Source organism: Neorhizobium tunisiense (assembly GCF_039631515.1).
Lineage (GTDB): Bacteria > Pseudomonadota > Alphaproteobacteria > Rhizobiales > Rhizobiaceae > Neorhizobium.
Map to the genome: position 1 here is coordinate 56830 of NZ_JBDIUU010000013.1, position 46097 is coordinate 102926.

At 63.1% G+C, this 46097-nt stretch carries 42 protein-coding genes (1 of these 42 running past the window's edge); 24 read left to right on the forward strand and 18 right to left on the reverse strand.

Annotation, left to right across the window (positions count from 1 at the left end; translation table 11 throughout):
* Positions 1–1215: the 5' portion of a hybrid sensor histidine kinase/response regulator gene (locus ABCW43_RS28225; RefSeq protein WP_345930651.1), read on the reverse strand. The gene continues 708 nt to the left of window position 1, outside the view; 1215 of the gene's 1923 nt are visible here — the first part of the coding sequence; the start codon lies at positions 1213–1215; the stop codon falls past the left edge of the window.
* 11 nt (positions 1216–1226) lie between these two features.
* Positions 1227–1982: a helix-turn-helix domain-containing protein gene (locus ABCW43_RS28230; protein ID WP_345930652.1), complete on the reverse strand. Its 756-nt coding sequence runs from the start codon at positions 1980–1982 to the stop codon at positions 1227–1229.
* Between the two features lie 119 nt (positions 1983–2101).
* Here ABCW43_RS28230 and ABCW43_RS28235 point away from each other — a divergent pair, with 119 nt between their 5' ends.
* Positions 2102–2827 carry a response regulator gene (locus ABCW43_RS28235; RefSeq protein WP_345930653.1) on the forward strand — a complete coding sequence of 242 codons (726 nt, stop codon included), beginning with the start codon at positions 2102–2104 and terminating at the stop codon, positions 2825–2827.
* On the opposite strand, the gene ABCW43_RS28240 is transcribed toward ABCW43_RS28235, so the two are convergent.
* From ABCW43_RS28240 to ABCW43_RS28270, 7 genes are all read right to left on the reverse strand, one after another.
* A complete protein-coding gene (locus ABCW43_RS28240; protein ID WP_345930654.1) occupies positions 2828–3991 on the reverse strand; it encodes a CapA family protein in 1164 nt (387 codons plus the stop codon).
* On the reverse strand, positions 3988–5892 hold the full coding sequence (locus tag ABCW43_RS28245; protein ID WP_345930655.1) for a CocE/NonD family hydrolase: 1905 nt from the start codon (positions 5890–5892) through the stop codon (positions 3988–3990). The genes ABCW43_RS28240 and ABCW43_RS28245 overlap by 4 nt, the downstream gene beginning before the upstream one ends.
* 192 nt (positions 5893–6084) lie before the next feature.
* Positions 6085–7659 (reverse strand): ABC transporter substrate-binding protein, encoded by a 1575-nt coding sequence (locus ABCW43_RS28250; protein WP_345930656.1) that lies wholly within the window; start codon positions 7657–7659, stop codon positions 6085–6087.
* A gap of 19 nt (positions 7660–7678) precedes the next feature.
* Complete coding sequence (locus tag ABCW43_RS28255) at positions 7679–8746, reverse strand: ABC transporter ATP-binding protein (RefSeq protein WP_345930657.1); 1068 nt, start codon at positions 8744–8746, stop codon at positions 7679–7681.
* Complete coding sequence (locus ABCW43_RS28260) at positions 8743–9714, reverse strand: ABC transporter ATP-binding protein (RefSeq protein ID WP_345930658.1); 972 nt, start codon at positions 9712–9714, stop codon at positions 8743–8745. Before ABCW43_RS28260 ends, ABCW43_RS28255 begins: the two co-directional genes overlap by 4 nt.
* 7 nt (positions 9715–9721) lie before the next feature.
* Positions 9722–10621: an ABC transporter permease gene (locus tag ABCW43_RS28265; protein ID WP_345930659.1), complete on the reverse strand. Its 900-nt coding sequence runs from the start codon at positions 10619–10621 to the stop codon at positions 9722–9724.
* Positions 10618–11592, reverse strand: coding sequence for an ABC transporter permease (locus ABCW43_RS28270; protein WP_345930660.1), 975 nt, complete (start codon positions 11590–11592; stop codon positions 10618–10620). The genes ABCW43_RS28265 and ABCW43_RS28270 overlap by 4 nt, the downstream gene beginning before the upstream one ends.
* Positions 11593–11800: 208 nt before the next feature.
* On the opposite strand from ABCW43_RS28270, the gene ABCW43_RS28275 reads away from it, so the two are divergent.
* The 6 genes from ABCW43_RS28275 to scpA all read left to right on the forward strand — a co-directional run bounded on the left by ABCW43_RS28275 (position 11801) and on the right by scpA (position 19915).
* Positions 11801–12697, forward strand: coding sequence for a LysR family transcriptional regulator (locus tag ABCW43_RS28275; RefSeq protein ID WP_345930661.1), 897 nt, complete (start codon positions 11801–11803; stop codon positions 12695–12697).
* A 134-nt stretch (positions 12698–12831) separates the two neighbouring features.
* Entirely contained in the window at positions 12832–14364 is a 1533-nt protein-coding gene (locus tag ABCW43_RS28280; RefSeq protein ID WP_345930662.1) for an acyl-CoA carboxylase subunit beta, read from the forward strand.
* A gap of 85 nt (positions 14365–14449) precedes the next feature.
* Entirely contained in the window at positions 14450–15349 is a 900-nt protein-coding gene (yghU, locus tag ABCW43_RS28285) for a glutathione-dependent disulfide-bond oxidoreductase (protein ID WP_345930663.1), read from the forward strand.
* Positions 15350–15372: 23 nt separating this feature from the next.
* The gene (locus ABCW43_RS28290; protein WP_345930664.1) at positions 15373–15750 is read left to right on the forward strand and encodes a hypothetical protein; all 378 of its coding nucleotides are present in this window, start codon (positions 15373–15375) and stop codon (positions 15748–15750) included.
* Positions 15750–17759 (forward strand): acetyl-CoA carboxylase biotin carboxylase subunit, encoded by a 2010-nt coding sequence (locus tag ABCW43_RS28295; protein WP_345930665.1) that lies wholly within the window; start codon positions 15750–15752, stop codon positions 17757–17759. Before ABCW43_RS28290 ends, ABCW43_RS28295 begins: the two co-directional genes overlap by 1 nt.
* Positions 17760–17773: 14 nt before the next feature.
* Positions 17774–19915: a methylmalonyl-CoA mutase gene (scpA, locus tag ABCW43_RS28300; protein WP_445739020.1), complete on the forward strand. Its 2142-nt coding sequence runs from the start codon at positions 17774–17776 to the stop codon at positions 19913–19915.
* A 3-nt stretch (positions 19916–19918) separates the two neighbouring features.
* Here the strand turns inward: scpA and ABCW43_RS28305 are convergent, their stop codons facing one another.
* Positions 19919–20857 (reverse strand): sugar-binding transcriptional regulator, encoded by a 939-nt coding sequence (locus ABCW43_RS28305; RefSeq protein WP_345930667.1) that lies wholly within the window; start codon positions 20855–20857, stop codon positions 19919–19921.
* A gap of 292 nt (positions 20858–21149) precedes the next feature.
* On the opposite strand from ABCW43_RS28305, the gene ABCW43_RS28310 reads away from it, so the two are divergent.
* From ABCW43_RS28310 to ABCW43_RS28345, 8 genes are all read left to right on the forward strand, one after another.
* Positions 21150–21902, forward strand: a complete 753-nt coding sequence (locus tag ABCW43_RS28310; RefSeq protein ID WP_345930668.1) for a glycerophosphodiester phosphodiesterase family protein — start codon at positions 21150–21152, stop codon at positions 21900–21902.
* Positions 21889–23418, forward strand: coding sequence for an alkaline phosphatase D family protein (locus ABCW43_RS28315; RefSeq protein WP_345930669.1), 1530 nt, complete (start codon positions 21889–21891; stop codon positions 23416–23418). The genes ABCW43_RS28310 and ABCW43_RS28315 overlap by 14 nt, the downstream gene beginning before the upstream one ends.
* A 24-nt stretch (positions 23419–23442) precedes the next feature.
* Positions 23443–24126: an HAD family hydrolase gene (locus tag ABCW43_RS28320; RefSeq protein WP_345930670.1), complete on the forward strand. Its 684-nt coding sequence runs from the start codon at positions 23443–23445 to the stop codon at positions 24124–24126.
* Positions 24127–24238: 112 nt separating this feature from the next.
* Entirely contained in the window at positions 24239–25372 is a 1134-nt protein-coding gene (locus ABCW43_RS28325) for an ABC transporter ATP-binding protein (protein WP_345930671.1), read from the forward strand.
* A gap of 42 nt (positions 25373–25414) precedes the next feature.
* The gene (locus tag ABCW43_RS28330) at positions 25415–26548 is read left to right on the forward strand and encodes an ABC transporter substrate-binding protein (protein ID WP_345930672.1); all 1134 of its coding nucleotides are present in this window, start codon (positions 25415–25417) and stop codon (positions 26546–26548) included.
* Positions 26549–26726: 178 nt separating this feature from the next.
* Complete coding sequence (locus tag ABCW43_RS28335; RefSeq protein WP_345930673.1) at positions 26727–27548, forward strand: ABC transporter permease; 822 nt, start codon at positions 26727–26729, stop codon at positions 27546–27548.
* Entirely contained in the window at positions 27545–28384 is an 840-nt protein-coding gene (locus ABCW43_RS28340; RefSeq protein ID WP_345930674.1) for an ABC transporter permease, read from the forward strand. The genes ABCW43_RS28335 and ABCW43_RS28340 overlap by 4 nt, the downstream gene beginning before the upstream one ends.
* Positions 28385–28386: 2 nt before the next feature.
* Positions 28387–29400 carry a LacI family DNA-binding transcriptional regulator gene (locus ABCW43_RS28345; protein WP_345930675.1) on the forward strand — a complete coding sequence of 338 codons (1014 nt, stop codon included), beginning with the start codon at positions 28387–28389 and terminating at the stop codon, positions 29398–29400.
* Here the strand turns inward: ABCW43_RS28345 and ABCW43_RS28350 are convergent.
* The 3 genes from ABCW43_RS28350 to ABCW43_RS28360 are packed head-to-tail and all read right to left on the reverse strand — an operon-like array spanning position 29397 to position 31560.
* Positions 29397–30272 (reverse strand): amidohydrolase family protein, encoded by an 876-nt coding sequence (locus ABCW43_RS28350; RefSeq protein WP_046602797.1) that lies wholly within the window; start codon positions 30270–30272, stop codon positions 29397–29399. The two genes, ABCW43_RS28345 and ABCW43_RS28350, sit on opposite strands and share 4 nt — an antisense overlap.
* Before the next feature lie 25 nt (positions 30273–30297).
* Positions 30298–30753, reverse strand: a complete 456-nt coding sequence (locus ABCW43_RS28355) for a MarR family winged helix-turn-helix transcriptional regulator (RefSeq protein ID WP_345930676.1) — start codon at positions 30751–30753, stop codon at positions 30298–30300.
* Positions 30754–30765: 12 nt separating this feature from the next.
* Positions 30766–31560 carry a crotonase/enoyl-CoA hydratase family protein gene (locus tag ABCW43_RS28360; RefSeq protein WP_345930677.1) on the reverse strand — a complete coding sequence of 265 codons (795 nt, stop codon included), beginning with the start codon at positions 31558–31560 and terminating at the stop codon, positions 30766–30768.
* A gap of 133 nt (positions 31561–31693) precedes the next feature.
* Between ABCW43_RS28360 and ABCW43_RS28365 the strand changes: the two genes are divergently transcribed.
* From ABCW43_RS28365 to ABCW43_RS28405, 9 genes are all read left to right on the forward strand, one after another.
* Entirely contained in the window at positions 31694–33550 is a 1857-nt protein-coding gene (locus tag ABCW43_RS28365; RefSeq protein WP_345930678.1) for a feruloyl-CoA synthase, read from the forward strand.
* Positions 33547–34308, forward strand: a complete 762-nt coding sequence (locus ABCW43_RS28370) for an SDR family NAD(P)-dependent oxidoreductase (RefSeq protein WP_345930679.1) — start codon at positions 33547–33549, stop codon at positions 34306–34308. The genes ABCW43_RS28365 and ABCW43_RS28370 overlap by 4 nt, the downstream gene beginning before the upstream one ends.
* A 6-nt stretch (positions 34309–34314) precedes the next feature.
* Positions 34315–35922, forward strand: coding sequence for an acyl-CoA dehydrogenase family protein (locus ABCW43_RS28375; protein WP_345930680.1), 1608 nt, complete (start codon positions 34315–34317; stop codon positions 35920–35922).
* Positions 35923–36040: 118 nt separating this feature from the next.
* Positions 36041–36949: a LysR family transcriptional regulator gene (locus tag ABCW43_RS28380; protein ID WP_345930681.1), complete on the forward strand. Its 909-nt coding sequence runs from the start codon at positions 36041–36043 to the stop codon at positions 36947–36949.
* Between the two features lie 201 nt (positions 36950–37150).
* The gene (locus ABCW43_RS28385) at positions 37151–38488 is read left to right on the forward strand and encodes an FAD-dependent oxidoreductase (protein ID WP_345930682.1); all 1338 of its coding nucleotides are present in this window, start codon (positions 37151–37153) and stop codon (positions 38486–38488) included.
* A gap of 10 nt (positions 38489–38498) precedes the next feature.
* The gene (locus ABCW43_RS28390; protein ID WP_345930683.1) at positions 38499–39770 is read left to right on the forward strand and encodes an aconitase X; all 1272 of its coding nucleotides are present in this window, start codon (positions 38499–38501) and stop codon (positions 39768–39770) included.
* Positions 39770–40216: an aconitase X swivel domain-containing protein gene (locus ABCW43_RS28395; protein ID WP_345930684.1), complete on the forward strand. Its 447-nt coding sequence runs from the start codon at positions 39770–39772 to the stop codon at positions 40214–40216. The genes ABCW43_RS28390 and ABCW43_RS28395 overlap by 1 nt, the downstream gene beginning before the upstream one ends.
* A gap of 73 nt (positions 40217–40289) precedes the next feature.
* Complete coding sequence (locus ABCW43_RS28400) at positions 40290–41030, forward strand: SDR family oxidoreductase (RefSeq protein ID WP_345930685.1); 741 nt, start codon at positions 40290–40292, stop codon at positions 41028–41030.
* A gap of 74 nt (positions 41031–41104) precedes the next feature.
* A complete protein-coding gene (locus ABCW43_RS28405; protein WP_345930686.1) occupies positions 41105–42151 on the forward strand; it encodes an NAD(P)-dependent alcohol dehydrogenase in 1047 nt (348 codons plus the stop codon).
* Here ABCW43_RS28405 and ABCW43_RS28410 read toward each other — a convergent pair whose 3' ends face one another.
* The 5 genes from ABCW43_RS28410 to ABCW43_RS28430 all read right to left on the reverse strand — a co-directional run.
* On the reverse strand, positions 42152–42856 hold the full coding sequence (locus tag ABCW43_RS28410; protein ID WP_046602809.1) for an AAA family ATPase: 705 nt from the start codon (positions 42854–42856) through the stop codon (positions 42152–42154). It abuts the gene before it with no gap.
* A gap of 116 nt (positions 42857–42972) precedes the next feature.
* The gene (locus tag ABCW43_RS28415; RefSeq protein ID WP_345930687.1) at positions 42973–44055 is read right to left on the reverse strand and encodes a protein-glutamate methylesterase/protein-glutamine glutaminase; all 1083 of its coding nucleotides are present in this window, start codon (positions 44053–44055) and stop codon (positions 42973–42975) included.
* Between the two features lie 3 nt (positions 44056–44058).
* Positions 44059–44922: a CheR family methyltransferase gene (locus tag ABCW43_RS28420; protein WP_345930688.1), complete on the reverse strand. Its 864-nt coding sequence runs from the start codon at positions 44920–44922 to the stop codon at positions 44059–44061.
* Between the two features lie 38 nt (positions 44923–44960).
* Complete coding sequence (locus ABCW43_RS28425) at positions 44961–45452, reverse strand: chemotaxis protein CheW (RefSeq protein ID WP_345930689.1); 492 nt, start codon at positions 45450–45452, stop codon at positions 44961–44963.
* The coding region (locus tag ABCW43_RS28430; RefSeq protein ID WP_345930690.1) for a methyl-accepting chemotaxis protein at positions 45452–46097 on the reverse strand (646 nt) is incomplete at its 5' end. The genes ABCW43_RS28430 and ABCW43_RS28425, both read right to left, overlap by 1 nt.

A 46097-nucleotide genomic window follows, 5' to 3' on the forward strand; every position in this document is an offset into this window, starting at 1 on the left:
CTCGATCGTCAGCTTGCCGCCACGCGGCATCGCATCTCGGGCATTGAGCGTCAGGTTGAGAAGTGCGTTCTGGAGCTGCGATGCATCGACCAGCGCTTCGGTGGAAATACCGGTCACGGTGGTGCGAAGCTCGATCGTTTCGCCGAGTGTTCGCCGCAGAAGCTCCGAGAAGCCGGAGACGAGATTACCGACATCCGCGAGCTTCGGGTTGAGCGGCTGGCGCCGTCCGAAGGCGAGGAGCTGGCCGGTAAGCTTGGCGCCGTCTTCCGCCGCGCCCTGCGCTTCGTGCAGTAGGTCGAGCAACGCCGTATCCGCGAGCTTGTTCTCGATCATCTCCAGATTGCCGCTGATGATGGTGAGAAGATTGTTGAAATCGTGCGCCAGTCCACCGGTCAACTGGCCGATTGCTTCCATCTTCTGGGCCTGGCGCAGCTCTTCTTCGATCTTGTGACGGCTGGTGAGGTCGCGGACAAAGCCGGTAAAGATGCGTTTTCCGTTGGTGATGGCCTCGCCGACCGAAAGCTCCATCGGAAATGTGCTTTTGTCCTTGCGCTGCCCGGTCACAACGCGGCCGTAGCCGATGATCCGGCGTTCGCCCGTGGTGAGATAGCGCGAGATATATCCGTCATGGGCGTCGCGGTCGGGCGATGGCATCAGCATTTTCACATTCTGCCCGCAGACTTCGTCGGACGAGTAGCCGAAAAGCTGTTCCGCTGCGGCGCTGAAGGAGGAAATGCAGCCAGCCTCGTCGATGACGATCATCGATTCCGGCACGGTGTCCAGAATGGAGCGCAGATGCGCTTCGCGTTCGGCAAGATCGTTCTGCACCCTTTTCATCTCGGTGATATCGTTGTTCGTTTGGATGATGATCGAAGGCCCGGAGCTCGCCGGATCGACGGCCACCCAGCGGGTTGCCACGACGACGGGGTGACCATGCTTGTGGCGATGGACGACCTCTCCCTGCCAGTTCTGATAGATCTGGACCTGACGGCGGATCTCATCGAGCGGCTCGGGAAACTGAGTCGCCAGAAGATCATGGACGACCCTTCCGAGAGCTTCCTCCCGTCGCCAGCCGTAAAGCTGCTCGCAGCCGCTCGTCCAGCGGCTGATGATGCCGTCCGCGTCGTGGGCGATGAGGTTGGCGTCGTCGAGAAGAAGAGTGACGGCATCGAGTTGGCTTTCCGTCGTGGCTTCGGGTCTTGTCTTGCCGATCATGTCCGTTCCGTCTAATGGCGCCGTCGCTCGCCAAGAGCAATCAGGTCGCGCCGCATGTCTCCACAGTCATCGTCGTCTCCGGCGAGTTGCGCAAGCATCCCCGGTCGTTCGATTCTTATGGAATGACGGGCGGCCGGGTCCAGAACATTCAGCACGCCTTTGCCGATAAGCCTGGTGATAGTACGGGAAACGGTCTCGATCGTCAGTCCGAGATAGTCGGCCATGTCCTGCCGGCTCATCGAGAGATCGACCACCGGTTGCCCATTGCCTTCGGCCATTGCGCGCCTCAGGTATCTCAGAAGGAAGGTGCAGAGCCGCTCTTCCGCGCTCTTGCTCGACAGGAGCACCATCTGGTCCTGGGCTGCGGCCATTTCGTCGCAGACCCGGGCAAAGACCTTGGGCCTCAGGCTTTCGGAATTGATGACGGCTGCCTCGAATTGCCGACGCGCCAGCCTGCGGACCTTCGCTGTGGTGATGGCTTCGGCGGTGTAGATATAGTGGTCCCGGAACGAAACGCCGATCATGTCGCCGGCATGCAAAAATCCTGTTATGACCCGCCGTCCGTCCGAAATGATCCGGAAAACCCGCAGTGTCCCCTCCATCACTTCGAAAATATGCTTGGCCTCGTCGCCCTCGAAGAACAGGGCCTGGCCGGCCGTGAGATATTCCACCGGCTGCTTCGTGAACAGCGAATGCAGACAATCCGGTTCGCCGAGCGGTCCTGCTGCTGCGGCGTTGAAGGTCTTCGCATAATCCGTGACAAACATGAAACTGCCCCTATCCGTTTGGTAGAGGCAGTTGACCGAATCCCGGTAACGCGCGAATGCTAGTCGTGTGAAAGACGGTTCTAATTGGTAACAATCTGTAACACGCCGGTTCCCCATTGATGTCATCCCCCGCCAGCGCCGCAAACATCCTCGTCGTCGACGACGATCCTCGAATCCGCCAGATGCTGATGCGGTATTTCGAGGGCGAAGGGTATGTCGTGACCACGGCATCGGACGGGCAGGAAATGCGCGCTCAGCTGAAGCGGCAGGAGATCGACATCATCCTCCTCGACCTGTCGTTGCCCGGCGGCCAGGACGGCTTTGATCTTGCCCGTGAAATCCGGATGCAATCGGATATTCCGATCATGATGCTGACGGGCCGCGACGACGTGATCGATCGGATCCTGGGCATCGAGATCGGCGCCGACGACTATATCGCGAAACCGTTTCACCTGCGCGAAGTACACGCGCGGCTGAAATCGATCCTGCGGCGGCGCCAGCCGGCCCAGCCGAAGCAGGAGGAAAGCGAGGAGAAGGTCGTCCGTTTCGAAGGATGGACGCTCAACCTTTCCAGGCGTCAGCTGCTGTCTGGCGAAGATGGCGAAGTCGAACTGACAACCGGCGAATTCGAGATGCTGGCGGCCTTCGTGCAGCATGCGGGCCGGGTACTGACGCGCGATTTCCTGATGGACGCGACGAGGGGGCGGCAGCTCGACGCTTTCGACCGCACGATCGACGCCCAGATCGTCCGGCTGCGCCGCAAGATCGAGGCGGATGCCAAACATCCCCAGCTCATCAAGGCTGTCCGCGGTGTCGGTTACATCTTCACCGGCAAGCTCGGCTGATCAAACAACGATCTGCCTGTCCGCCGGCGAAAGCTCGCCAAATGCTCTTTCCCTGATATCGTCTGCATCGACGCCCTGCAGCGGAACCGGCCCCAAAGGCAGGTCGTGGTCCCCCGGCCTGCCAACCGAAATTGGCAGCAATTCAAGTCTTTTGCACGTACCGTCATCGGCAAGCGTCAGCCGGATTGCGGCGCTGCGCCACACATCGACACGCTTTTCGTCATAGATCGCCGCCCGCCCGGTGTGGAAGACGAAGTTGCCGAGGCCGGCGATGATCACCCGTCCGCGATAAAAGACCACCGGCTGCATGACCGGCGCGCCTGTACCAAGCACCAGGTCCGCGCCGCTGTCGATCAGGCCGCGACAAAGATCGAGCAGCCAGTCGGGTGTCGTTTTCCAGTTCGAATCCCAGTGATGGCCGTGGAACGCCACCGCCACCAGATCCCCTATCGCCTTGGCGGCATCGATACCGTCGGTGAGTCGCTGCATGTCCGTCTCATCCGCCGTCCAGCGTGCGCCGATCGTGTCGCCGGCAACGATCGGCGTGCCGAAGACGTCGAGTTCCGGACGCTCTCCCACGTCGTAGCCGACCGCCGCACGCGCGGCTCCGCGCTTGTCGTCGCCAAGGGTCGTTACGATCCTCTTCAGGGCCTCGAATTCTTCGGCCGGCACGCTCACCGTCCGCTTCATCCGCAACGGGGCAATGCCGCCGCGCTCGGTGGAGGCATAGTTGACGTCCGGCTGCGGCCCGAGATCGACGGAAAAGATGGCGAGCGACTGCTCCGGCCCCGGCACGATGACCGGCGCGGCGGCCTGCTCGATATCCAGCCCGCTGCCGGCGAGCTTCAGCCCCGCCGCCTCCGCCGCGGCGCGCGTCGATGCAATGCCCGGCGGGCCGAGGTCGAAGGCGTGGTTATTGGCATGCGTCACCGCGTGAAAGCCGAGTTCCCGGACAGAGACCAGCGCATCCGGCGAAGCAAGATGCAGCGTTTTCGTCTTGGTAGGCCATGCACCGGCCGTCTCCACCGTCGCCTCGATATTGCCGAAGGCAACGTCCGCCTCCAGGAAATCCCGCACCTCGGCCTGTTCCTCGCCGCTAAGGTCGAGGGGGCCGTGGATCAGGATTTGGCCGGTAACGGCGACGGTCAGCATGGTCTGGTTCATCTCGCGATGGGCTTCAGCGCCACCATCGCCGCTACGCCGACGATCGGCAGGCGGATGGCAGATGGCCGCGTACCATCGCAGAAAACCGTGTTGCGGGCCACTTGGCTTGTGCGTCCCCGGCCCTCCGGCGCATAGCTATTTGGATTTATATCGTACTTCGGGAAGTTGGATGATGAGATATCAACCCTGATGCGGTGGCCCTTGGCGAACAGGTTGGCAGTCGCGAACGGCTCGATCGTCACCTTGAACACCTCGCCCTCGACGATCGGCTCCGGCTTCTCGAACGACTTGCGGTAACGGCAGCGGATGATCCCATCGGTGATGTTGAGCGCGTAGCCGGTCGGATAGTCCTTGCTGGGCGGATAGACATCCACGAGTTTCGCGGTGAAATCCGTGTCCGGCGCATCCGACGAGACATAGAGCTCGACCGTGATCGGCCCGACTACGGCAACATCTTCGGCAAGCGGCGCGGTTTCGAAGGAGAGCACGTCGGCACGCGCAGAAAGCGGCAGGCCGGGATGTTTCGAGCCGTAGAATTTGTCGCCCTCGCGCTGGTCGAAGCCGCCGCCTTCGAAGATCGGCTGGCCGCTGGTCAGTGATCCGCCGATCGTCGGCACAGGGTCCCTGGGGTCGAAATCGTAGGTGAAGGGGGAGGCATCCGCCTTGGGCTTGTCCGTCGAAAGCGACCCGTTTTCATGAATGTAATAGTTGCGGAATTCCGTCCCCGGCAGCGGCCAGTCGGTCGACTCGATCCAGTGCCCGCCGTGATCCAGCCGCCCGTCCGCGTTGCGCGTGCCCGACCCGCCGCCCATCACGAAGGCCCGCACCACCGGTTCCTGCGCAACCGCATTGTCCTTGCCCTTCAGCCAGTGGTCGAACCAGTTGCGGCGAAAAGAAAGCCAGCTTTCCATGACATTGCCGCCAAGCGGCGCGGCCGGCCCGAAGGAGATGTCGCCGGCGAGCGTCGCATTGCGGTTGCCGTGCAGCCACGGTCCCATGATCAGCTGCAGCGGTCGGCTGTCCTTGCCGGAAAGGCCGCGATAGTTGTCGAGCGTCGACTTGACATAGGCATCGTACCAACTCGACATCAGCACAACGGGTACTTCCGGAAAAGTCTCGTAGAAACCTTCCATGTAAAGCCCGACACGGCGCCAGCTTTCATCAAACGTGCCGCTGCGCCACTGGTCGAGCAGGTAGCTTTCATATTCCGGCATCCAGCGCACCGGAGAATTGCCTTCGCTCCAGGGCATGACGCTGAACCAGGCGTGGAGATCCTCCGCTTCGATCGCTGCACGGGCGAGTTCATTGCTCTCGCCGATCGCCTGGTTATAGGCCCAGGTTGCCTGCTTCAGCTCGAATGCGCCGCCCTGGCGGATGCCGCATTGATAGGCATTCGAAAATCCGCCCGAGTCCATCACCATGCAGGCGAGCCCCGGCGGGTTGAGGCAGGCGAGCGCCGCTTGAGTATGGGCCGCATAGGAGAGGCCCATCGTCCCGAACCGGCCGTTCGACCATGGCTGTTCCACCAGCCAGCGGGCGGTATCGTAACCGTCCGCGGCTTCCGAAATGTATTTGCTGAATTGCCCTTCCGAATTGTAGCGGCCGCGGCAATCCTGGTAGATCACGGCATATCCCGCCCGGACCAGGTAGCTAGCCACCTCATGGCGCTTCATCGGCTCCGCCATGCCCACTTCGATCTCGGAACGTGAACGCTCCGCCTTGCCGTAGGGCGTGCGCTCCATGATCGCCGGCAGCCGACCCTCGATCGCCTTGCCTTCCTTGGCGGGCCGGTAGACGTCGGCCGCCAGCCTCACGCCGTCGCGCATCGTCACCATCACATCCCGTTCGACGACCACGTCGTCGGTTATCACCTCGAAGCGCGATGGCGTCAGGGTATCCATGTCCATATCCTCGAAAATTGACACATTGCGTCGAGCCCCTCCCCCTTGTGGGGAGGGGTTGGGGAGGGGCCTCGCTCCGAAGAGAAAAACCCCTCCCGCCTGCCGGCCACCCTCCCCACAAGGGGGAGGGTTAAGACGGCCGCGCCGCTCCTTACTTGGCCCAGTTACTTGGCCCCAGTTATTTGGCCCCAGCTATTTGGCGATGCCGGCGAGCGTCGCGCTGGTGTCTTCCGTCATGTTGGCGACATAGGAAAGGTTCGCCTTGCCGGCCCAGTGAACCTTCTGCCAGTAGAGCGGGATGACCGGTATGTCGGCGAAGACCAGCTTGGTCGCCTTCTGCAGCAGCTCCACGCGCTTCTTGACGTCAAATTCCGCGGTGGCGGCACGCATCGCGTCGTCGAAGGCGGGGTTCGAGTATTTCGTCCGGTTGAACGAGCCGGCGCCCGCATCCTTGTTGGCCGTCATCAGGAGGTTGCGAAGACCCGTGGCGGAGGTCGGCGTAGAATTGCCGAGCGAGAAGATGAAGGCGGAGAACTCGCCGGCTCCGGCGCCCTTGGTGTAGACGTTATAGGGCTGGGCGACGACGCCGTTCACCTTCAGGCCGCCGCGCGCGAACATCTGGCCGAGCGCCTGCGCCACTTCCGCATCGCCCGGGAAGCGGTCGTTGGAGGTGTGGATGGTGATGCCGAAACCGTCCTTATAGCCGGCTTCCGCAAGCAGCTTCTTGGCATTCTCGGCGTTCATGGCCGGTGCCGCGATCGACGGATCGTTGCCGGCGACGCCCTTCGGAACCAGCTGGCCCGCAGCCTCCGCCGAGCCGTCGAGGATCCGGTCGATGATCAGCTGGCGGTTGACCAGTTCGGAGAGCGCCTGGCGAACCTTGACGTCCTTCAGCGGGTTCTTGTCGAGCGGCTTGCCCTCCTTGTCGGTGATGAAGGGCGACTTGTCCCGGGCGCTGTCGAGCGCCAGGTAGATCATGCGCGAGGAAGCGATCGAGAAGACCTTGAGGCCGGAGATCCCCTGGAGGGTCTTCACGTCGCCTGGCGGCACGGCGTCGATCAGGTCGACGGAGCCGGAGCGAAGGGCCGCGACGCGCGAGGCGTCGTTGGAGATGAACTTGATCGTGACGTTGTCGAAATCCTGTTTCTTGCCCCAGAAGGCATCGTTGCGGGTAAGCTGCAGATTGTCGCCCGGTGTCCAGGACTTGAACTTGTAGGCGCCGGTGCCGATCGCCGCCTTGCCGCTGTTGAAGTCCTCGATCGAGGCGCCTTCCGCGACCTTCTTTTCGACGATGTAGACGAAGCCGACCTGTTCGATGAAATCGGGCGTCGGCTTCTTGGTCTTGACCTCGACCGTCAGCTTGTCGATCGCCTTCATGCTGTCGATCGCCCCGACATTGCCGGAGAACGGCGCCGGGCTGTTGGGGATGTCCTTGGCGCGGGTGAGCGAGAAGATCACGTCCTCTGATGTCAGCGGGTTGCCGTCATGGAATTTGACGCCGTCGCGCAGCTTGATCTGCCAGGTCAGCGGATCGACATTAGTCCAGGAGACGGCAAGCGCCGGCTCGATATTGATAGCCGGGTCGGTCTGCACCAGGCGGTCGAAAACCTGCATGGCGATGTTCTGGTTGTTGCCGGTGCGCGAAAACTGCGGGTCGATCGCCGAAGGCTCGGTGGCGCTGCCGAGTATCAGGTCGGCCGCCTGAGCCGAGCTCAGCGCGATGACCGAGGCCGCAACCCCGGCCAGGAGAAATTTCATCGGTTTCATATATCTGTTCCCTTCCTTTTTAGATGGCCGGTTCGGCCGCGGTATTTGTTGCCTGATGCACTGCAAGATCGTTCAGGTGGCAGGCGCTGACATGACGACCAGCGACCTTGGCCGCGTTTTCCTTCAGGACCGGCCGTTCCACGCGGCAGCGGTCGAAGGCCTTCGGACAGCGGGGATGGAAATGGCATCCCGCCGGCGGATGGAGCGGCGAGGGGATCTCGCCCTTGATCGGCGTGAACACCCGGCGGCGATCGGTGACGGACGGCAGTTCGCGGATCAGCGCCTGGGTATAGGGATGTTTCGGATTGTCGAAGAGCTCGTCCGGCGTGGCGCTTTCGACGACACGGCCGAGATACATGACCACCACCCGGTCGCAGATATGTTTCACGACGCCGAGATCGTGGCTGATGAACAAGTAGGTCAGGCCGAATTCTTGTCTCAGGTCCATGAACAGGTTGAGGATCTGCGCCTGGATCGACACGTCGAGGGCCGCAACCGATTCGTCGCAGACGAGCAGCTTCGGCTTTACCGCGAGCGCCCGGGCAATGCCGATACGCTGCCGCTGCCCGCCGGAAAACTGGTGCGGGTAGCGATCCAGATAGGACGGATCGAGGCCGACACGTGTCACCAACTCGGCGACATAATCCCGCATCTCTCGGCCCTTGACGATGCCGTGCACCTTCGGTGCCTCGCCGATCAGGTCGAGAACCCGCTTGCGCGGGTTGAGCGTCGACATCGGGTCCTGGAAGATCATCTGGGCGGAGAGCCGCATGGCACGCTTGTCGTCACCCTGCAGCGAGGTCAGAGGCTGCCCCTTCCACCGCACCTCGCCGCCGCTCGCCGGCATGATGCCTGCCATCACCCGGCCGAGGGTCGATTTTCCGCAGCCCGACTCCCCGACGAGGCCGACCACCTCGCCCGGATAGACCGCGAGATTGACTTCGTCGACCGCATGCACGGTCTTTTCCTCGAGGCCCGCCCCGAAGAGATTGGCGATCTTTTCCGCATAGTCGAGCTTGCGGGAAAACCGCCGGCTGACATCTACGGCCTCCACGAGCGGCACGGTTTCCACGAGCGGTTTCGTCATGCGGCGCTCCAGAGATGGGGGTGGAAACAGCGGAACTCGCGACCGGCGGCGATTTCCAGCATCGGTTCGGTGGCGCAGATATCGGTGGCGCGGGCGCAGCGGTCGCGAAAGGCGCAGCCGGAAGGACGCGACAGCGGCGAGGGCGCAAAACCGGGGATCGGCCGCAACGGTTCGCCGCGCGGCACCGCGGCGGGCACGGCGCTGAGCAGGCCGGATGTATAGGGATGCCGCGGTTCGGTGAGTACCCCGTCGACCTGTCCCGCCTCGACGATCCGGCCCGCATACATGACCATGATCCGGTCCGCGAGTGCCGCGACGACACCGAGGTCGTGGCTGATCCAGATCAGCGCCATGCCGAACTCGCCGGCAAGCCGCTTGATCTCGAACAGGATCTGCGACTGGATCGTCACGTCGAGCGCCGTCGTCGGTTCGTCGGCGATGATCAGGTCCGGCCGGTGCAGGAGAGCGATGGCGATCGCCACGCGCTGGCGCATGCCGCCGGAAAACTGATGCGGATAGGAATCGAGCCGCTCCTCCGGCGAAGGGATGCCGACAAGGCCGAGCGCATCGCGCGCCCGGGCGCGGGCTTCTGCGCGCGAAACCCGGTCATGGGCCTGCACTGTCTCGATCATCTGGGTGGCGACCGAGAGAACCGGGTTCAGCGTCATCATCGGATCCTGGAAGATCATCGCGATGCGTTTTCCCCGGATGGCCCGCATGGCCGTCGGCGATTTCGTCAGCAGGTCGTCGCCGTTGAACAGGATCTGGCCGCTGACCACCCGGCCGGGCGGATCGACGAGGCCGAGGATCGAGAACCCGGTGATCGACTTGCCGGAACCGGATTCGCCGACCAGGCCGACGATCTCACGCTCACCGACCGTGAAGCTCACGTCATCGACGGCCTTCAAGATCCCGCGGCGGGTCATGAAATGGGTGGAAAGGTTTTTGACTTCGAGGACGGGTCTCATCGCGCTCTCACCTTTCACCAAGTCTGGGGTTGAGCACTTCGCGCAGCCGGTCCCCGACGATGTTGATCGAGAACACCAGAACGAGCAGCAGCACGCCCGGATAGACGCTGATCCAGTATTCGCCGGACATCAGCAGTTGGTAACCGTTGGCGATCAGCAGCCCGAGCGACGGTTCGGTAATCGGCAGGCCGATGCCGAGGAAGGAAAGCGTCGCTTCCGCCGAAATGGCATTCGCCACCTGCAGCATGCCGATGACGATCAGCGGCGGCAGGCAGTTCGGCAGGATATGGCCGATCAGGATGCGCGGCGTGCCGATGCCGAGCGTCACCGCCGCCTCGACATAATCCTTGTTCTTCTCGACAAGGGCGGCACTCCTGACGGCGCGGGCAAATGTCGCCCACTGCACTAGGATCAGCGCGAAGATCACCTTCCAGAGGCCCTGGCCCAGAAGCGCCAGCAGCATCAGCGCCACGAGGATGGTCGGAAAGCCGAGCATCAGGTCGACGACCCGCATGATCAGCGTGTCGATGCGGCCGCCGAAATAGGCGGCGATCAGGCCGAGCACCGTGCCGACCAGAAGCGCGACGATGCCGGAGAATACACCGACGCCGAGGCTCGTGCGCAACCCGTAGATCATCGCGGAAAACATGTCGCGGCCCTGGCCGTCGGTGCCGAGCCAGTAGTTCATGCCGTCCATGCTCTGCGAGCCGGGTGGCAGCTTGGAATCGAGGATGTCCAGCACCGCGAGATCGAAAGGGTTCTGGGGCGTCAGGTAGGGTCCGACCACGGCCGCAAACAGCAGGACGATGCAGACGACGGCGGCTACGACCGCCTTGGGGCTGCGGCCGATACCGGTTACCAGGCGGCCGAGCAGCATGTCTTCGGCAAAAAGGGCGCGTGCGGTCATTGGGCGCCTCCGAGCCGGACGCGGGGATCGACCAGCGAATAGAGCACGTCGACGACGAAATTGATGAAGATGAACAGGCTGACGATGACCAGCAGGTAGGCGACCACGACAGGCCGGTCGAGCCTCATGATGCTGTCGATCAACAGCTTGCCGATCCCTGGCCAGGCGAAGATCGTCTCCGTCACGACAGCGAAGGCGAGCATGCTGCCGAGTTCCAGGCCGATCACCGTGATCAGCGGGATCAGGATGTTCTTGAACACATGCACGAAGACGATGCGACGTTCGGAAATGCCCTTGGCGCGCGCGAATTTCACGAAATCGAGCGGCATCGTCTCGCGCACGCCGGTGCGGGTGAGGCGGATCACCAGCGACAGCTTGAACAGCGACAGGTTGATCGCCGGGAGGATGAGGTGAGTGAGGCCGTCGAGTGTGAACAGGCTGGAACGGAGCCCAAGAACCTCGCCTGTCTGGCCACGCCCGGTGGACGGCAGCCAGCCGAGCCAGACGGAAAAGATCATGATCAGCATCATTCCCTGCCAGAAGCTTGGCAGCGAGAAACCGAAGATCGAGCCGGTCATGATCACTTCGTCGGTGGCGGTGTTCGGCTTCAGGCCGGACAGAAGGCCGAGCGGGATGCCGAGCAGGAGCGCAAAGACGAGACCGGTCAGCGTCAGCTCCAGGGTCGCCGGCAGGCGTTCGAAGATGAGCGCGATGGAAGGGCGGTTGAAGACGAAGGAGCGGCCGAGGTCGCCGTGGAGGGCGTTCCAGGCGAACGTGAAGAACTGTTCCCAGAGTGGCTTGTCGAGCCCGAGCGAGGCGACGACCTGAGCGCGTTCCGCCGGGCTTGCATCCGGCGAGATCAGCATTTCGGCCGGATCGCCGATCGCATAGATACCGATGAAGACGATCACCGCGGTCACGCAGAGGACGGCGATGCTCTGCAGGAAGCGACGGATGACGAAAACCGTCATAGCGTGCGCTCCTGCTTACCTTTTGTCCCGCAGGGACAGAGATTTCTCATGAAGGACGTTCCCTTTTTCTCTTTGTTGACGCCGACGATAGCGCCCCGGCGGGGATGCGCAATCTTATGCGCGGAATGCATGGTCCTATGCGTTTTATGCGCGGACCTCGTTCGATGTCTTCGCTTGTGTTCGCCGCCGCCTTCCGTAGGATCGGGCCATGAATTTCAAGCAGCTCGAAATCTTCAAGACGATCATGGATACCGGCTCGACGATAGCGGCGGCGGCCCAGCTCGGCCTGTCGCAGTCGGCGATCAGCCGCCAGCTCGCATCGCTGGAAGAGGAGATCGGCCGCGAACTTTTCCTGCGTGACAAGGGGCGCCTTATCCCGCGGCCGGAAGCGCATCTGCTGGTCGATGAGGTGGACGACGTCGCCCAGAGCGTTGCCCGGCTGCGCGTCAAGGTCGGCGATGTCCGTTCGGGTGCCTTCGGCGAGGCGCTGATCCGCGTCGCCTTCCCGCACAGCCTGGCGACCACCATGCTGCCGCCGATCCTCGCACGCTTCAAGGCCGATCATCCGCGCGTGACGGTGGAGATCCTCAGCGGTCCCTATGATGCGATCGAACGTATGGTGCGCGGTCGCGTCGCCGATCTCGGTTTCGTCCGCCTGCCGCCGGAGGAACATTCCTTCGACGCCCGCCCGCTTTTTACCAGCGGCACCACCTGCGTCATGCCGGTCGGCCACCCGCTGGCCGCCAAGCAGGCCATCGACGTCAACGATCTTGCCCGTAACGACCTGATCCTGCTCGGCCGGCAGCGCATCAACCGCAACGAACTTGAACACGAACTGCGGCGCATGGTGCCGAGCTACCGCTGCAGCCTGGAAGTCCACTCGGTCGAGACCGCCTGCGCCTGTGCAGCCCAAGGGCTCGGCATCGCCATCGTACCCTCGCTGATTGCCGAATTCTTCCGCAGCGACGCGATCGCCATGCGGCCTTTCCTGCCCGACAAGGTCTCCGAATACGGGATCATTTCCATGCCCGGCGCGCCGTTGTCCTGGACGGCCGAGGCGTTCATCAACATCATCAAGGCGGACTCGGGCGAAACCACGCTCTAAGCGCCGGTCATATGTTTCTGGCGTTTTGCGTTTTCTGGTCCGCGCCCTTATCAATTCGTCTAGATGCGCGTTCCACGGTTTCCCATAGGTTCGCAAGACGCTAAGTAATGCCCAAGAGAATACCGGGAGCAAACATGCGAGCAGTTCTGGGTGAGGTCGAGAAACGCCGGGCGGAGGCAAGGCTCGGCGGTGGGGAGAAGCGTATCGAGGCGCAGCATGCCAAGGGCAAGCTGACGGCCCGCGAGCGCCTCGAGGTCCTGCTCGATGAGGGCTCCTTCGAGGAGTTCGACATGTACGTCACTCACCGCGCGGTGGATTTCGGCATGGCCGAGCAGAAGGTCGCGGGCGACGGCGTCGTCACCGGCTGGGGCACGATCAACGGCCGCCAAGTCTATGTCTTTTCCCAGGACTTTACGGTTCTCGGGGGTTCTCTTTCCGAGACGCATGCGCAAAAAATCTGCAAGATCATGGATATGGCGGTGCGCGTCGGGGCGCCGGTGATCGGCCTGAACGACAGCGGCGGTGCCCGCATCCAGGAAGGCGTGTCTTCGCTCGCCGGTTACGCGGAAGTCTTCCGCCGCAATGCCGAGGCGTCGGGCGTTGTGCCGCAGATCTCGGTCATCATGGGCCCCTGTGCCGGCGGCGCGGTCTATTCGCCGGCGATGACCGACTTCATCTTCATGGTGCGCGACAGCTCCTACATGTTCGTCACCGGCCCCGACGTGGTGAAGACCGTCACCAACGAGATCGTCACGGCCGAGGAACTCGGCGGCGCCGGCACCCACACGAAAAAATCCTCGGTCGCCGATGCCGCCTTCGAGAACGACATCGAGGCGCTCGAAGCCGTCCGCCAGCTCTTCGATTTCCTGCCCCTGAACAACCGCGAAAAGCCGCCGGTCCGGCCCTTCCACGACGATCCGGGCCGCGTCGAAAACCGCCTCGACAGCCTGATCCCGGATAGCGCAGCAAAACCCTATGACATGAAGGAACTGATCTATGCGATCGCCGACGAGGGCGATTTCTTCGAGATCCAGGAAGCCTATGCGAGAAACATCATCACCGGCTTCCTCCGGCTGGAAGGCCAGACGGTCGGCGTCGTCGCCAACCAGCCGATGGTGCTGGCCGGCTGCCTCGATATCGACAGTTCCCGCAAGGCCGCCCGTTTCGTTCGTTTCTGCGACGCTTTCTCGATCCCGATCCTGACCCTGGTGGACGTGCCGGGGTTCCTTCCGGGCGTTGCCCAGGAATATGGCGGCGTCATCAAACATGGCGCCAAGCTTCTTTTCGCCTATTCCGAAGCGACCGTGCCGATGGTGACGCTGATCACCCGAAAAGCCTATGGCGGCGCCTATGACGTCATGGCCTCGAAACATATCGGCGCCGACTTCAATTATGCCTGGCCGACCGCCGAGATCGCCGTCATGGGTGCGAAGGGAGCGACCGAGATCCTCTATCGCTCCGAACTCGGCGATCCGGAGAAGATCGCGGCGCGGACGAAGGAATACGAGGAGCGTTTTGCCAATCCGTTCGTGGCGGCCGAGCGCGGTTTCATCGACGAGGTGATCATGCCCCATTCGTCGCGCCGCCGCATCGCCCGCGCCTTCGCTTCGCTGCGCAACAAGCAGGTGACGACGCATTGGAAGAAACACGACACGATCCCGCTGTGACGGGCGGAAATTCGGCTGGCCGCTCTCTATATAGGTGTCGCCCCGCTAAAACCCTTGGGCGCCACCTGAATGGAAGGAAGATTTCATGACCGACAAATCCCCCGCCGAGAACTTTCCAGCGGGCTACGAGCTCCCGAAGATCTGGACCTGGGAACAGGGAAACGGCGGACAGTTCGCCAATATCAACCGGCCGATCGCCGGTCCGACGCATGAGAGGGAGCTGCCGGTCGGCAAACATCCCCTGCAGCTTTATTCGCTGGCGACGCCAAACGGCGTGAAGATCGGCATCATGCTGGAAGAATTGCTGGCCGCCGGCCACAAGGGCGCCGAATACGATGCCTGGCTCATCAAGATCGGCGATGGCGACCAGTTCGGTTCCGGCTTCGTCGACGTCAATCCGAATTCGAAGATCCCGGCCCTGCTGGACCATTCGACGCCCGGGCCGACCCGCGTTTTCGAAAGCGGAGCGATCCTTCTCTATCTCGCGAACAAGTTCGATGACGCCTTCCTGCCCAAGGACCACAAGGCCCGCACCGAAACGATGAACTGGCTGTTCTGGCAGATGGCCTCGGCGCCTTATCTCGGCGGCGGCTTCGGCCATTTCTATGCCTATGCGCCGGTCTATATCAAATATGCGATCGATCGGTTCTCGATGGAGGTGAAGCGCCAGCTCGACGTCCTGGACCGGCACCTCGCCGAGAACCGGTACATGGCAGGCTCCGAATATTCGATCGCCGATATCGCCATCTGGCCCTGGTACGGCAACCTGGCGCAAGGCAAGGCCTATGGCGAGGCCGGCACCTTCCTCGACGTCCAGAGCTACAAGAACGTCCAGCGCTGGACGGCAGAGATCGCCGAACGGCCGGCCGTCAAGCGCGGCCGCATGGTCAACCGGGTGAACGGCGATTCCGCCGAACAGCTCCACGAACGCCACGACGCCTCCGACTTCGAAACGAAGACGCAGGACAAGCTCGCCAAGGCTTGAAGAACGACCGCAAGGAGAGCAGCATGCCCAGACCGCCCGACATGACGAAACATAGGGGTTTCCCTTCCGGCATGCCGGGCCACGGGCATCATTTCACGATCCGGCGGGCAAACGAAAAGGGGGCGACGCCGCTGAAACAGCTGCAGCGCCTCGCCCGCCCGGGCACGATCGAACACAAGGTGGATGCCGCCTTCCTGCATGCGCTCTGGCACCATTTCGGCTCTGAGCCGTTTGAGCGGGGCAATCTCGATGCCGGCCGGCTCAACCTTCTGTTCGGCCGCGAGGTCGTTCCGGCCGAGGGCGACTTCGACCCGACCTCCTACGATGCGCTTCTCAGGATCGACGAGAAGGTCGCCCGCAGAACGTTCCCCGAATCCTTCGACGACGTCATGGAGGTCTGATGCCGGCGCTCAAGAAAATCCTCGTCGCCAATCGCGGCGAGATCGCCTGCCGGGTCATCAGGACGGCCCGCAAGATGGGCATAAAGACGGTGGCGGTTTATTCGGACGCGGATGCCGAGGCGCTGCATGTACGGATGGCGGACGAGGCTGTTCATATCGGCCCGGCACCGTCGTCCCAGTCCTATATCGTCATCGACAAAATCCTTGAGGCGATCCGCAAGACCGGCGCCGATGCGGTCCATCCGGGTTACGGCTTCCTGTCGGAAAACGCAGCCTTCGCCGAGGCGCTGGAGAAGGCGGGCGTTGTCTTCATCGGTCCGCCGGTGAAGGCCATCCAGGCGATGGGCGACAAGATCACCTCCAAGAAGATCGCAGCCGAAGCCGGCGTCTCCACCGTTCCCGGCCATATGGGCCTGATCGAGGATGCGGAAGAGGCGGTGAAAATCTCCGCCTCGATCGGTTATCCTGTCATGATCAAGGCCTCGGCCGGCGGCGGCGGCAAGGGCATGCGCATCGCCTGGAACGACGCCGAGGCCCGCGAGGGTTTCCAGTCCTCCCGCAACGAGGCGAAGAACTCCTTCGGCGACGACCGCATCTTCATCGAGAAGTTCGTCGACCAGCCCCGCCACATCGAAATCCAAGTGCTCGGCGATCAACACGGCACCACACTTTATCTCGGCGAGCGCGAATGCTCGATCCAGCGCCGCAACCAGAAGGTCATCGAGGAGGCGCCATCGCCCTTCCTCGACGCCGAAACCCGGCGGGCCATGGGAGAGCAGGCCGTCGCACTCGCCAAAGCGGTCGGTTATTTCTCCGCCGGCACGGTCGAGTTCATCGTCGACGGTAGCCGCAATTTCTACTTTCTGGAGATGAATACCCGCCTGCAGGTGGAGCACCCGGTCACCGAACTCGTCACCGGCATCGATCTCGTCGAGCAGATGATCCGCGTTGCATCAGGCGAAAAGCTGTCGCTCAGTCAGGACGACATCAAGCTGAATGGCTGGGCGATCGAAAGCCGGCTATACGCCGAGGATCCCTACCGCAACTTCCTGCCGTCGATCGGCCGGCTGACCCGCTACCGCCCGCCCGCCGAAGGCCGGCAGGACGACGACACCGTGGTGCGCAACGACACCGGCGTCTTCGAGGGCGGCGAGATTTCCATGTATTATGACCCGATGATCGCCAAACTTTGCATCTGGGCGCCAGATCGTTTGACGGCAATCGACGCAATGGGCAAGGCGCTCGACGATTTCGAGGTGGACGGCATCGGCCACAACCTGCCCTTCCTGTCCGCCGTCATGGATCACGCTCGTTTCCGTTCCGGAAATATCACCACGGCCTTCATCGCCGAGGAATTCCCGGACGGTTTTTCCGGCGTGCATCCGGACCCGGCGGCGGCGAAAAAGCTCGCCGCCGTCGCCGTTCTGGTTCATCAGGCCCTGCAGGAGCGGGCCGTACAGATCTCGGGCACGATCGGCAACCATCGCCGGGTGATCGGCAGGGACTGGGTGGCGACGCTCGCTGGCTTCGAGGAGGCCGTCACGCTCGAAACCGGGCCTGATGGCGCCGGCGTCCGCTTTGCCGATGCAACGCAGCTTTCCGTCGCGAGCGGCTGGCTGCCGGGCCAGAGCCACGCCCGCTTCCATGTGGGCGGCGAGACGATGGGGATCAAGGTCAACCTCATCGGCTCCGCCGTGCGGTTGCGCTGGCGCGGCATGGACGTCACCGCCCGCGTCCGTTCGCCACGCGTCGCCGAACTTGCCCGCCTGATGCCGAAAAGACTGCCGCCGGACACCTCGAAGATGCTGCTCTGCCCGATGCCAGGCGTCATCACCTCCGTCTCTGTGAAAGCCGGCGACGCCGTCGAAGCCGGCCAGACGCTCGCGACCATCGAGGCGATGAAGATGGAAAACGTGCTGAAGGCCGAGCGCAGGGGGATCGTCAAGCATGTCACCGCCAGCCAGGGTCAAAGCCTGGCGGTGGATGAGCTGATCATGGAGTTCGAGTGATGGCCGAGAAGACCGTGAAAGCCGCAAAGACCGTCAAGGATTGGGAATCTCTGGCCGAGAAGGAGCTGAAGGCTTCGCCGGAAACGCTCGTCTGGCACACGCCCGAAGGCATTGACATCAAGCCGCTTTATACCGCCGAGGATGTCGAAGGCATCGATCACCTGAATTCGCTGCCCGGCATGAAACCCTTCGTGCGCGGCCCGCGCGCCACCATGTATGCCGGCCGGCCCTGGACCATCCGCCAATATGCCGGTTTCTCGACCGCCGAAGCGTCGAACGCCTTCTATCGCCGCAATCTTGCCGGCGGCCAGAAGGGCCTGTCGGTGGCGTTCGACCTCGCCACCCATCGCGGCTACGACAGCGACCATCCGCGCGTCGAAGGCGATGTCGGCAAGGCGGGTGTCGCGATCGACAGTGTCGAGGACATGAAGATCCTGTTCGACGGTATTCCCTTGAAGGACATGTCGGTGTCAATGACCATGAACGGCGCGGTCATCCCGATCCTCGCCTCCTTCATCGTCGCCGGCGAGGAACAGGGCTGTTCTCGGGCGGAGCTGTCGGGGACCATCCAGAACGACATCCTCAAGGAGTTCATGGTCCGCAACACCTATATCTATCCGCCCGAGCCCTCGATGCGGATCGTCGCCGACATCATCGAGTACACGGCCAAGGAAATGCCGAAGTTCAACTCGATTTCGATATCCGGCTACCATATGCAGGAAGCGGGCGCGACGCTCGTCCAGGAGCTCGCCTTCACGCTCGCCGACGGCCGCGAATATGTCCGGGCCGCACTCGCCAAGGGCCTCAGCGTCGACGAGTTCGCCGGCCGGCTGTCCTTCTTCTTCGCGATCGGCATGAACTTCTTCATGGAGGCGGCCAAGCTGCGCGCCGCCCGCCTTCTCTGGTCGCGGATCATGGAGGAGTTCAAGCCCAAAAAGTCCTCGTCGCTGATGCTGCGCACCCATTGCCAGACGTCCGGCGTGTCGTTGCAGGAACAGGATCCTTACAACAATGTCATCCGCACCGCCTATGAAGCGCTGTCGGCAGTGCTCGGCGGTACCCAGTCGCTGCACACCAATGCACTCGACGAGGCGATGGCCCTGCCGACCGATTTCTCGGCTCGCATCGCCCGCAATACCCAGCTGATTCTTGCCCACGAGACCGGCGTGACGAAGGTCGTCGATCCGCTCGCCGGGTCCTATTATGTCGAAAGCCTGACCAACGAGCTTGCGGAAAAGGCCTGGGCGCTGATCGAGGAGGTCGAGGCGATGGGCGGCATGACCAAGGCGGTCGCCGATGGCCTGCCGAAGCGCCTGATCGAGGAGGCCGCCACCCGTCGCCAGGCAGCTGTCGACCGGGGTGAGGAAATCATCGTCGGCGTCAACAAGTATCGGCTGGAAAACGAGGATGAGCTCGATATTCTCGCCATCGACAATACCGCGGTCCGCAAAGGCCAGATCAAGCGCCTGGAGGAAGTGCGGCGTCAGCGGGATCCGAAGCGCGTGGCGGCGGCGCTCGCCGTCCTGGAGGAAGCCGCTGAAACCGGCGAAGGAAACCTGCTGGAAGTGGCGATTGAAGCGGCTCGGGCTCGCGCCACCGTCGGTGAAATCTCCGACGCGATGCGCCAGGCCTTCGGCGACCACTCGGCTGTGCCGGAGGTCGTCAGCGATATCTACGGTCCTGCCTACGAGGACGATCCGGAATACAAGACGATCGTCTCGCGGCTCGGCAGCTATGCCCAAACGCTTGGCAGCAAACCGAAGATCATGGTCGCCAAGCTCGGCCAGGACGGCCATGACCGCGGCGCCAAGGTGATTGCCTCGGCGTTCGGCGATATCGGCTTCGAGGTCCTCGCCGGCCCGCTGTTCCAGACGCCGGAGGAAGCGGCGGATCTGGCCATCCGGGAAAAGGTCCAGGTGGTCGGCATGTCGTCGCTCGCCGCCGGCCACAGGACGCTTGCCCCGCAGCTCGTCGAGGCACTGAAGCAGAAAGGCGCCGAAAACGTCATCGTCGTGGTCGGCGGCGTCGTGCCCCGGCAGGATTACGACTACCTGATGGACCACGGCGTCGCCGCCGTCTTCGGCCCCGGCACCAATGTCCTCGACGCCGCCAATTCCATCATCGACCTCCTCGAAGGCAAGAGGCGCAATATCTGAACGCTACTTCGCCGCCAGCATCGCCTTGGCGCTATCGGCATCGGTAATCAGCACGTTGACGAGCCCGCTCTGCGCCACCGCCTGCAGAATCTTGCGCTTGTGCGCCCCGCCCGACGCGACGATGCGGCAACCGATTTTCCGGAAATCGTCCATCTCCGGGGCGAGAACCTGTCGGTTCAGCGGATGGTCGATCTCCTTACCCGTGGCGTCGAGATAACGGCCCATCAGGTCGCCGACCGCGCCGGCCTTCCTGAGGATTTGCTCGTTCATGCCCTCCGGCAGGCCGTAGCGGACTTGCAGCGATTGCTGCGACACGTCGCCGACGCTCAAGTAGGCGACATCCACCTCGCAGATCTGCTTGAACGTCCTCTGGAACACCGCCTGCGAGATGATCGCATCGCGCGATTCCGGGCTCTCGGCATAGATTGGCGCCACGAAATAGCGGCACTGGGCGTTCAGCACCTGGGCAAAGCCGCGGACGATCTCGAACGTGTTGATCTCCGACCCCTGCGTCAGGCCGCCCATCATGGAGCGGACCTTGATCTGCGGTTCGTTGAGCGAGGGGATGTGCTGGATCGTCTCGCGCAGCGTCGAGCCCCAGCCGACGCCGATCGAGGCGGGTTTCTGCGTCTGGATCAGCCGGCCGAGAAAACCGGCCGCCCCGCGCCCGAGCACCGGATGGAGAAGCGCCGGATCGGTCGGCGTCGGCACCACGACCGCATCCTGGAGGCCGAAACACTTGCGCAGTTTCGCCTCCAGTTCGACGCTTTCGACCAGCACGGAGTCGAAGCTGATCCGCACCACGCCGGTTTCCAGCGCCTCCGAGAGGATCTCGTTGACGCGCCGCCGGGTGATGTTCATCCGCTCGGCGATCTGCTGCTGGGTGAGGCTTTCCACATGATAGAGCCACGCCGCCCGCACCATCAGCTCACGATATTCCATTGCCACATCCTAAAAGTACCACATGTCACAATGAAGTAACATATGTAACATAACCCACATGTGTCATGGCTAACCCAGACTGACGGAGATGGCCAGAACGGAACAACATGCGGCGTGCGAAAGCCCCGGTCAGCAGGGATCGAAACATGGCGTCCTCCTCTATGGCTGGTACCAGTATCTCAGGCCGCTTCCTTTTTTTGTGATGGCGCCGCCGCTCCCGTCATCCTTCTGATGCAACGCTGGTTCACCAACGGTCCGGTTGATTCCAGTCAATAGAAACGAGGTATTTCCAATGACCCATCCCATCATCGTCGGCCATCGCGGCGCCCGCAATCTCTGGGCTGAGAACAGCCTCACCGGCTTTCGCAACCTTCTCGATCTCCAGGTCGAGTCGGTTGAATTCGACGTGCACCTCAGCGCCGCCGACGAACTCCTTGTCATCCACGACGCAACCCTCGACCGCACCACTGAGCGCTCCGGCCGGGTGGCGGATCTTGCCACCGGCGAATACCGCTCGGTGATCCTCAAGGGCACCAACGAGCACATCCCGACGCTCGAGAACGTGCTCGAAATCTACGCGCCAACCGGCCTCGAACTGCATGTGGAACTGAAGGCCGATGCCGACGGCAAGCCTTATGAAGGCTTGGAAGCCAAGGCCGCTGCCATGATCGACCGCTTTGGCCTGGCCGACAATTCCTTCCTGACCAGCTTCAGCGGCGAGGTCCTGAAGACGATCGGGGAGGTCGCGCCGCATATCCGCCGGCTGTCGTCGCTCAACCACAAATCCGTCCAGGCTCTCGGCCTGCGCCAGTCCGTCGAAGCCATGCTGTTGGTCTCCGACGTGCTGGCGATTGAAAAGGTGCTGCTGCTGGAAGAATGGGAACTGCTCTCCACGCTGGTCCCGGCCGAAAAGCTCGGCGTCTGGGTTCCGAACGAGCTGGAGGACCTGTCCTTCTGGCTGAAGCGGCCGCTGCGGCAGATCACCACCGATCGGCCGGACCTCGCCGTCAAGGCACGCGAAGGACTGTTCGATGCCGCTCATTGATCGGAGAGGTTTTCTGGCGGGTGGGCTGGCGACGGCTGCGATCTGGCGGCCGTTGGGGTCCGCGCGTGCGGAAAAAAACTTCAAGACCGATCCCTTCGCTCTCGGCGTCGCCTCCGGCGCGCCGAGAGCCGACAGTGTCGTGCTCTGGACAAGGTTGATCCTGGAGAACGCATCGGCCGCCACCTCCGCCGATCCCTTTGCCCCGGCACCTAAGCCGGTCCTTGATCCCATCGATGTGGAATGGATGGTCGCCGAGGACGAGGCTTTTTCAAAGCCGGTCCGGTCCGGCCTCTTCCGCGCTGTCCCCGAATTCGCTCATTCGGTGCATGTCGAAGTCACGGGTCTTTCGCCCGGCCGCTGGTATTTTTACCGTTTCCGCTCCGGCAATGCGGAAAGCCAGGTCGGCCGCACCCGCACCGCGCCGGCGGATAGAGTCGATACGCTCCGTCTCGCCTTCGCCTCCTGCCAGCAATACGAACAGGGGTTCTACAGCGCCTATGCCGACATGGCCGGCCGCGATCTCGACCTCGTCGTGCATCTCGGCGACTACATCTACGAGCGGAGTTACGGCGCGCAACTGGTGCGCAAACACCAGACCGGCGTGCCGTCTATGCTCTACGAATTCCGCGATCGTTACGCGCTCTACAAGTCCGACCCACAATTGCAGGCGGCACATGCCGCTTTTCCCTGGCTTGCCGTCTGGGACGACCACGAGGTCACCAACAACTACGCCAATGACCGTGCCCCCGATGCGCCGAACCCGGCCGAATTCCTCGCCCGCCGCCGCGCTGCCTACCAGGCATGGTTCGAGCACATGCCGGTCTCTCCGAGCCTTGCGGCTGGTTTCGATGCGCTGCGCATCTACGACCACTATCGTTTTGGAAACATGGCCGGGCTGACGCTGCTCGACACGCGGCAATATCGCTCGCCCCAGCTTGGCGCTTCGGCCAATGATGATCGGCCGGAACGGACCATGCTCGGCCCGGCGCAGGAGGAATGGCTGGGCAAGACGCTCGCCTCCAGCCGGGCGAAGTGGAACATCATCGCCCAGCAGACGCTGCTCGCCGAACGCGATACCAAGACCGGGCCGGCGACCGCGTACAATCTTGACGGCTGGGATGGCTATCGCGCCGCCCGCACCCGTCTGCTGGAGACGGTCCAGACCTCGGCGGTCGACAATCCGCTGATCATCGGCGGTGACCTGCACGCCTTCTACGCCGCCGATGTGAAGCGCGACTTCGCGGATGAAAAGGCGCAAGCCATCGCCAGCGAATTCGTCTGCGGCTCGATCACCTCGGACGCCCCGTCTGCCGCCAGCCTGGCGACGGCGCTAGCCGAAAACCCGCATCTCAGGTTTGCCTCGGACAAGCATGGTTATGCGATCATGCGTTTGAGCAAACGGTCGGCCGAGGTCGATTTCATCGGCATAACCGACCGCAAGCAGCAGAATTCCCCTGCTGCCGTTTTCCAGAGTTTTGCCGTCGCCGACGGTGCAGCCGGCGTCAATCGGCTTTGATGCCTCATCCCAAGTTGGACTTTCATGCAGATAGATCTCCTGATTTTCGATTGTGACGGTGTCCTGATCAACAGCGAGCCGATCGCCAGCCGCACGCTTGCAAAGGCCCTGCAGGATGCCGGCGCCGCGATCACCGCCGAAGAGGTGCTGGTTCGCTTCACCGGCAATTCGGCCAGCGCCATCCGCCGCATCTGCACCGAGGAGCTCGGCATCCAAGATCTGGACGCGGTTTTCGAGGCCTGGCATCTCGACATCTATCCGGAATTCGCCCGCTCGCTGGAGCCGATCCCCGGCATCGAGAAGCTTGTCCGTTCGCTGCCGCATCGCAAATGCGTCGCCTCCAACAGCTCGACGGACCGGCTGTCGAAAAGCCTCGGCCTGCTGCCGCTCTGGCACGCCTTCGCACCCTTCATCTTCAGCGCCGACATGGTGGCGCGGCCGAAACCGGCGCCGGATCTCTTCCATTTCTGCGCCGAAACCCTGTCCGCCGATCCGGCCCGTTGCGTGGTGATCGACGACAGCGCCCACGGGATCACCGGGGCGAGGGCGGCGGGCATGATGGCGATCGGCTTTGTCGATCCCGCCGACCCGCGACCGGGTCGGGCGAAAACCCTCGCGGAAGCCGGGGCCATTTTCGTGGCGACCGGTGCCGAGGAACTTGGAAAAGCGCTCGCTCGTCTGGAAGCCCCACTGACCGTGGAAGCCTGAGCGGCCACCTCGCGAACATCCCGAATAAAAAATCGCCGGTGTCATCCGCTTGTAAAACTCCGGCCCTAAGAAACCCCCAGCAAGATTGCACGGCTGTGCAAAAGGGGGTTGGATGGAACGGGACGGTTTTCTGGAACTACGCGGCATCGCCAGCCGTTATGGCGCCACGCAGGTTCTGACCGATATCGACCTGTCGATCGCCAAGGGCGAGTTCGTGGCGCTGCTCGGTTCGTCCGGCTGCGGCAAGACCACGCTTCTGCGCCTACTGGCTGGCTTCATCAGCCCTTCGGCGGGCGAAGTGAAGGTGCGCCATCGCGACGTGACCTACCTGCCGCCCGACAAGCGTGGCATGGCGCTGGTCTTCCAGTCCTATGCGCTCTGGCCGCATATGACGGTTGCCCAGAACATCGGTTACGGCTTGAAGCTGAAAGGCGTTCCGCGCCAGGAAATCGCCACCCGCGTTACCGCCATGCAGTCGCTGCTCGGCCTCGACGGGCTGGAGGCGCGCAAGCCCTCCGCTCTCTCGGGCGGTCAGCGCCAGCGTGTCGCGCTCGGCCGGGCGCTCGCCATCGATCCGGAAATCCTGCTGCTCGACGAGCCGCTGTCGAATCTCGACGCCCGTATCCGCCTGACCGTGCGCCACGAGTTGCGGGCGCTGCAGAAGCGTCTCGGCATCACCGCCATCCACGTCACCCACGACCGCGAGGAGGCCATGGTGATGGCCGACCGGATCGTCATCCTCAATGCCGGCAGGATCGCCCAACAGGGCACGCCGGAGGATGTCTATAACCGTCCCGCCTCGGCCTTCGTCGCCGCCTTCATGGGCGCGGAAAATGTGCTTTTCCTGAACGGTGCGCCGCAGGGCGACCAGTTTGCGATCGCCGCCGGCCCGGCCAATGCCGTCGGTGCCGTGCCGCTCCTCGGCCGCCCGCTGGCAGCCGGCCCGGTCGAAGCCCGTTTCCGCCCGGAGGCTGCCCGCCTTTTCCTGGCCGACGAAATCGCCGTGATCGGCCCCGGCATCACCTTCCGGGGTGAGGTTGCCGCAGTCAGTTATCCCGGCGGCCATTGGCGTCATGTGGTGCGGCTCGGTGAGAACGAGATCATGGCGGATGCCGATCGCGCCTTCGAGCCGGGCGCCCGCGTCGGCGTGTTCGTGCCCGCCGAGGCGCTGTTCCTGTTCAATTCGCCGGAGGCTGCTTCGGTTTCACCCATTTCCCGGACGTCGTCCGGGAAAGTCCACGCCTGACCTTTCGATATCTCTGCCTTTTCAACCCACGGAGAAGCACCCATGAAGAAGTTGTCTTACGCAGCCTTCGCCGTCGCTTTCGCGGCCCTTCCGGTTCACGCCGAAGAACTGACGGTTGCGACCGCCGGCGACCAGAACATGGTCGATTACATCAACCAGTATCTCGGCCCGCTTTTTGAAAAGACCTATCCGGGCAACACGGTTCGCGCCGTCGGCACCGGTCCTGGCGATGCCGGTTCGCAGAAGATCCTGGAGCGTTTCGACGCCCATTCTGCCGCCAAGTCCGACAAGTGGGACGTTGACGTCGCCGTCGTGCATGAGAAGTTCGTCGGCCCGATGGTCACCAAGAACTACCTCGACAAGTATCGCGCCGACATCGAAACCGGAAAGCTCGTCACCCGCGCCAACGCCAAGATGGCGCTCGGCGCCAATGTCGACGGCTATGTCATGCCGATGTTCAACAGCCAGACCGCGATCGCCTACAACCCGGCGCTCGTTCCGAACCCGCCGAAGTCCTATGCCGAACTCGCGGACTGGGCCAAGGCTCATCCGAAGCAGTTCGGTTACAACGGCATCAAGGGCGGCGCGTCCGGCGTCTCCTTCGTCATGGGCTGGATCTACGCCTTCGGCGGCGGCGACGCCAACACCCTGATGAACGGCCCGTTCAAGGAAGAAGAAACCAAGAAGTGGGACGCTGCCTTCAAGAGCCTCGCCGACTTCACCACCAATGCGACGCTGACGCCCGGCAATGCCGGCACGCTCGACCTGCTGTCGCGCGGCGAAATCGCCATGGGCCCGGTCTGGGTCGACATGTTCTACTCCTGGCAGGCCAATGGCCAGCTGCCGCCGACCATGAAGCTCGTCCTGCCGGCTCCGGGCATGCCGGGCCAGCCGATGCACTACGTCCTGCCGGAAAAGGCTGCCCACAAGGCCCTGGCCGAGAAATTCATCGCTCTCGCCACCAGCCCGAAGGTCCAGGCCGAAGGCATCGTCAAGCGCTTCAACTGGTATCCGGGCATCGACGCCGACAACGTCAAAAAGGAGCTGGACGACGCGACCTGGAACAAGCTGTTCGTCGACATCTCCCCGGCTGACCTTGCCGCCAAGGGGAAGCCCTTCCCGATCGCGCCTTACAACACCGCGATCCTCGAAGCCTATGAGAAGTCCGTGAAGTAATTTGAAAAAGGCAGTCTGCTCGATCGAGCGGATTGCCGCTTCAATGCGAAGATCGTGAGGCTCCTCTTCTCCCCGCTGGGGAGAAGAGGGAGGACTGCGGCGCTCACTTCGCAAGAACCTGAACGTGGTCGCCCGCTTGGTGGCGGTAGGCCCCAAACTCATCATCTTTGGTCGAACCATGCCAAAACGCCTCCTCGGTCTCCTCCTCGTGCTGCCGGCACTCGCGGTGATCGCCCTTCTCTTCATCCTGCCGCTGATCATGTCGGCGGTCGGCGCCTTCCAGGTGGAGGGGGCTTTCGGCTGGGGCAATTTCACCAAGACCTTCGACCTCTACACCAAGGACATCATTTTTACCGTCGTGATCGTCAGCCTGTCGACGGTGCTGATCGGCATCGCCTCGATTGCGATCGGTGGTTATCTGACGCTCGGTGAACATCCGGTCGCGGTCGCCATCCTGCGCTGGCTCTATCGCTGGCCGATGTTCATTCCCTTCATCGTCGTCGGCCAGATTCTCCGCACGTTCCTCGCCAAGAACGGCATGATGAACAACACTTTCATCAATCTCGGCCTGCTGACCCCGCTCGATGCGGTGAGCTTCCTCGACTGGCGCGGCATCGTCATCGCCTTCGTCTGGAAGCAGACGCCGTTCGTGGCGCTGCTTGTCGCCGGCGCCATGGCCTCCATCAACCGCGACACGATCGAAGCGGCCCGCAATCTCGGCGCCTCCCGCCTGCGCCTGTTGCTGGAGATCGTCGTACCGCAGGCGGCGATGACGCTGACCGTCGGCCTCATCCTTTCCTTCGTCACCATGATGTCGGTTCTCTCGGTGCCGCTGATGATCAACGCCCAGTCGCCTACCATGCTGACCGCCGACATCGCCTTCCGGGTCAATTCCTACGGGGATTACGGCGTTGCCAACGCGCTTGGCCTGATCTCGCTCGTGCTCGCCTCCTCCGTCGCATGGATCTATCTGCGCGCCAGCCTCAAGGAGCGCGCATGACCGCCGCCCATAATCCCGCCGCCCGCTATCCTCTCGCTGCTCTCTGGTGGGTGCCGCGCGGCATCGTCTTCGGGCTGATGGCCTTCTTCATCTTCGGGCCGCTCTTCAACCTCATGCTCTGGACGGTGGCGGAGAAGTGGTATTTCCCCTACAGCCTGCCGCTCGAATATGGCTTCAGTTCCTGGGCAAAAGTATTCGCTCCACGCGGCGGAGCGATGGAGTCGCTCACCAATTCGCTGGTCGTGGCGCTGCTCACCGTCGTCGTCTCTCTGGCTCTGGCGATCCCGGCCGGTTACGCGCTAGCGCGGCTGAAGCTGCCGTTCCGCGGCCTCATCCTGCTCGCATTCCTCATTCCGCAGGCGTTTCCGAACCTGACGGTGTATGTGAACATCGCCCGCATTTTCTACGAGATCAGGCTCAACGGCACCATTCCGGGCGTCGTGCTGGTTCACGTCTCGCATGGCTTGGTCTATGCAGTGTGGATCGCGACGGCCGCCTTTTCGGCGATCGACGCGGAGCTCGAACAGGCGGCCCGCAATATCGGGGCCGGCGCCTTCCGGGCTTTCCTCGATGTGACGCTGCCGCTGGCGGCACCCGGGCTGATGGCGAGCGCCATCTTTGTTTTCCTGGAATCGCTCGACGAATTCACCGGCAGCTATTTCGTCGGTGCGCCGGACGTGAACATGCTGCCGCTGCTGCTCTATACGACCGCTGCCGGCGGAAATTATCAGATCGCATCGATCACAGCCCTCTTGCTGCTCGTCCCCTCCCTGGTGTTCATGTTGATCGTCGAGCGATTCCTGAAGGCGGACGTCCTTTCGCGCGTGGGGCATTGAGCATGAAGGACGAAAAACGGATGCGCTTCGTCAGCGCCGAACAGGTCGCTCGCCTCGCCGGCGTCTCCCGTTCGGCCGTCTCCCGCACCTTCACGCCCGGCGCGAGCGTAGCACCGGCGACGCGGGAAAAGGTGCTGCGGGCGGCGGAAGAACTCGGCTATCACGTCAACGACCTCGCCCGCGGCGTGCTCGCCAACCAGAGCCGGCTCGTCGGCATCGTCGCCACCAAGCCGGAACTCGGCTTTCGCGCCCACCTGACGGCAGCACTTGCCAAGGCGCTGATCCAGCGTGGTAGCATCCCGATCCTCATCAATACCGGACAGGCGGAAGAGGAATTGCTGGCCGCCCAGAAAATGTTGATCGGCCATCGCGCCGAGGCGACGATCATCCTGTCCGGCTCGCCGCCCGCAAGCTTTTTCGAGCTTGCGCAGCGCAACGGCCAGCCGCTGGTGGTGATTGGCCGGTCCGAGCCGGATGCCGATCACGTCCGCGCCGGCAATTCCGAGGCGTCCCGCAAGGCCGCCAATGCCTTTTTCGAGGCCGGCCGGCGGCGCCTCGCCGTCGTCGGTTCGCAATCCGGGACGCCGAGCATCGCCGAGCGTGAAACCGCCTTCCTGGCGGCGGCGCGGGCGCTCGGTGCCGAGGTGCGATCCGCCGGAGGGCCGGATTCGGATTACGACAGCGGCATCGCCGCCGCCCGCGAACTGTTTGCCGGCAGCGAAAGTCCGGACGCCATCTTCTGCGCCAACGACCAGATCGCCTTCGGGGTGATGGACTTCATCCGTATCGAGGCGAAGCAGCGCATTCCGGAAGACGTGGCGGTGATCGGCTTCGACGACGTGCCGGAAGCGGCCTGGCTGAGCTACAGCCTCACCACCTTCCGCCAGGACCCGGTCACCATGGCGTTGCGGGCCGTCGAGCTTCTTGAGCGGCGGCTGGAAAACCCGGACGCTTCGCCGGGTTACGAGAGGGTCATCCCCGAACTGGTCCTGCGAAAGAGCTTCGTCCCGGTTTAAAGCTTCAGCAGCTTGCGGGCGTTTTCCTTGAGGATCAGCGGCCGCACTTCGTCCTTGATCGAGATCGCGGCAAAGTCCGCCATCCAGCGGTCCGGCGTGATCGCCGGCCAGTCGGAGCCGAACAGCATTTTGTGCTTCAGGATCGAGTTGGCATACTGCACCAGGATCTGCGGAAAGTACTTTGGAGACCAGCCGGACATATCGATATAGACGTTCGGCTTGTGGGTCGCGACGGAAAGCGCCTCCTCCTGCCAGGGGAAGGAGGGATGCGCGAGGATGATCGGCATGTCGGGGAAATCCGCCGCCACATCGTCCAGATAGATCGGGTTGGAATATTTGAGCCGCATGTTCATACCGCCGCGCATGCCGGCGCCGACGCCGGTCTGGCCGGTATGGAACAGCGTGATCGCGCCTTCTTCGGCAATCGCCTCGTAGAGCGGATAGGCCATCCGGTCGTTCGGATAGAAGGCCTGCATGGTCGGGTGGAACTTGAAGCCCTTGACGCCGAATTCCCGGACCAGCCGGCGCGCCTCGCGGGCGCCCATCTTGCCCTTGGCGGGGTCGATCGAGGCGAACGGGATCATGATGTCGCTGTTTTCGGCGGCGATCATCGCCACTTCTTCGTTGTTGTAACGCCGGAAACCGGTTTCGCGCTCGGCATCGACCGGAAAGATCACGCAGCCGATCTTGCGCTCGCGGTAATAGACGGCGGTCTCGTTGACCGTCGGCAGCATGCCCTTGTGGCCGGCCGGGTTCTTGAAATATTTGGCCATGCCGGCCTGGAATTGGTCATAGCCGTCGTCGCGCGGGCCGCAGCAGGGTTCTTCCGCATGGGTGTGGACGTCGATGGCGATCAGCTCGTCGATGTTCAAGGTTCGCTCCTCCCGATCCTTAAATTCAGCCCAGGCCTACGAATTTCCGTAGCAGGGCCGTCAGTTGTTGGCGCTCGTCACCGGTAAGGTTGGCGCCGACAGAGTCTTCATAGGTGAAGAACCACTGGCTCGCCTGCTCGACCCTCGTGACAGCTTCCGGGGTAAGCGTGATCTCCACGGCCCGGCGATCGCCATCCGGCACCTTCCGCGAAACAAGGTTCTGATCCTCCAGCGCCCGGATGAGCTTGGTCATATGGGCACGTTTGATCATCAGCCGTTGGCCGAGCACGCTTTGGCGGATGCCGGGATTGTGGAGAATGACCCAGAGCACGGAGAATTCCCCAGGCTTCAGATTATGCTCACCGACCTCTTCGAAAAAACGCTCGTAGATCTTGAGCTGCGCCAGCCGCATCAGGAAGCCGAGCGCCGAATTGAGCCGGTCGAGTTCGACCTCGTCTGCCGTACGGATCGGCATGTCCATGGGCGTTTCCCCTTATGCCGAACCCGGTGCCTTCAGCCGCGCGGCGCGTTTTTCCAGGAAGGCGCGCAGACGCTCTTCGGCCTCCGGGCTGGTGGCGGTGAAGGAGGCAATGAAGGATTCGACGAAAAGCCCGTCTTCCTTGGCCATGTCCTGGATCCGCGGCAGCGCGTTGATGACGGCGTAATTGGAGATTTCCGCGTTGCTGGCGGCCGCTTCCGCAAGCTCATGCGCTTTCTGCCGGGCCATGCCCTTTTCGACGACGTATTGCGCGAGGTTCCAGCGCTCCGCCTCTTCCGCCGAAGCGACGCGGCCGGTCAGCATCATGTCGGTCATGCGCGCAACGCCCATCAGCCGGGCAGCGCGCACCGAGCCGCCGCCGCCAACGAAAATGCCGCGCTGGCCTTCCGGCAGCGCGAAAAAGGCGGATTTGTCGGCAACGCGGATATGGGTGGAGGATGCGAGTTCGAGCCCACCGCCGACCACCGCGCCATGCAATGCGGAAATCCACGGGATCGTGCCGTGCTCGATGCCGGCAAATACCGCATGCCAGCGGCGCGAACCATGCACGCCCTGGATCGGCGTTTTCTTGACGTGTTCGGCAAGGTCGAGCCCGGCGCAGAAGTGATCGCCATGACCGAACAGCACGACGGCTTTCGCCTCGCTTTCGGCGCGCGCCACAGTCTCGGCGATCGTTTCGACGAAACGGTCGCTGATCGCGTTACGCTTTTCCGGGCGGTTGAGACCTATATGGGCAACATTGCCCTTGAGCTCATAGGTCACGAAGCTGGTTGCCGTCTGATCGGCCATGTTATGCATTCTCCTCCAGCAACGGACGCTCCCCAGCCCGTCATCAGTTTTTGATCGTTTACAGGGAGATTGTTTCTTTGTAAACAAATTTTGGGAGCCCGAGAGGGAGCACTGACGTCTGGGAGGAGAAGTCATGAGCGGAAAACCTGTGCGTGACGTGAAGCTGTGGTCGCCTGTGGTCGGCTGGGAAGAACGGCCGAACGGCGAATTCGTGGTCTGGCGTGAGGATCCGCTCGGCCCTTATCCCGACAAGCTCAACGAGCGGCTGATCCACTGGGCAAAAACCGCACCCGACCGAACCTGGATGGCGGATCGCGAAGGCACCGGCGAGTGGCGCAGGGTGAGTTTTGCTGAGGCGCTGGATCAGGTGCGGCGCATCGGCCAGTTCCTGCTGGACATGAAGCTCTCGGCCGAAAACCCGCTCGTCATCCTTTCGGAAAACTCCATCGAGCATGCGCTGATGGCGCTCGGCGCCCAGCATGTCGGCATCCCTTCGGCAGCGATCGCGCCGGCCTATGCGACCATCTCCTCCGACTTTTCCAAGCTGCACGATATCGCAAAACAGATCACCCCCGGCCTGATCTTCGCCGACGATGCGGGAGCCTTCTGCAAGGCCGTCGATACGGCATTCGGGGCGGATGTCCCCTTTGCCGGGATGCGCAACCTGCCGGAAGACCGGCCCAACACCTATCTCCTCGACGATATCCTGAAGACGGAGCCGTCTTCTGCCGTCGACAAGGCTTTCGATGCAGTCGGGCCGGATACGGTGGCGAAATTCCTGTTCACCTCGGGCACGACCGGTTCGCCCAAGGCGGTCATCCAGACCCAGCGCATGCTCTGCTCCAACCAAGAAATGGTGACCGACTGCTATTCCTATTTCCGCGACGAGCCGCCGGTTCTGGTCGATTGGGCGCCCTGGAACCACACCGCCAGCGGCAACAAGGTCTTCAACATCGCCATCTACAACGGCGGCACATATTACATCGACCGCGGCAAACCGAGCCCGGCTCTGATAGGTCAGACGATCGCAAACCTGAAGGAGATCTCGCCGACCTGGTATTTCAACGTGCCGGCCGGTTACGAGATGCTGATCCAGGCGATGCGCGAAGACGAGGGGCTTCGCAAGACCTTCTTCAAGGACCTGAAGCTGCTGATGTATGCCGGCGCCGGCATGGCGCAGCACACCTGGGACGCGCTGATCGAGCTTTCGGAAATGACCATCGGTGAACAGGTGCCGCTCGGCACCGGCATCGGTTCCACGGAGACCGCCCCATTCGCGATCTTCTGCACCGACCCGCAGGAAAAACCCGGCAATATCGGTGTCCCCGGCCAGGGCGTCACCATGAAGCTGGTTCCGATCAACGACAAATACGAGCTTCGCCTCAAGGGCCCGAACGTCACCCCAGGCTACTGGCGAAACGAGAAGCTGACGAAAGAAGCCTTCGACGAGGAAGGCTTTTACCGGATCGGCGACGCGGTGAAATTCGCCGTGCCCGGCGATCCGCGCCAGGGGTTCTATTTCGACGGCCGCACGGCGGAGAATTTCAAGCTGCAGACCGGTACCTGGGTGGCGGTCGGGGTGCTGCGCGCCCAGCTCGTCAACCAGTTCGGCGGGCTGATCCGCGATGCGGTCATCACCGGCGAGAACCGGGCCGAGCTCGGGGCGCTGGCGGTTCCCTTCATGCCGGCGCTGCGGGAGCTGGTCGGTGGCGAGGCAGGCCTTTCCGACGAGGCGGTGGTTGCCCATCCGAAGGTGAGGGCGGCGATCGCCGAGCGGCTGAAGGAACACCAGCGCCAATCGAGCGGTTCGGCGACGCGGGTCATGCGCATGATGCTGATGACCCAGCCGCTGCGTTTCGAAAAGGGCGAGGTAACCGACAAGGGCTCGATCAACCAGCGCGCCGTGCTCGCCCATCGCGGCGACCTCGTCGAGGAACTGTATGGGGATGCGCCGGGCGTGATCAAGGTTAGCAAGGAGCGGGCGGCATGAGGATCGAAGGAACGAGCGCTGTCGTCACCGGCGGCGGATCGGGACTGGGCGAGGCGACGGCTCGGCTGCTCGCAAAGCTTGGCGCCGTGGTGCATGTCTTCGACCGCAACCAGACGGCGGCCGAAAAGGTCGCGGGCGAGATCGGCGGCGTGGCGCTTTCGGGAGATGTGACGAGCGAGGACGATGCTGCGAGAGCCCTGGATGTTGCGGCGAAAGCCGGCGACGGTTTGCGTATCCTCGTGAACTGCGCCGGCATCGGCACGGCGGGGCGGATCGTCGGCAAGAACGGTCCGATGCCGCTTGCCGATTTCGAGCGGGTGATCCGCGTCAACCTGATCGGCACGTTCAACATGCTGCGTCTTGCCGCGGATCGCATGACGGGCCTGCCGGAGCGGGAGGACAAGGCGCGCGGCGTGATCGTCAACACGGCTTCCGTCGCGGCTTTCGAGGGGCAGATCGGCCAGGCGGCCTATGCGGCCTCCAAGGGCGGCATCGTTTCGCTGGCCTTGCCGGCGGCGCGCGAATTCTCCCGCTTCGGCATTCGCGTCAATACGGTGGCGCCCGGCATCTTCCTGACGCCGCTGCTCTACGAGCTGCCGCAGGAGGCGCAGGACAGTCTTGCTGCCGCCATCCCCTATCCTTCGCGACTGGGCGCCCCCGGCGAATTCGCCGATGCGGTGCGGTTTGTGATCGAGAACCAGTATATCAACGGCGAAGTGATCCGGCTTGACGGCGCGCTGCGCATGCAGCCGCGGTGACCGATCATGTCGTTCGCGGATCAGGCCGACCGGACACTGGAACTTCTCGCCCTGACGCCGGGCTGGCACCGGCTCAAGGAACTCCGTGAGGATTGCGATGACGAGACGGTCGCGGCGATCCTCGGCGAGGCGGCAAATTTTGCCGAAGGGATGCTGGCGCCACTGAACGCGGTCGGCGACCGGATGGGCGCACGGGTCGTTGATGGCCGGGTGAAGACGCCGGACGGGTTTGCCGACGCTTTCCGGCAGTATGCTGAAGCGGGCTGGCTCGGCATGGATATTCCGGAAAAATTCGGCGGCCAGGGCGTTCCTCTCACATTGCATGCCGCCTGCTCCCCCTTGTTCGAGCGTGGCTGTGTGGCGCTGATGATGGCCGCCGGCTCGACACGGGCGGCAGCCCATCTTCTGGCGGAGGCCGCCGACGAGACGACCGCGAAGGAATGGGTGCCGAAACTCACCGCCGGCGAATGGGCGGCGACGATCTGCATTTCCGAGCCGGAAGCGGGCTCGGATGTCGGCCGGCTGCGCACAAAAGCCGAATTGCGCGACGGCGAATGGCTGATCACCGGCCAGAAAATCTGGATTTCGTTCGGCGACCACGACATGGCGGAGCGCATCGGCCATTGCCTGCTCGCCCGCACCAACGGAGAGCCGGGCACGCGCGGCATCAGCCTGTTTCTGGTGCCGAACCTCATCGATGGCAAGCCGAACGGCGTTTCGGTCGATAGGATCGAGGAGAAAATGGGCCTGCATGGCTCGCCCACCTGCGCCATGCGGTTCGACGATGCCAAGGGCATCCTGCTCGGCCGGGAAGGTCGCGGGCTGCCGCAGCTTTTCACCATGATCGAGCTGATGCGCCTGCTCACCGGTTGCCAGGGGCTTGGCATTGCGTCCGCCGCCGCCGATATCGCCGAGGACTATGCCAGGGAGCGCCGCCAGGGCGGACGGCCGGACCAGCCGCCGGTGCCGATCTCGACCCATCCGGATGTGCAGCGCCAGCTATATGAAATCCGCAGCTCCACCGAAATCCTGCGCGCCGCCATTCTCGAACTTGCCACGACCATGGATATCGCCCGGCTGGAGCCCGAATCCGGGCTGGAGGATTTCACCGGCTGGATGCTGCCGCTGATCAAGAATTTTGGCGCGGCGGCGGGGTTCGAGACGGCGACGGCGGCGATCCAGGTGCTTGGCGGTGTCGGCTACACTCGCGACTGGCCGCTCGAACAATATCTGCGCGATGCCCGCATCATGACCATCTATGAAGGTACGACGGGCATGCAGGCGCTGGATTTCCTGACCCGCCGCCTCTGGCGAGACGAGGGGCGAGGGCTCGCGCTTTTCCTCGAGAAGGCGCGCGACGAGATCGACGCTTATATCGCCGAACACCCGGCGGAATCGGAACAGGCTCTCATGGTCCTGGATGGGTTCGAGCGCTTGAGCGGGCGGATAACGGCGCTTCAGAGCGATCCGGATGCCGCCCTCTACCGCGCCGACAGCTATATGCGGGCCGCCTGGTCGGCCGTGTCCATATGGATGGCATTGCGCATCTCGGAAACCGATGCGGTCGGGAAACTCGCTGCGGAATTCGATTTCCACTGCGCCCGCTGCGGCTGATCCATCGAGGGCGATCAATCAAATAGGACGCCGGCTATGGAACGCGGCGGGAGTTGCGGAACCGCGGAAAATATGTGCGTGATACCGGTCAGGATTTTTTCTCGAAACGAGAAAGACAGTGAACATACTTCTCGACATCGGTGCCTTCCTGGCAACCGCCCGCGCCGGCAGTTTTTCCGCCGCTGGCCGTGACCTGGGCGTCGCGACCTCGGTCATCACCAAGCGGGTCAAGCGGCTCGAAGAGCATCTGAACACCCAGCTTTTCGTGCGCACCACAAGGCGATTGGCCCTGACGCTCGACGGTGAGCGGCTGAGGCCGCGTCTGCAGCTTCTGGTCGGCGAGATCGAGGAGACGCTGGCGACGCCGAATACCCACGAACTGGGGCTGACCGGTTCGCTGCGCATCAAGGCGCCGACGACGCTGACCTCGATGTTCTTCGGCGATATCTGCGCCGCGTTCCAGGCCGCCAATCCGCGGGTGAAGATGGAGATCGTGCTGATCGACCGCTCGGTCAATCCGCTGGAAGAAGGGTTCGACGTGGCGATCGGCGCCCTGCCGCAATCCTACGCCTACGTGATCGATCATCCACTTTGTCCCTATCCGCGGGTGCTGTGCGCGTCGCGAGGTTATCTGGCGGGCCGCAAGCGGCCGAAGACGCCCACCGAACTCGTCGGCCACGAATGCATCACCTTCCACACGATCGGCACAACCTGGACCTTCCAGATGGAAACGAGCACGCTCAACGTGGAGATCACTTCGAATTTCACGGCCAACGATAGCCGGGTCCTGCTCGCCGCTGCCCGGCAGGGATTGGGCCTGGCGATCCTGCCGAGGTTCCTCGCTCGGTCGGATCTCGATAGCGGCGCGCTTGAAGAGGTGATGCCGGAGTTTCCGGTCGAGCCGCTCTGGGTGAAGGCCTCGGTGCCGAGGATCAAGATGAACAAGGTCGTGGTGTCGGAGTTCGTATCCTACGTGCAGAAACGGTTCGCGGAAGGGGTGCCGGATCAGGTCATTCCGATGTTCTGAGAAGACCTCCGAGCGTGTCGGAAGCTTTCCGCGTCCGGGTCCGCCGTTCTGTCTGACGCCAAGCCGCGTGGATTTCCGGCCGTTACCTTTCTCGAAACAAGAAAGCTGATCGCATCACTTGCCGGGTTCAAGGCGAGGCGGCTTGGGTTACCATCAGTACCAAAGCGCCGGGAGGGCGCGGCATTGGAATGGGAGGCTTCGATGGCGGAAACGCTGAGCAGGGAAACGCGGATCGTCCGGCGCGAGAAGTCGGCCCCGTTCCGCAAGCTCAAGGCGGATATCTGCGTCGTCGGCGCCGGCATTGCCGGGATTTCGGCCGCACTCGAAGCTGCCCGGCTCGGGCGCAAGGTGGTGATCGTCGATGGTCAGGCGGCGCTCGGCGGGCAGGCCGTCAACTCGATCATCGCCACCTTCTGCGGCCTGTTCTCGAACGGCACGCACGGTTATCAGTTCACCTATGGCGTCGCCGACAAGCTGCTCGCCCATCTGGAATCCCAGGACCGGTCGATCTATTACCGCCACGGGCCGAACACGACAGTCGTCTATTACGACGAAGTCGTCCTCGGTCGCTGGATGGAGCAGAGCGTGTTGGAAGCCGGCATCGAGGTCGTGCTCGGCGCGCAGATTCTCGACGTACATGTCGAAGGCCGCCGCGTCGTGCAGACCGATTTCATGACCCGCTATGGCGGTGTCTCGATCGAGGCGACCGGCTGGGTCGAGGCGAGCGGCGACGCCGCACTCGTGTGGCAGGCAGGCTTCGCCTGCCGGCAGCCGGAAAAGGGCGGCGTTTTCGGCACCCAGATGGTGGTGCTGGAAAACATCGACGAAGCCAGGCAGCCGACCCGCTACGAGATCGGCGACCGGATGAAGGAAAAGGCGACAAGCTACGGCCTGCTGCGGCGCGAAGGCCTGGGCTTCACCATTCCCGGTCGCGGCATCGCCGCCATGAACATGACGCATGTGGAAACCCCGCTCGACCCGGTCGAGGCGTCCCGGAAGGCGCTCGAAGGCAAGGATCAGGCGGCCCGCGCCGTGGAGTTCCTGAAAGCGGAATTCCCGGACTGTTTCGGCAATGCCCGGATCCGTTCCTTCGGCCTGCCGGGCATCCGCCAGACCCGCTGGATCGCCGGCAGCCATCACCTGACCGTCGATGAGATCAAGGCCGGTACCAGGTTCGACGATGCCATTGCCCGCACCGCCTGGCCGATCGAACTGCATGACCATGGCGATGGCCATCACTGGATCACCTTCGACGAAGAGCATGCCCATTACATCCCGCTCGGCAGCCTGACGCCGGACGAATGCGACAATATTGCCGCCGCCGGCCGCTGCGTCGATGCGGATTCGGCGGCGCTTTCGAGCATCCGCGTCATGGGGCCTTGCATCGCCATGGGCATGGCCGCCGCCAACGCGCTCGACCTTGCCGGCACCGGCAGCGTGCACCAGGTCGATCTTGCAGCATTGCGCGAAAGAGTTTCCGACAACGTCGAAAAGAAGCATTATCGGTGGGCCAACGCGGAAACGCGCGCTGCGTCGTGAGGAGGGTCCGATGAATCTGACAGATCACGAAAAGGCCATGTATGACGGCGAGCACGGCCGCGCCAAGGCGCGCGCCATGGACCTGCTCGTCCGTTACGGCGAGGCGCTCGGCGCCGAACGGCTGGTCGAGACCAACAATGTCGCCGGCGCCTTCAACGCCTCGACCCCCTCGGTACAGGCGATTGCCGAAAAAGGCATGGAACACGTCTATTCCGAACTGAACCTCGACAGCGACGAAGTGGTCGAGGTGCCGCACATGGTGGCGCATACCTGCCAGCTGATCACCGGCATCGACAACGACAATTGGGAACTGCAGGGCGTCGACAAGTCGCTGGTCGACATGCAGCGCGCCAACGAGAAATACCTGGGGCGGCGCGGCGTCAACATGTTCGCCACCTGCACGCCTTATCAGGTCGGCAACGTGCCGGTGAAGGGCGAACACTGCGCCTGGATGGAATCGTCGGCCGTCATCTACTGCAATTCGGTTCTCGGCGCTCGCACCAATGTCGAGGGCAAGGAAAGCACCGGCGCGGCGGCACTCACCGGCCGCATTCCCTACTGGGGTTTCCACATCACTGAAAACCGCCGGGGCACCCATCTGGTCGAGCTCGATATCGAGGTCGACGACATGATGGATTGGGGCCTGCTCGGTTATTACATCGGCGAGGTGATCGGCGAGGAGATCCCGGTGCTGAAGCGCACCGGCCGCCAGCCCGACCTGATCAAGCTCAAGCACTTTGGTGCCGCCGCCGCGTCGTCCGGCGGGGTCGAGATGTACCATATTCCCGGCATCACGCCGGAAGCGGATTCGATCGAGGAAGCCTTCGGCGGCCGCAAGGTCAAGGGCACGTTCCGCTACGGCGCCAAGGAGCGCCGCGAGACCTACGAGAAGCTTCAGAGCTCGACCGAGAAAAAGGTCGATTTCATCATGCTCGGCTGTCCGCACAATTCCATCGACCAGATGGCGCTGATCGCCCACATGCTGGAGAACAAAAAGATCCATTCGGATGTGCAGCTCTGGGTGCATACGCCGCGTGCGATCAAACAGGTCGCCGAGCGCAACGGTTATATCGACGTCATCCGCGAGGCAGGCGGGGTCGTCATGAGCGACACCTGTCCCGCCATTTCCCGACGCCTGCCGGCTGGCACCAAGGTCATTGCCACCGATTCCGCCAAGCAGGCGCATTACCTGCCGGCGATCACCGGCGTGCAGGGCTGGTTCGGCTCGGTCAGCGATTGCGTCGATGCGGCCCTGACCGGCCAGTGGAACGGGAGGGTCTGATGGATATCGCGACCGAAGCAAGACCCGAAATCATCGAACTCAGGGGCCGCAAGGTCGTGGCAGGCCGCGCCGAGGGCGAGGCGCTCGTCACCACCGAGACCATCTCCGGCTGGGGCGGCATCAACGAACGCACCGGCACGGTCATCGAGCGCCGGCACGAAATGCGCGGCGTTTCCTTCGCGGGCAAGATTCTCGTTTTCCCCGGCGCGAAGGGCTCGTCCGGCTGGTCGGCCTATTTCCACATGACGCGCCTGAACGGCGTCCAGCCGGCGGCGATGATCTTCACGCGGATGACCACCAAGATCGCGCTCGGCGCCGTCGTCACCCGCGTCCCGGCGATCACCGAGCTGGACCAGGACCCGCTTTCGGTGATCGAGACCGGTGATTGGGTCGTGGTCGATGCCGATGCCGGCACGGTGACCGTGACCAAGAAATCCCTCAAGTGATGGCAGGCACGCACTCGACGGCGGTGCCGATAGCCGACTATAACGTCCGCCATCACAGATGGGAGGATGAAGCATGTCGAAAGTAGCAATCGTAACCGGCGCGGGCTCGGGCGTTGGCAGGGCCGTCGCCACCGGGCTTCTGAATGCAGGCTATCGGACCGTGCTTGCCGGCCGGCGTGAGAGCGAGCTGCGGGGTACGGCGGAACTGGCCGGCGGGCAGTCGCTTGTCGTGCCGACGGATGTCACCGATCCGGCCGCCGTGGAGGCCTTGTTTGCCGCGACGCAAGAGGCCTATGGCCGCCTTGATCTTCTGTTCAACAATGCCGGACGCGGCACCCCCGCCATTCCGATCGACGAATTGCCGCTTGAAACCTGGCGGGCTGTCATCGATCTCAACCTCAACGGCGCCTTCTATTGCGCCCGTGCGGCCTTCGGAATGATGCGGCGGCAGAACCCGGGCGGCGGACGGATCATCAACAATGGTTCGATCTCGGCCCATGTGCCGCGCCCGTACCAGGCCGCCTACACCGCCACCAAACACGCCATCACCGGCCTGACGCGCCAGATCGCGCTCGATGGGCGGGCGCTCAACATCGTCTGCGGCCAGGTGGATATCGGTAATGCCGACACTCCGATGACGGTGCGGATGAAGGAAGGCGCATTGCAGCCCGACCTGACCACCGCGGTGGAGCCGGTCATGGATACGAAGCACGTGGCCGATGCGGTGCTTTACATGGATGGGTTGCCTCTGGAGGCCAATGTCCTGTTCATGACGGTGATGGCGAACGGGATGCCTTACGCCGGCCGCGGCTGAGAACAGCCGCCAGGGCGCCTTGATCTCGCCCGGAAACTCGGCCAGCGTCAGAAAATAACCGGAAGGAACACTCCATGCAGCAGGCACTGGTGCTCGAGAAAAAAGGCGTCCTCGCATTGCGGGAGATCGATCTTCCGACCGAGGTCGGGCCGGGCGACGTGAAGATCGCCATCGACACGGTCGGTGTCTGCGGCAGCGACGTCCATTATTACACCCACGGCGCTATCGGTCCCTTTGTCCTGCGCGAGCCGATGGTGCTCGGCCACGAAGCAGCCGGAATCGTCGTCGAAATCGGCAGCGAGGTGAAGACCTTGAAGGTCGGCGACCGCGTCTGCATGGAACCCGGCGTGCCGAACCTTTCCTCGCGCGCCTCCAAGCTCGGCCTCTACAACGTCGATCCGGACGTCCGTTTCTGGGCCACGCCGCCGATCCACGGCGTGCTGACGCCCGAAGTCATCCACCCGGCGGCCTTCACCTACAAGCTGCCGGACAACGTTTCCTTTGCCGAAGGAGCGATGGTCGAGCCGTTTGCGATCGGCATGCAGGCCGCCAGCCGCGCCCGCATCCAGCCCGGCGATGTCGCGGCGGTGATCGGTGCCGGCCCGATCGGCATCATGGTGGCTTTGGCGGCCCTTGCCGGCGGCTGCGCCCGCGTCTTCATCTCGGACCTCAGCCCCGACAAGCTGAAGATCGCCGGCCAGTACCCGGGCATCATCCCCGTCAACATCACCGAACGACCGTTTGCCGAGGTCATCGCCGAAGCGACCGGCGGCTGGGGCGCGGATGTCGTGTTTGAGGCGAGCGGCAGCCCGAGGGCCTATCAGGGCATGCTCGATCTGGTGCGGCCGGGCGGTGCCTTCGTGCTGGTCGGCCTGCCGGTCGAGCCGGTGCCTTTGGACGTCTCGAGCGCCATCTCCAAGGAAGTTCGCTTTGAGACGGTGTTCCGCTACGCCAACATCTTCGACCGGGCGCTGGAACTGATCGCGTCCGGCAAGGTCGACCTGAAGCCGCTGATCACCGGCGTCTTCGATTTCAAGGATTCGATCACGGCCTTCGAGCGTGCCGCAGCCGGACATCCCTCGGACGTCAAGCTGCAGATCGTCCTGAACGGCAAGGCCTGATCAGGCGGCGCGGACGAAGCGTTTCGAAAGCGAGGCCGGCTTGTGGAGCGGCACGCGGCGGAGCATTTCGAGCGCGAACAGGCGGGCGTTCTGCCGGGCCTTGTCGAGATTGCTGATGCGGTTTTCGTCCATCGTGTAGAGCGTGCCGCCGAGATCGAAGATATCGCGGAAGGCGGCGCGTTCGATGATCGGCGTATCGAGCACTTCGACCTTGCGCTCGGCAAGCAGCATCTTCACCGCGAGCAGGGCCCGGGTGGTGACCATCGAGTTGACGCGGGTCAGCACGACCGAGTGCGGCACGCGCAGATTGGCCTTTTCTTCGAGATAGCGCAGCAGTTCGAGCACGTTTGCACCGCCCTGGGCATCCATGGCGCAGCCCTGGATCGGGATCAGCACGTGGTCCGAAAGGCCGATCGCCTTGGCGAGCAGCGGGCTTTGGGCGCCTGGCAGGTCGAGGACGAAATAATCGGTCTTGTGGCGGTTCTCGGAAATATGCCGGTCGATCGAAGCCTGCGTCACGTAGGAAATGACGTTGAGCTTGTCGTTGTGCGGCGAGAGCATGTGCCAGCGGGTAATCCAGTATTGCGGATCGGCGTCGAGGATGGTGACGCGGTAGCCTTGCTCAACGAGTTCGGTTGCAAGAAGGAGTACAGCGGTGGTCTTGCCCGCTCCGCCCTTGGTGTTGGCAAAGGTAATGACTGGCATCTTGGGTCCCTGTCCGGCTACGAGCATAAGATTGCTCTCTCACCGCACCCTCATGATGCGTTGGCCCATTCTTGCCAAACATGGTTAACGAGACGTGAAAAATCCGTTGCCAGATCTTACCGCCGACGATCGGCGGCGAGGATTTCCCGGGCGATCTGTTCGAGCGAAACGACCTTGTCCACGCCGCCATGGGCGATGGCTTCCTTGGGCATGCCGAACACTACCGACGACGCTTCGTCCTGGGCCACCGTATAGGCGCCCGCCTGGTGCATCTCGTTCATGCCGCGGGCGCCGTCGTCGCCCATGCCGGTCATGATCACGCCCATCGCGTTGCCGCCAGCCGAGCGGGCGGCGGACCGGAACAACACATCGACGGAAGGGCGATGGCGGCTGACGAGCGGACCCGAGCGGATCGAGACCTCGTAACGCGCGCCGCGCCGTTCGAGCAGCATATGCTTGTCGCCGGGGGCGATCAGTACATGGCCACGCAGTACGGGATCGCCGTCGGCGGCTTCCTTGACCTCGACTTCGCAGAGGCTGTTGAGGCGTTTGGCGAAGGCGGCGGTGAATTTTTCCGGCATGTGCTGGACGATGACCATGCCCGGGGAATTGGCCGGCATGGCTTCGAGAAGCTCGCGCAGCGCCTCGGTTCCGCCGGTCGAGGCGCCGACGCAGACGACCATTTCGGTAGTCTTCGCCATGGCTCCGGCCCTGGGAGGCGGAAGCACCGCATCGGCCGTCAGCTTGGCCGTCGTGCCACCTTCGCCAATGCGCGACGGGCGCAGCCGGCCGACGCGGGCGCGTGCTGCTCCCTTGACGGCAGTGCGGATCCGCTCGCCGGATTCGGCAAGATGGTCGGCCGCGCCGATCTTCGGCTTCAGGATGATATCGACTGCGCCTGCTTCCAGCGCCTGCATCAGCGTTTCCGAGCCCGTTTCGGTCAGCGACGAGCACATCACCACCGGGATGGGATGCTGGGACATCAGCTTGCGCAGGAAGGTGATACCGTCCATCTGCGGCATTTCCACATCGAGCGTAATGACGTCGGGGATTTCCTCACGCAGCTTTCGCGCCGCCATGAAGGGATCGCTGGCCGCTCCTATGACTTCGATTTCCGGATCGGCCGACAGGACGGCTGTCAGCGTCTGGCGGACGCTGGCGGAGTCATCGATGATCAGAACTCGGATTTTGCCGCTCATGGTTCATATCCGTTTGAACACAGTATTTGCCACCTGCCGGATCGGCAGATCGAAGCCGGTCACGGTTTCCGAATGACCGATGAACAGATAACCTCCGGGAAGCAGGGCTTCGCAAAGGCGGGACAGCACATGCTGCTGGGTCGGCTTGTCGAAATAGATCAGCACGTTGCGGCAGAAGATCATGTGCATCGGATCGCCGATGGGATAGGCGTTGTCCATCAGGTTCAGCCGGGCGAAACCGACGCGCGAGCGCAGTTTCGGTGAAATCCGCACTTCCTGCCGCCGGCTGTCGGACGAACGCATGACATATTTGTTCATCATGTTGGGCGGAACGGGTGCCAGGAGATCGCTCTGGTAGATGCCGCGTTGGGCTTTGTGCAGGACGTCGGTCGAAAGGTCGGTCGCGAGCACGAAATAGTCCCGTTCCGGCGTCGACGTACTCAGAAATTCCGAAAGCACCATCGCCATCGTATAGGGTTCGGCGCCCGTCGAGCAGGCCGAACTCCAGGTGCGGATGCGCCTGTCGGCGTAGCTTTTCAAGATGTCCGGCAATGCCGTCTGCATCATGTAGTCGAAATGCTTGGGCTCGCGGAAGAAATCGGTCTTGTTGGTGGTCACCGCATCGATGAGGAAGATCGATTCGGCCTCGATACCTCCGTGCTTGAAGAGGTAGTCGCAATAACTGTCGAAAGTCGGCATCGCAGTGACGCGCAGGCGCCGGCGAAGCCGTCCTTCGAGCATGGTCATCTTGCTGTGCGGCATCTTGATGCCGCTATAGTCGTAGATGTACTTCGAAAGCAGATCGAAGTTGCGCTTGCTCAGCCGGTCATCGAGCGGCTGGCTCCTCATTGCTGCACTCACGCGCATGCCCCCGTACAAGAACCTATTCGGTTATGCGAATTCCATCATGCGACCTGGGACTGCGGCCCAACATCGGCGAGCGCCGACCCGGAATCCGAAAACAGCCTTGCAAGGTCGACAACGACAACGAAGCCGCTCTCGCGGCGCACCACGCCGGCGATATAGTCGGAGCGCCAGCGCACCCCGATATCCGGCGCCGTCTCGATCTGTTCCTTGCGGAACGGCACCACTTCGAAGACCCGGTCTGCGACAAGGCCGAGCACCAGGACGCGATCGGCGACCGGCACGTCGAGCACCAGGATGCGCGTATGCGGCGTCCTGACCGTCTTCGTCAGGCCGAGGCGAAGACGAAGGTCGATCACCGGCACGCCCTGCCCGCGCACATCGCGCAGGCCGAGCAGATATTCCGGGCCGTGCGGGATCTTGAACGGCTCCTCGTGGTCGAGGATCTCGCGGACCACCTCGACGGGGACCGCGAAAATCTCATCACCGAGGCTGAAGGTTACGAACTGGGATTCGGAGGATATGCCTGCCATTATGCGCTCTCCCTGAAATCGTCATCGTCCGCGTCCGGGCCACCCATCGACAGGTCGAGGGCAAAACCTTTCACGCGGGCCTGTTGTGCGTTGACTGAATGACCGGCCGAATAGGCCTTAGGCGCCGGCTGGGGTCTGGATTTGGCCGGTGCGGGCTTGGCGGCCGGAACCGGCTGGCTCCGCTGCTTGGATCCGGCCCGATCTACCTTGAAGAATGCAATCGAGGCCTGCAGCTCTTCAGCCTGCGAGGCGAGTTCTTCCGAGGTCGCCGACATCTCTTCCGAGGCACCGGCATTCTGCTGGGTCACCTTGTCGAGCTGCTGGATCGCTTCGTTGATCTGGCTGGCGCCGATATCCTGCTCGCGGCAGGCAGCCGAGATTTCCGAGACCAGTTCGGCGGTCTTCTGGATGTCCGGCACCAGCTTGTTGAGCATTTCGCCCGCTTCCGTCGCAACCTGTACGGTATCGCCGGAAAGTGCGCTGATTTCCGCCGCGGCAGCCTGGGACCGTTCGGCAAGCTTGCGGACTTCCGAGGCGACGACCGCAAAGCCCTTGCCGTGTTCGCCGGCACGGGCGGCTTCCACCGCGGCGTTCAGGGCGAGAAGGTCGGTCTGGCGGGCGATTTCCTGGACGATCGAGATCTTC

Coding starts and splice junctions, on each gene's coding strand:
- ABCW43_RS28230 (WP_345930652.1), bottom strand. CDS start 1,982: ATGTTTGTCACGGATTATGCGAAGACCTTCAACGCCGCAGCAGCAGGA.
- ABCW43_RS28235 (WP_345930653.1), top strand. CDS start 2,102: ATGTCATCCCCCGCCAGCGCCGCAAACATCCTCGTCGTCGACGACGAT.
- ABCW43_RS28240 (WP_345930654.1), bottom strand. CDS start 3,991: ATGAACCAGACCATGCTGACCGTCGCCGTTACCGGCCAAATCCTGATC.
- ABCW43_RS28245 (WP_345930655.1), bottom strand. CDS start 5,892: ATGGATACCCTGACGCCATCGCGCTTCGAGGTGATAACCGACGACGTG.
- ABCW43_RS28250 (WP_345930656.1), bottom strand. CDS start 7,659: ATGAAACCGATGAAATTTCTCCTGGCCGGGGTTGCGGCCTCGGTCATC.
- ABCW43_RS28255 (WP_345930657.1), bottom strand. CDS start 8,746: ATGACGAAACCGCTCGTGGAAACCGTGCCGCTCGTGGAGGCCGTAGAT.
- ABCW43_RS28260 (WP_345930658.1), bottom strand. CDS start 9,714: ATGAGACCCGTCCTCGAAGTCAAAAACCTTTCCACCCATTTCATGACC.
- ABCW43_RS28265 (WP_345930659.1), bottom strand. CDS start 10,621: ATGACCGCACGCGCCCTTTTTGCCGAAGACATGCTGCTCGGCCGCCTG.
- ABCW43_RS28270 (WP_345930660.1), bottom strand. CDS start 11,592: ATGACGGTTTTCGTCATCCGTCGCTTCCTGCAGAGCATCGCCGTCCTC.
- ABCW43_RS28275 (WP_345930661.1), top strand. CDS start 11,801: ATGAATTTCAAGCAGCTCGAAATCTTCAAGACGATCATGGATACCGGC.
- ABCW43_RS28280 (WP_345930662.1), top strand. CDS start 12,832: ATGCGAGCAGTTCTGGGTGAGGTCGAGAAACGCCGGGCGGAGGCAAGG.
- yghU (WP_345930663.1), top strand. CDS start 14,450: ATGACCGACAAATCCCCCGCCGAGAACTTTCCAGCGGGCTACGAGCTC.
- ABCW43_RS28290 (WP_345930664.1), top strand. CDS start 15,373: ATGCCCAGACCGCCCGACATGACGAAACATAGGGGTTTCCCTTCCGGC.
- ABCW43_RS28295 (WP_345930665.1), top strand. CDS start 15,750: ATGCCGGCGCTCAAGAAAATCCTCGTCGCCAATCGCGGCGAGATCGCC.
- ABCW43_RS28305 (WP_345930667.1), bottom strand. CDS start 20,857: ATGGAATATCGTGAGCTGATGGTGCGGGCGGCGTGGCTCTATCATGTG.
- ABCW43_RS28310 (WP_345930668.1), top strand. CDS start 21,150: ATGACCCATCCCATCATCGTCGGCCATCGCGGCGCCCGCAATCTCTGG.
- ABCW43_RS28315 (WP_345930669.1), top strand. CDS start 21,889: ATGCCGCTCATTGATCGGAGAGGTTTTCTGGCGGGTGGGCTGGCGACG.
- ABCW43_RS28320 (WP_345930670.1), top strand. CDS start 23,443: ATGCAGATAGATCTCCTGATTTTCGATTGTGACGGTGTCCTGATCAAC.
- ABCW43_RS28325 (WP_345930671.1), top strand. CDS start 24,239: ATGGAACGGGACGGTTTTCTGGAACTACGCGGCATCGCCAGCCGTTAT.
- ABCW43_RS28330 (WP_345930672.1), top strand. CDS start 25,415: ATGAAGAAGTTGTCTTACGCAGCCTTCGCCGTCGCTTTCGCGGCCCTT.
- ABCW43_RS28335 (WP_345930673.1), top strand. CDS start 26,727: ATGCCAAAACGCCTCCTCGGTCTCCTCCTCGTGCTGCCGGCACTCGCG.
- ABCW43_RS28340 (WP_345930674.1), top strand. CDS start 27,545: ATGACCGCCGCCCATAATCCCGCCGCCCGCTATCCTCTCGCTGCTCTC.
- ABCW43_RS28345 (WP_345930675.1), top strand. CDS start 28,387: ATGAAGGACGAAAAACGGATGCGCTTCGTCAGCGCCGAACAGGTCGCT.
- ABCW43_RS28355 (WP_345930676.1), bottom strand. CDS start 30,753: ATGGACATGCCGATCCGTACGGCAGACGAGGTCGAACTCGACCGGCTC.
- ABCW43_RS28360 (WP_345930677.1), bottom strand. CDS start 31,560: ATGGCCGATCAGACGGCAACCAGCTTCGTGACCTATGAGCTCAAGGGC.
- ABCW43_RS28365 (WP_345930678.1), top strand. CDS start 31,694: ATGAGCGGAAAACCTGTGCGTGACGTGAAGCTGTGGTCGCCTGTGGTC.
- ABCW43_RS28370 (WP_345930679.1), top strand. CDS start 33,547: ATGAGGATCGAAGGAACGAGCGCTGTCGTCACCGGCGGCGGATCGGGA.
- ABCW43_RS28375 (WP_345930680.1), top strand. CDS start 34,315: ATGTCGTTCGCGGATCAGGCCGACCGGACACTGGAACTTCTCGCCCTG.
- ABCW43_RS28385 (WP_345930682.1), top strand. CDS start 37,151: ATGGCGGAAACGCTGAGCAGGGAAACGCGGATCGTCCGGCGCGAGAAG.
- ABCW43_RS28390 (WP_345930683.1), top strand. CDS start 38,499: ATGAATCTGACAGATCACGAAAAGGCCATGTATGACGGCGAGCACGGC.
- ABCW43_RS28395 (WP_345930684.1), top strand. CDS start 39,770: ATGGATATCGCGACCGAAGCAAGACCCGAAATCATCGAACTCAGGGGC.
- ABCW43_RS28400 (WP_345930685.1), top strand. CDS start 40,290: ATGTCGAAAGTAGCAATCGTAACCGGCGCGGGCTCGGGCGTTGGCAGG.
- ABCW43_RS28405 (WP_345930686.1), top strand. CDS start 41,105: ATGCAGCAGGCACTGGTGCTCGAGAAAAAAGGCGTCCTCGCATTGCGG.
- ABCW43_RS28410 (WP_046602809.1), bottom strand. CDS start 42,856: ATGCCAGTCATTACCTTTGCCAACACCAAGGGCGGAGCGGGCAAGACC.
- ABCW43_RS28415 (WP_345930687.1), bottom strand. CDS start 44,055: ATGAGCGGCAAAATCCGAGTTCTGATCATCGATGACTCCGCCAGCGTC.
- ABCW43_RS28420 (WP_345930688.1), bottom strand. CDS start 44,922: ATGCGCGTGAGTGCAGCAATGAGGAGCCAGCCGCTCGATGACCGGCTG.
- ABCW43_RS28425 (WP_345930689.1), bottom strand. CDS start 45,452: ATGGCAGGCATATCCTCCGAATCCCAGTTCGTAACCTTCAGCCTCGGT.